The organism is Haloferax marinum (assembly GCF_009674625.1).
GTDB lineage: Archaea > Halobacteriota > Halobacteria > Halobacteriales > Haloferacaceae > Haloferax > Haloferax marinum.
In genome coordinates, this window is the sequence record NZ_WKJQ01000001.1 from 1,675,582 (window position 1) to 1,728,760 (window position 53,179).

Sequence of the window (53,179 nt, forward strand, 5' to 3'; positions counted from 1 at the left end):
AGACGGCGAACCCGAGGATGTACGGGAGGAGGTCACCACCGCGCACCGACGCCCACATGACTGCCAAGAGGCCGAAGACAGTGAGCATGAGCGCGGCGAAGATGACAACCGGCGCGCGCGTTCGAGTACCTTGGTCGGACATCACCCGGAGTTAGAACCGGGAGGTGTTGTCGGTTTCGCCAGCGAGCGGCGTTCCAGAAGTCATATCCCACATCCCCGACACCGAACACGTATGGACGCATACGACCTGATCACTCGGAACGCCTCCGAAGTGGTCACGGAGGACGAAGTGCGCGCGCTGGCCGACGACCCCGAGGGCAAGCGAGCGTACGTGGGCTACGAGCCTTCTGGTGTCCTCCACATCGGTCACATGCTCACCGCCAACAAGCTCATCGACCTCCAAGACGCGGGCTTCGAGGTAGTCGTGCTGCTGGCCGACGTACACGCCTACCTCAACGGCAAGGGCACTTTCGAGGAGATTCGCGAGACGGCCGAGCGGATGAAAGAACAGTTCATCGCCTACGGCTTAGACGAGAGTCAGACCGAGTTCGTCCTCGGGTCGGAGTTCCAACTCGACGAGAGCTACGTCCTCGACCTACACGCACTCGAACTCGAGACGACGCTCTCGCGGGCCGAACGCGCCATGGCCGAGATAAAGAGCGGTGACAGCGTGACGGTTGCACAGGCAGTCTACCCCATCATGCAGGCGCTCGACATCGTCTACCTCGACGTCGACCTCGCCATCGGTGGGATGGAACAGCGGAAGGTGCACATGCTCGCCCGCGACACCCTACCGAACATCGGCGAGGAGTCGCCGACGTGTATGCACACCCCGCTCATCGCGGACCTCGCGACAGGTGCAGGCAAGATGTCCTCGTCGAAGGGCGTCACCATCTCGATGGAAGACTCGACCGAAGACATCGAAGAGAAAGTCAACAGCGCGTTCTGCCCGCCGACGGCCAACCCGACGGAAGACGGCGAAGAACGCGAGAACCCCGTGCTCCAAATCTTCGAGTACCACGTCTTCCCGCGCTTCGAACGCGTCGTGGTCGAACGCCCCGACAAGTACGGTGGCAACCTCGATTACGACGACTACGAGTCGCTGGAAGCGGACCTCGAGTCGGGCGAACTCCACCCGGCCGACGCCAAGGGCGCACTCGCTGGCTACCTCGACGAACTCATCGCACCGGGTCGCAAGAAGATAGACGCCTAATCGGCCGTCAGAGCCGAACTCAGGCCATTCCGAACATCTTCATCACGTTCTCTGCGAGCCCACCAGCGACGAGTCCCATCCCCGCGACGACGAGCGCGATGCCGGCCGCGACGATGGGTGCTTGGACTGCGACGAGGGTGATGCCAGCGAGGAGACAGACGACGCCGACGATGCCTTTCGTACCGAGTTTATCGAGCATACCCTCACGGCGGAACGGGAAGCCCCTAAACGCGTCGTTCGCCCTGACAGTCCCGCGCGAAGTAACGTCGGCGGGTTTAAACATGACGACGTAGAAGCGTCGCGCATGAGCGACGACGAGAACGAGCGCCGCCGAGACCTGAGAATGCCGAACGACGACGAAGTGTTCGCCGTCGTGACGAACATGCTCGGTGCAAATCGTATCCGTGTCCGCTGTGCCGACGGCGTCGAGCGGACCGCTCGCATCCCTGGCCGAATGCAGAAGCGTATCTGGATTCGAGAAGACGACGTAGTCCTCGTCGAACCGTGGGATTGGCAAGACGAGAAGGCAGACGTGTCGTGGCGCTACGAGAAGTCCGAAGCCGACCAACTCCGCCGCGAAGGGCACATCCAGTAAGCCGGTTCGCGTGGGGACCGTTCTGGCTGGCTACCGAGACGACGACAGAGCCTGTGGCCTTTTCATCTCGCCTCTCGTAGGCCTAGTTCAATGAGTGACGAGTTCGGCTTGGTCGAACCCCAAGAGGGCGAGGCGTTTGGCGACGAGTGGGAAGAGATAGACCTCTCTGACGACGAGGCAGACCGCATCGCCAAACGGCGTGACCGCGACTTCGACGAGTTCAGGATTCGGATGAAAGACGCCGACCAGTTCAAAGTCGAGCAGTCGGTGTTCGACGATGCCACCTTCGCCGCAATCTACAAACTCGTCCAAGACGGCCACATCGACGCCTTCGGCGGGCCTATCTCGACGGGGAAAGAAGCCAACGTCTACGAGGCGCTCGGTCCCGACGAGACGGAAGTCGCCGTCAAAATCTATCGCATCAACGCCTCTGACTTCCGCCACATGCGCGACTATCTCGAAGGCGACCCCCGATTCGAGGGCATCGGCCACGACAAAGGCCAGGTCGTCCGTGCGTGGGTCCGAAAGGAGTTCGCCAACCTCGAACGCGCCGAACGCGCCGGCGTCCGCGTCCCGAAACCAATCTCGGTCCAGCGGAACGTCCTCGTGATGGAACTCGTCGGCGTCGCAGACGACCGAGCACGCCGTCTCTCCGAAGTCAACGTCGAGAACCCACAGACTGCCTTCGAAGTCGTCCGCGAGTACATGCGCCGCCTGCACCGTGCCGGACTCGTCCACGGTGACCTCTCGGAGTACAACCTCATCATCCACGAAGGCGAACTCGTCGTCATCGACCTCGGGCAGGCCGTGACGATTCACCATCCGAACGCCGAGGAGTTCCTCCGACGTGACTGTCACAACGTCGCCAAGTTCTTCCAGCGACAGGGTGCCGACGCCGACGCCGACTCACTGTTCGAGTTCGTCACGGCCGACGAAGCGGAAGAAGAAGACGAAGAAGACGCGGAGTAATCCATGACGAGGCGTGTCGTCGGCCGATTTCTCTCGTTTATCGGCCTCGCTGCCCTCTGGGCGTGGCCGTTCTGGCTTCTCACGAGTGTCCTCCCCGACTCGGTCGACATCGTCGCCATCCTCGCCGGAGCGTGGGGACCGACGGTCGCCGCAGTCGTGTTGACGTGGCGTGCCTCGGGTCGCGACGGTGTCCGTGCACTTCTCTCGAAGTATCTCGCGTGGCGAACCGGGCTGTTGCCCGCAGTCGGTGTCGTCGTCTCCGTACTCGCCACGACTGTCGCCGCCGTCTGGGTTACGTCGCTCGGCGGCGTGCCACCGGGTTTGCCGGGACAGTCCCCACCACTTCTCTTCCTTCCGGTCGTCATCCTCGTCAACGTCTTCCTCGGCGGCCCACTCGCAGAGGAGGCCGGGTGGCGTGGATTCGCGCATCCACTCCTCCGCGAACGAGTTGGGCCGGGAGTCGCCGGAATCATCGTCGGACTCGGCTGGGGACTGTGGCACGCACCGCTGTTCTTCCTGCCTGGGCAGGGATTCGTCGTCGGCGGAACCGACCCACTCGCGTTCATCGCACTGACCATCTCCTGGTCGGTGTTGTTCGGTGTCGTCACCGAGCGGGCCGACTGGAGTCTCCTGCCGGCGGTGTTCGGACACGCGACCGTCAACACGGCACTCGGGACGTACGGATTCCTCGCGGCCTTCTATCGCCCGGCAGTCGTCGTCGGATTCGCCGTCGTCGCCGCCGGGGTTCTCGTCGTTCACCTCGCCAGCACCCGTCTGTCCGATTCGACGACGCCCGCGGCGTGAACAGCGCGACCCGAAAACGGCGCGTGTGCGAGTGAAACACGCGGCGACCCGGTGAGCGAACGCTTAAACCGCTCCACCGGGTATCCACCCCTATGCAGCACGTCAAGGTGCCGCAGGACCGTATCGGTGTTCTCATCGGTGAAGGTGGCTCGACGCTTCGAGAAATCGAGAGTCGGGCAGAAGTTCGACTCGACGTCGACTCTGAAAACGGCAGCGTCGCAATCGACAGCGTGGGTGACCCCGTACTCGGCATGGTCGCCCCCGACGTCGTTCGCGCCGTCGGCCGTGGCTTCGCCCCCGAGGACGCGATGGCGCTCCTCGACGACGAGATGATGATGTTCGAACTCATCGAAATCGACCGTCACACCCGAAACAAGAACGACATGCGGCGCAAGAAAGGCCGACTCATCGGCGAGAACGGCCGCACGCGCGAACTCATGGAAGAGTTGACCGGCGCAGACGTGGTTATCTACGGCTCGACGCTCGGCATCATCGGCCAACCCGAGGAAGTCGAAGTCGTCCGCCGCGCCGTCGAGATGATTCTCGACGGTGCCCCCCACGGCGCAGTCTACTCGTTCCTCGAGCGCAAGCACAACGACCTGACGAGCGGTTTCAACGTCAGACAGAACAACTGAGACGCCACCGCCGAACGGCCAGACGGCCGACTCGGCACGTCACCGACGAGGCCCGCGTTGCGGCCCTCACTCACCACATCGTCTTTTCGTCGGACTCCGTAGAGCAACCCGTGACACCACAGTTCGAGACGACTGCAGGGGTGGCCGTTCCCGCCGTCACTGCCGAGCAGATGCGCGAGGTGGACCGCGTCGCCGTAGACGAGATTGGACTGGCACTCCTCCAGATGATGGAACACGCTGGACGCAACCTCGCCGAAGTCGCCCGAGAAGTCGCAGACGGTGGCCGAATCGTCGTCCTCGCTGGCGACGGTGGAAACGGTGGTGGTGGAATCTGTGCCGCTCGGCACCTCGCAAACGGAGGTGCAGACGTGACCCTCGTCCTCGACCGAGACGCCGACGAGTTGACCGGTGCTGCCGCTCGACAGCGTCGCGTCCTCGCAGCGACGGACGCGACCATCGTGTCGGAATCGGACGTCGGGAACGCCGGCGAACACCTCCGCGACGCCGCAGTCGTCGTGGATGCACTCGTCGGATACGGACTCTCGGGAGCGCTCCGTGGGACGGCAGCGACGCTCGTCGAGGCGACGGCCGACGCCGCCCACGTCGTCTCGCTCGACGTTCCATCCGGCGTCGATGCCACGACTGGCGACGCGCCCGGCGTCGCAGTCGACCCCGACGTGTCGCTCACACTGGCGCTTCCGAAGACGGGACTCGCCGAAGCGGCGGTCGGTGACCTCCTCCTCGCCGACATCGGCATCCCACGAGGCGTCTACGACACACTCGGCATCGACTACACCGACCCCTTCGCCGGTGCACGCCGAGTCTGGCTTCGGAATCGTACATAAACCCTCGTAATCGACAGCTGTCTCCGGGGTTCGACTGCACCACCGTGTTGCGTTTTGACATACCACTAACCACAATTCTTTTATAGAATCACAAACAATCAGGCGATGACTATGAGCCAGCGAATGCAGCAGGGTCAGCCCATGATCATTCTGGGTGAGGACTCGCAGCGCACATCCGGTCAGGATGCGCAGTCGATGAACATCACGGCCGGAAAGGCCGTCGCAGAGGCCGTACGCACGACGCTCGGCCCCAAGGGGATGGACAAGATGCTCGTCGACTCCGGCGGGCAGGTCGTCGTCACGAACGACGGCGTCACCATCCTCAAAGAGATGGACATCGACCACCCCGCGGCCAACATGATCGTCGAAGTCTCCGAGACGCAGGAAGACGAAGTCGGAGACGGTACGACGACGGCCGTCATCATCGCGGGCGAACTTCTCGACCAGGCCGAGGAACTCCTCGAATCCGACGTCCACGCGACGACCATCGCACAGGGGTACCGTCAGGCCGCCGAGAAGGCCAAGGAAGTCCTCGAGTCGAACGCCATCGAGGTCACCGAAGACGACCGCGAGACCCTGACGAAAATCGCCGCCACGGCGATGACGGGCAAGGGCGCAGAGTCCGCGAAGGACCTGCTCGCCGAACTCGTCGTCGACGCCGTCCTCGCAGTCAAGGACGACGACGGCATCGACACGGACAACGTCTCCGTGGAGAAGGTCGTCGGCGGTTCCATCGGCAACTCCGAACTCGTCGAAGGCGTCATCGTCGACAAGACGCGCGTCGACGAGAACATGCCCTACGCCGTCGAGGACGCCAACGTCGCCATCCTCGACGACGCGCTCGAAGTCCGCGAGACGGAAATCGACGCCGAAGTCAACGTCACGGACCCAGACCAGCTTCAGCAGTTCCTCGACCAGGAAGAAAAACAGCTGAAGGAGATGGTCGACAAGCTCGTCGACGTCGGCGCCGACGCCGTCTTCGTCGGTGACGGTATCGACGACATGGCACAGCACTACCTCGCGAAGGAAGGCATCCTCGCGGTCCGCCGTGCCAAGTCCTCCGACCTCAAGCGTCTCGCCCGTGCGACGGGCGGCCGCGTCGTCAGCAACCTCGACGACATCGAGGAAGACGACCTCGGCTTCGCCGGTTCCGTCGCCCAGAAGGACGTCGGTGGCGACGAGCGCATCTTCGTCGAAGACGTCGAAGACGCCAAGTCCGTCACGCTCATCCTCCGCGGTGGCACCGAGCACGTCGTCGACGAACTCGAGCGCGCTATCGACGACTCCCTCGGCGTCGTCCGCACGACGCTCGAAGACGGCAAGGTCCTGCCCGGCGGCGGCGCTCCCGAGACGGAGCTCTCGCTCGTCCTGCGCGAATTCGCTGACTCCGTCGGTGGCCGCGAACAGCTCGCTATCGAAGCGTTCGCCGAAGCCCTCGACATCATCCCGCGCACGCTGGCCGAGAACGCCGGTCTCGACCCCATCGACTCGCTGGTCGACCTGCGCTCCCGCCACGACGCTGGCGAGTTCGCCGCTGGCCTCGACGCCTACACTGGCGACATCATCGACATGGAAGCAGAGGGTGTCGTCGAACCCCTCCGTGTCAAGACGCAGGCTATCGAGTCCGCGACCGAAGCCGCCGTCATGATTCTCCGCATCGACGACGTCATCGCTGCTGGCGACCTCTCCGGTGGCCAGACCGGCGACGACGACGACGAAGGCGGCGCACCCGGCGGCATGGGTGGCATGGGCGGCATGGGCGGTATGGGCGGCATGGGCGGCGCAATGTGAGCGTCCCCCAGTAGGACACATACACCCACCACCTGACTCACGCATCGACTCGAAACGTCGGCCCGTTTTGCACCGTTTTTTCTTCACTCGACTCCGACAGCGGCGCCCACGCCGCGAGAACGACGGTTGGTATGACGTTAATCGTGTTCCCTGGACGCACCACCACAGTTCTCTGTTCGGAAAGTTCTGATTTTTTGGACTGAAGCAGTGAAAGTTGACAAAGACACCTAAAATATCGGTTATGATGTGCGAAATGTCGGTGGGGCTCAGCATACCTTTAGACCGTGGTAACGATTAACAGGGTGTATGACCTCCACCGGGACCACGGAGTCTGACACCATCTCGGACGCCATCGGCCCAGCGAGACGACCGCCGTTTCTCGCCGTCGTCGGCCCTCACGTCTCCGAGGCGGCGTCGATTGCCGTCACTCTCATACCCGGATTTGCCCCGCTCGTACGCGTGCCTCACAGCGCGTCGCCGTCGCGCCTCCGTGCGACACTCGCGGCGATGCGCCAATCGGACGCACCCCTCGTCGTCGCCACCGACAGTGCTGCGGCCGTCCGCGACGCCGACCACGTCCTCGTCACCGACGGGGGTGTCGTCGTCGAAGACGGGCGCCCAACAGACCTCCTCGCGATACCTGGAGTCTACGCCCAGTGGTACGGCGACGAAATCGGCGCGAACTTCTCCGACCCCGGAAAAGACGTGGCCGACGAGTGACGAACACCCTCCCGAACCTTCTCGGTATTTTTTCCTCACCGACACCCATGTTCGGGGAGTTACCTCTCTGGTTGCGTGTCGATGTGGTGGACTGCGCTGGGTGAGATAAGCCGCCCACTCGGGACTTCGACCCAGCCGTTGGGAAGCACTCGTACTGGTCCTTCGTGGAGCACCGTCTCCATCTCTGCGTCACCGTAGACGACGGCGTCGTCGAGTGTCCGGTCGAACAGTTCGAACAGGGACCGGTCGGAAGCGAAGACCATAGACAGGACAACAAGCCGTCAGGTATTGAGTGTTGGTCACAGCGACGAGCCACCTGTGTGGTCGTCACTCCAAAGCCACCACCAAACCGCAAAAGAGCGCGACAGAATCCAGCAATCGCTCAGCGGTTCCACGGTACACAACAACAGAGCGCGACGGGACTCTCGTGAACGAAGTGAACGGGAGTCAGTCGCGCGAGCGAGGCCTCCGGCCGAGCGAGCGCGACGGGATTCGAACCCGCGGCCGTCGGATTAGAAGTCCGACGCTCTGTCCAACTGAGCTACGCGCCCTCGTATCCCAAAAACAGGTGCCAAATGAAAAACGAATCGGCTTCTATCCGTCGAACCGGTAGAGCGACGTGACCACCGGAAGCCGATTGAACATCCACAGCGCGACGGGCAAACCGATAATCGTGACTGCGAAGAACGCCGCCACGTTCGCCCAAATCCAACTCAGCCACCACCCGACGAAGACGAAGTAGACTCCGCGGACGAGAAGCGAGCGCTGTCCGAACGCCGCCTCCGGATTGGCGAGCGAGCGAGGTTCCTTCAGCGTGAGCACCGTCGGCACGAGGTTGATGAGTTTGATACCGAGCGGAATACCGATGATAGTCAGGTTGAGAAACCACGCCAGGTTGACGACGGCGGGCGTGGCCCACCAGCCGACGAACAGGAACCAGATGGCCCTGACGAGGAACGACCGTTGTTTCATGGCTGACAGTATGCGACGGGAGACGAAAAGAAGCGTGGGTGGTGAAGGGAGGGTTTAACAGCGCGAACGAGGTAACACCGGCTATGAGAGTCATCGGGACAGTCGGGCTACCCGGCAGCGGAAAGGGCGAACTCGCCGAGGTTGCCCAGGAAGCGGGCATCCCCGTCGTGACGATGGGGGATATCATACGCGAGGAGTGTCGCAACCGGGGGCTCGACCCGGCGACGGACCACGGAAAGATAGCGAAGGCGCTCCGTGAAGAGGAAGGCGACGACGCCATCGCAGCGCGTTCACTGCCCGTCATCGAAGACTACCTCGAATCGAACGACGTGGTCGTCGTCGACGGCCTTCGCTCGGGCGTCGAACTCGACCGGTTCACAGAGGCGTTCGGTGACGACTTCGTCCTCGTGAGCGTCGAAGCACCGTTCGAGCTGCGGGCGGACCGACTCGGCGACCGTGGACGAGACGACAGCGACACGGACGTCGAGTCGTTGAAGAAGCGCGAAGAGCGAGAACTCGACTTCGGGATGGGCGAGGCGATGGACCGTGCGGACGTGGTCATCGAGAACACCGGCACGCTCGAAGCGTACCACGAGAAAATCACGCTGCTGTTCGAAGACGGCCCGGAGGCCGTCGCCGAGGTGACAGAATGATATACAGCGCAGACGTTCGAATCGAGGTTCCGGTGCGCGACACCGAAGTGACAGACCGCGTGGCAGACGCCGTCGAGAATCTCTTCCCCGGTGTCGAACTCACGCACGAACCCGGAAAACTCGTCGCAGAGACCCACGAGTTAGAGCGGTTTTCGGAGCGGCTCCACGAACAGGCCATCCTCGACACCGCCCGACGGGAGTTCGACAAACGCCGCGACGACGAGGGATTCTCGTTCGCCCTGAAGAAACAGGCCGCCTTCAAGGGTGTCGTCAACTTCGCCGTCGGCAACCCCGACGAACTCGGCGACATCGAAGTTCACGTGACCGTCCGCGACCCTTCCGTCGAAGAACTCATCGACTACGTCGCCCCACCGACCGAAGACGGGAGACCAATCGACCCGCAGGACCGCTGACGGAGAAGAGAGGGCCGCTGGCGGTGTCGTTCAGGCGACCAACAGCGCCACTGCGATGCCGAGGAAGACGATTTTCAGTCCCGTGTTGACGACGATGACCTTCGACCCGAACTCCGGGCCCCAGATACCGTACTGGAAGGGAATCGAGCGCTTGAACGTCGAGACGGTAAAGGAGACGATGCCCCCGATGAGCATCGTCGCAACCGCTTGACGCGGCGTGAACGTCTCCCCGATAGCGGGCGCGATGGTCGCCGCACCGGTCGTCGTGTCGAACGTGAAGGCGATGACGACGGGAACTGCTGCACCGGGGAGGCCGACGAGGCTCGTCAGCGGACTGGCGAGGTCCGTGAACGCTTCGAGGTCTGTCGTCTGCAACAGGAGCGTGACGAGTACGTAGACGATGGCGAGTCGTGGGACGATTCGCCGGAGCGTCTTCCACGTCTTTCGCGCCGCGTCGTCGGCCATCGAGCGGAGTGGGTCGTCGCGCTCACCGTCGCCCCCATCGCCGTCCATATCACTGTCGCCGGCACCATCTGTCTCTGCGACTGCAGTGGACGCGGCGGTCCGGCCAGAGAGCAACACCGCGCCGGCGACGACACCCGTGAGCGTAATCGCGAGCGCGATTGCGGCGCGTGCACCGACGTACAGAAAGCCGACTTCGCGACCGAGGATGGGGATGAGAACCGGCCAGTAGTACGTGAAGATGTGCTGGACGAACCCGAAGAACGTGTTGATGGTGACGGCGACCAGCGTCGCTCTATCGTCTAAGACACCCGATTCGCGAAACTCCGCGAGCATCCCGTATCCTGCCGTCGTCGAGGCGGCGGTCGTCACGATAGCCGTGCCAACTTCGTCGGGGAGGTTCGCGGGACTCGTCAAGTAGCGCGAGAGGCCGGCGATTCGCTCGACGAGACCGAGCGCGACGACGAGGTTCGCCGCGAAGACGCCGACGGCGATGTAGGCGGCGATTCGGGCGACTCGCGGGAGGACGTCGAACAGAACTGGGAGGACCGTCGACGACTGCACAGGCGGAGGTAGCGACGCACGAACTAATCGGCGTCGGTCGATAGGCAGCGTCGACCCGTCGGCCGGTGGTCAGATGAGTAGTTGTGACACCGCGAACAACACCACCACGCCGAGGACGTCGCAGACGTTGGTGACGACGGGGATGACCACGTCGTCGGGGTCGAGACCGAACTGGTAGGCGATGTAGGTCGCGGTGAACGTCACGAAGACGGCCAACACGGCGAGCGAGACGCCACTGGTCGAGGAGATGAGGACGACTTTCTCGAGCGACAAGGCGGTACTCCCCGAGACGAGCGCCGTCAGTATCCAGGCTCCGACGCCGATGATTGGAAACACCGTCAGCGCGAGCACTACCGTCGCGATGGCGTTGCCAGCGAGTTCGTCGTCCGCCGGCGAGAACGAGAGCGTCCCGAGGTGAAACGACGTCGAGAGACGCGCCGCGAGGATGCTCCCGAGGTTGCCCGCCGTTCCGATAGTGACCGGAACGAGGACGAGGAGAGAGGGATATCTCAGCAACTCTGCCTCGAAACTGCCGAGGATGAGGCCGCTCCCGATCTCGACGAGCGTGAGCACGAGCAAGACAGGGAGCATCGCGCGTGTAATCGCCCGGACGGTCCACTCTGTCGGCACGTCAGAACACCCCTGCGATGGCGAGAATCGTTCGGACGGCGATGAGCAAAAACAGGATGCCGAAGACGTCACCAGTGGTCGTCACGAGCGGTCCCACGATGGTGTCAGGGTTCCGACCGCGTCTGTAGCCCGCGAAGACGACGGTGACGACGACGACGGTGAGGACGATACCCGAGAGTAAGCCCGCGACGATGGCGATACCGACGAGAATCGGAAGCGGTGCGACCCTGCTCCCGAGGAACGTGAGGAGGAAGAACGCGACGATAGACGCGAAGGTACTCGTCAACACACCGTTGGCGAGGGCGGCTATCGCGGCGGCCCGGAGTCGTTCGTCGCCGCCGACGACGTGCGGTTCGATGAGACCCTGGTGCAGTGCGGTGGCGATGCGAGCGCCGAGAGAGCCATAGACGTTGCCTCGAGTCGCCAACAACGCAGGGACTAACACGAGCAGTCCGGGGACGGCACGGAGTTCGGCACGCATGCCGCCGAGGACGACGCCGGCGATGAGGCCACCGACGAGACTCGCGGCGAGTGCAGGCAGGGCTTCTCTGTAGGCCTCGACTGCCACGTCGCGCACCGTCATTGTCGGGTGCGACGGCCCGGAGCGTTAAAAGTCGGCGGTTTATCGAATCCACGGACGCGGGGACGCCGTGTCCGTCACGGTGAGACCGAGACGGACGAAGAGAGCAGTCGACGTTCGTCGGGAGTCGGTACTCGTCGAGACCGGGTTAGAACGGGCCCATGCCGCCCATACCGCCCATGCCGCCACCGCCGCCTTGCTGCTGGAGTTTCTTCATCATCCGCTGCATGTCGCCGTCACCCATGCCCTGGAACTGTTTGATGGTCCGTTCCATCATGCGGTGTTGTTCGAGGAGTTCCTGAATCGTCTCTTCGTCCTTCCCCGACCCCTGGGCGATGCGTTTGACGCGGGAGGCACCGATGATACGCGGATTCTCCAGTTCGTCGTCGGTCATGGAGTCCATGATGACCTCGAACGAGCGCATCCGGTCTTTGGTCACGTCCATCGCGTCGTCCGGCAGTTGATCTTTGAGGCCGCCGCCGAGACCCGGAATCATGTCGAGCACCTGGTCGAGCGGCCCCATCTTGTTCATCGCCTCCATCTGCTTTTGCATGTCCTTGAGGGTGAAGTTCCCCTTCATCATCTCCTCGGGGTCCCAATCTTCGTCTTCGAGTTGGGTCTCGGACATGGCGCGTTCGACGCGCTCGGAGAGTTGCTTCAGGTCGCCCATCCCGAGCAAGCGGGAGATGAAGCCGTTGGGTTCGAACCGCTCGATGTCTTGGACGGTCTCACCCATCCCGAGGAAGGCGATAGACGAGTCCGTCTCGTTGACGGCGGTCAGGGCACCGCCACCTTTCGCCGTCCCGTCGAGTTTGGTGATGACGACGCCACCGATGCCGATGGATTCGTCGAACTGCTGGGCCTGGTCTTTCGCACCCTGCCCGATTGCCGCGTCTAAGACGAGCAGGTTCAAGTCGGGTTGGACGACCGACTCTATCTCTTCGATTTCGGCGATGAGGTCGTCTTCGAGTGCGTGACGGCCGGCCGTGTCGACGATGTGGATGTCGGCGTCTTCGGTCGCTTCGAGACCTTCGCGGGCGATTTGGACCGGGTCGTCGCAGTCAGGGTCGCCGTAGAAGTCGACTTCCGCGCGCTCACACATCTGCTTGGCCTGGTCGTAGGCACCGGGGCGGAAGGTGTCGGTCTGGATGACCGCCGGCCGAAGTCCTTTCTTCGAGAACCACCACGCCATCTTGGCGGAGGTGGTGGTCTTGCCGGACCCTTGCAGGCCGGCGAGCATGATGGTCTGTGACTCGAGCGGAATCTCTGTGGATTCACCGATGAGGCCGACGAGTTCTTCGTAGACGATTTTCAGGACGTGGTCGCGAGCGTTCGTCCCACCCGGAGGCTCTTCTTCCAGTGCCCGGGTCTTGATGGAGTCAGAGAGGTCCATGACGAGGCTGACGTCGACGTCCGCAGAGAGCAAGGAGCGCTGAATCTCCTTGACGATCTCCTGTACGTCTTCCTCGTCGAGGCGGGACTTGCCCCGCAGCTTGTCGAGACTGCCGCGGAGAGAGCTCCCGAGATTATCGAGTACCATTGACCCCACCTACGCCGTCGCGCCGGTAAAGGCTTTATCCGTCGCGTCCGGGTCCGAACATCTATCGTCCGTGCGAATGACAGGCAGGTCGATGACACGAATCCTCGTCCTCGACCAAGCCGCCCACGACATCCCCGCCGAGGAGTACGTCGACGCGCTCCGAGAACGACTCCCAGACGCGACCGTCGTCCACCCGAAAACGACCGCCGAGACACTCGATGCCGCCCGTGACGCCGACGTCATCACCGGAACGTACCTCCAGCGAGACGTCCTCGCGGCCGCAGACGAACTCCAACTGTTCGCGGGCGCCGCAGCAGGATACGACCACCTGCCGATGGCCGAACTTCGTGAGCGTAGTGTCACCGTCACGAACGCGTCCGGTGTTCACGGCCCAAACATCGCCGAACACGTCATCGGCTGGTTGCTGACGATTACACGCCGTCTCGACGAAGGGATTCGCCGGCAGGAGCGTCGCGAGTGGCGGACGTTTCAGGCCTACGGCGAACTCGAGGGGTCGACGGTCACCGTCGTCGGACTGGGCGCAATCGGGCAGGCAATCGTCGAGCGCCTCGAACCCTTCGGTGTCGAGACGGTCGGTGTTCGCCACACGCCCGAGAAAGGCGGGCCGACGGACCGCGTGGTCGGGTTCGACGACGTCGAATCCGCCCTCGTCGAGACAGACCATCTCGTTCTCGCGTGCCCGTTGACCGACGAAACGCGGCACCTGATAGACCAACAGGCGTTCTTCTCGCTCCCGAATCACGCCGTCCTCGTGAACGTCGCCCGCGGTGGTGTCGTCGACACCGACGCACTCGTCAAGTCGGTCCAGCGCGGGTACGTTCGGGCGGCCGCACTCGACGTGACCGAGCCCGAACCGCTCCCGAACGACCACCCGCTGTGGGACTTCGAGAACGTGTTCATCACGCCCCACGTCGCAGGACACACTCCTCACTACTTCACCCGATTGGCGGACATCGTCGCAGAGAACGTCGAGCGGTTGGAGTCAGGTGACGAGCCGCTCCGCAATCAAGTGCTTCCCGAAACCCCACGTACTTCATCCGAGGACGCATAGCGAGTGTCGATGACGGGACTCGTGTTCGGACTGCAACTCACAACTGTCCTCGCCTTCTCCGGGGCGGCTATCGCCCTCATTCTCACACCGGGGCCGGACACGATGTACGTCCTCGCCCGCGGCCTCGACGGACGCGAAGCGGGCGTTCGCTCTGCGTTCGGTATCGCGACGGGCGTCCTCTTTCATACGATGCTCGCCACGCTCGGCGTCGCCGCACTCCTCCGAACGGTGCCCGAAGCGGCCGTGGCTATCCAGTACGTCGGCGCGGCCTACCTCATCTATCTCGGCGTGGTGGCCCTTCGCAACGACGAGTTCGACCCGTCGGTCGAAACAGACGCCTCGGGGAGTTTCCGACGAGGCGTCTTCGTCAACGCGCTGAACCCGAAAGTTGCACTGTTCTTTCTCGCGTTCCTCCCCGGATTCGCCGGCGGTGGCCCCGGCGCAGGCGAACGGATGGCGTTCTTAGGCGCGCTCTACGCGGTGCTGACGGCGATATATCTCTCGAGTGTCGCACTCGGTGCCGACCGACTCGGCGACGCACTGGCCGAGACGCGCGTCAGTCGGATTCTCAACTACGTCGGCGCGGGGACGATGCTGCTACTCGGCGTCGTACTCGCGGTGGAGTAAAAATCGACGGACTGCGGTGACGGCCGCGGGCGTTACTCCTCGTCGCCGAGGAGGCGCTCGACCATCTGTTCGGGGTCGAACCGTTCGATGTGGTCGTATCCCTGGCCCACGCCGAGGAACAAGATTGGCTTGCCCGTCACGTAGGCGATAGAGATTGCCGCGCCGCCGTTGGAGTCGGCGTCGGCCTTCGTGAGGATGGCCCCGTCGATGGCCGCCGCGTCGTTGAACTTGCGGGCGCGTTCGACCGCGTCCTGTCCGGCCACCGCCTCGTCCACGAAGATGGTGAGGTCCGGGCCGACGACGCGGTCTATCTTCTCTAACTGCGCCATCAGGTCGTTCGACGTGTGGAGGCGACCGGCCGTGTCGCCGAGGACGATGTCGATGTCGTGTGCGTCGGCGTACTCGACGGCGTCGTAGATGACGGCCGCCGGGTCACCACCCTGTTCGTGGGTGATGAGTTTCTTGTCGAGGTTCTCCGCGTGTTCGCGAATCTGTTCGTTCGCGCCGGCACGGTAGGTGTCACCGTTTGCGAGCACCGTCGAGTAGCCCGCTTTTTCGAAGTAGCGGGCGAGTTTGGCGATGGTCGTCGTCTTCCCGACACCGTTGATGCCGGTGAAGATGAGGGTGACAGGTTTGTCCGCCTCCGCGATGCGCTGGTCGAAGTCGAACTGCCCGACGCTGATGACGTCGTAGAGCGCGTCGTGGAGTGCTTCCGAGACGAGTTGGCCCGTACTCTGGACCTGCTTTCTCGTCTCGCCGACGAGTTTCTCGCGAATCGTCTCGAGAATCTCTTCGGCAACCTGCATCTCCACGTCGCTCTGGAGGAGCGCCATCTCGAGTTCCCACAGGGGGTCTTCGAGGTCTTCTTCCTCGATGACGACCTTCCCGGTGGCGAACGCGGCGGCGCGTTTGAGGCGACTCGCGCTGGAAGACGACTCGCTGTCTTCCGTCTCGGAGAGCGCCTGCTTCGCAGCGTCCGAAGCGAGCGATTCGCGCGCCGTTTCGTCGGTCTCTGCGTTGGTGTCGGCCTCGACGTCGGCGTCAGCCTCGACGTCCGCCGTCTCTTCGGCCGCGGCCGATTCCGGTTCGGAAGCCGCGTCCGAGTCGTCGTCGTGCGTCTCTGCGGCCGACGCATCGACTGTCTCGGTGTCGGCCGACGCGGCGTCAGCCTGTGCTGTCGGCGTCTCGTCGTCAGATTCCGCCGCTGCCTCGGCGTCAGCCTCGGCCTCCGAAGCGGCCGCTTCGGCTTTCTCTTCGGCGGTATCCTCGACGTCTTCCCGGAAGCGGTTGAGTTTCTTCTTCAGTCCGTCGAACATCTGAATAGGGGGTTAGGGGTTACTCGTCGTCGCCGTCTTCGCCTTCGCCCTGCATCTGCTGTTGCATCTGCTGCATCTGCTGCTGCTGCATCTGCTGTTGGGCCTGCATCGCCTGCTCTTCGACCTGTTCGCTCTCTTCTTCGAGTTCTTCGATTTCGCCGCGGACGCTGGCGATTTCTTCGTCGAGCATGTCCTGCTTGCGGCGGAGCGCTTCGACTGCGCTCGACTGGTCCTGTTCGGCGGCGTAGTTCGCGCCGAGCGAGACGATGACTTCGTCGATATCCTGCACTTCTGCGCGGAGGTAGGCGTCGCCACCGAGCGGGACCTGCACGGTCGACCCCGTCTCGAGCGTCTCGATTGCGTCGATGGCTTCGTCGATCTCTGTCTTCTCGTCTTCGAGGTCCGAAACCTCACCTTCGAGAGACTCGATCTCCTCGTCGAGTGCCTGCAGTTGCTGGGAGAGCTGCTGAAGTTGCTGCTGACCGCCACCCATCATGCTGCGGTCACCTCCCCGAGTTCGACCTTCGTACGTTTGATTCCGTGTTCACTGCCGATGAGGGAGTAGACACGGTCTCGTGCGACGTTCTCGTTCGGTGCGTCCACAGTCTTGGTGAACTTGTGGGTCGCTCCACGACTCGTGAAGCTTCCAGAGATAGTGAACTGGCTCATGGATTTCGGTCGGGTGGCAAGCGGGAAGAGTCTTCCTACTCGGAGCGAAAACGAGCCGCGAAAAGGGGAGACGAGTGGCCCTCAGTCGATGTAGTCGAGGGCGTCTTCGATGCGGCCCAGTTCCGGACCGGTCGTGTCTTCACCGACGATGTACGACTCGTCGTTGGCCAGGAGGCCAGACCCGACGAGTGGTCCACCGTAGTTGATCGTACCGAGGTCGGCGCGAACGTCGAGCAGTTCTTCGAGTGCTTCGAGTTCTGGTTCGCGAGACTTCGGGTGACAGAGGACGCCGCGGTTGTTGGCGACCGCAGCCATTCCCACGGTTCGAACGTCGGCGAGGTCGCCGCGTTCGACGGGGACGTCCAGTGCTTCTTCGACGACCGCGACGGCCTCGTCGGAGAGGTCGGCGTGGACGTACGCACCGTAGTCGTTCGCGAGAACGACGTTCCCAGCGGCGTTGATTCGACCGGGGAGTTCGTAGACGGGGAGGTCTACGACGTCGGTGAGTGCCTCCTTTTCGCGGGTCGTCGCACTGCTCGAAACGAGCAGTCCGTTTTCGTTACCCGTCGCTAACGCACCGACGGTTCCAGACCCACCGATGGTCGTCTTGACCACCGGCACGTCGAGTTCCTCGGCCATCTGCTCGGCGAGAGACTCGTCGGCGTCGGGGCGAACGAGGAGGACGTCGTCGGTCGCTCGAGCGAAGACGCCGATGTAGGACGAACCGGCGAAGGAGGCGCGGAGCACCGTTTACTCGGCCGGTTCGGCTTCGACGACCGACTCGCCGTCCTCGTCGAAGCGGGCGGCGCGGACGCGGAACTTGCTCGGCGGGTCCTGTCGGCCGGACGCCCAGATGCTCTCGTTGATCTGGGGGTCGAGACGCACGTCGTCGGCGTCGACCTTGAAGTGCTTCGCGAGGTGCTCGCGGATGATCTTCATCGCGCGGCCTGCTCGTTCGTAGGACGGGACAGCTTTTACGTCGCGGAGCGGGACGGTGACGACGCGCTCCTCGAAGTCGTTTGCGCTCATTGCTTACTCGTCCGTGTTGCTTCGCCGCCAGTTGCGACGCTTGGGGTTTCGCGTAACTTCCATGTCGGTCTTGAGCATGACCCACGCGGGGACACGACTGTTCTGACGTTCGAGCTTCGCCAGACGCTTCTTCTTAGCCTTCGACTTCTTACCCATAGTGGCCTACAGTTTCCTTCCTCCGCATAAAATCTTGTTCCTTCGCGTTTGAGGGGTGTGAGAACCGTCCACAGACACGAATCTACACGGGTACTCCGTGAAGACGGCGAACGACACCCGAACCGACTCATTCAGTATCGTCGGTAGACAAGCCCCGTCTGAATGAGTCGGGCCCGCACCTTCGTCGTCTTTCTCACTATCTCTGCAGTCTGGGGAAGTGCGTTCCTCGCCACCGATATCGCACTCGAAACCGTCCCACCGGCGTTCCTCGCTGCGATTCGGTTCGACGTCGCGGCGGTGCTGTTGTTCGCACTCACCATCGCCCGCGGCGACCGCTTCCTCCCCGAAGCGCGAAGCGAGTGGCGGCCAATTCTCACCGGTGGTGTGCTCAGCATCGGGGCGCACCACGCACTGTTGTTCTCGGGGCAGGTGTACATCCCTGGGTCGGTCGCGTCCGTCCTCCTCGGAATCATCCCGCTGGCGACACCGACGCTCACCCGACTCACCTCGTCGCGGAAGCGACTGACCCCAATCCAGCTAGCCGGCCTCACCCTCGGGTTCCTCGGCCTCGTGGTCATCGCCAACCCAGACCCCGAGAACCTGCTGTCGTCGAATCTCCTCGGCGTCGTGTTGGTGCTCGGGTCGGCGCTCGCCTTCGGTCTCGGGGCGGTCTTCACCCACGACAGCGAGACGAGTATGTCACTGCTCGCGGTGCAGGCGTGGATGATGCTCATCGGAGCGGTTACCCTCCACCTGACGAGTATCGCGCTCCCGTGGGAGTCCGCCGCCGACGCAGTGTGGGTGCCGGCAGCACTCGTCTCGACGGCGTACCTCGCTGTCGTCGCGGGAGCGGGCGGGTTCCTGCTCTACTTCTGGTTGCTCGACCGGGTCGGACCCATCGAAGTCGGCCTCCTCGAGTACGTCATCCCGCTGTTCGCCGCGCTCGCCGAACTGGTCGTCCTCGGGCGCGTCCCGACGCTCTCGACCGTCGCCGGGTTCACACTCATCTTCATCGGCTTTCTCCTGTACAAACGAGACGCGATTCGTGGCGAACTCCGCCGTGTCGTGGACCGAAGTCGCACCCAAAACTCCGTAGACGACTGAGAGCGATGGACGGCTACAGTGAAAACCGCGACACGGTCTCGTATTCGGGGCCGGCGGGACCGAGTTCGCTCTTCTTCAATCGCACCTCACGAACACGGAACGACCCAACTGACGGGTGTTCGTGTTCGACGACGCGGCGGACGTAGTTCTTCCCGCGCGCGTCGTTCATGCGGGCGAGCGTGACGTGTGGAGAGAAGTCGTGGGTCTCCGCCTCGAATCCGATAGCCGTCGTCTCCCGCTCTATCGCGTCGTGGAGCCGCGTCATCTCCGCGGCACCGGCTTCGACGCCGGTCCAAACGACCCGAATGTAGTCGAGTGATGGAAACACGCCGAGTCCACCGACCGAGGCGTCGAACGGGTCCACACCGGCGGCATCGATAGCGGTCTCGACTGCGTCTTCGACGGCAGGAACGCGGTCCGAAGACGTCTCGCCGAGGAACTTCAGCGTGACGTGTGCCTGCTCGGCGTCGGTGAACCGGAGTCCGTCTGCGTCTTCGAGCAACGCCTGGGCCGCCGCGACACCCTCTGAGAGCGGTGAAGGCAGGTCGATAGCGAGGAAGAGTCGCATGGCAAGTAATTGACTGGAAGCGGACGTTAAGCTTCCGCCGGCGACGGCGTCGAGGTGACCTATCGACGTCCGGTCGCCCCCTTCGACCATCCGAACCATCCGGCTCCGGGTTTCTACCCGTCGGGCCAGTTCGTTAATCGTCCGCAGCCTCGTTCGCCTCTGTCACCGGCATCCACGTCCGCACGAGGCCGGCGAGTTCGCCGTGGATGAACGTCGCTTCGTACACGTCGGGCGTCGAGAGACCGGTCCAGAACTCGTAGCCGTAGCGGGGGTCGAAGGCGTTGAAGACGAGTGCCATGAGCGTCCCGTGGGTTCCGACGACGACGTGTCGGCCGGGGTAGGCGTCGACGAGTCGTTCGACGGCCGCGACGCCGCGTGCCTGTGCCTCGACGTGTGACTCCCCACCCGGATGCGACGCCGTCGGGTTCGCCCAGAGATGTTCGACAGCAGAGTCGAAGTCCTCGACGTGGTCACCCGCGAGTTCGCGCTCCCGGAAGTCCTCGTCCTCGATGAGCGGGACGCCCGCGGCGTCGGCGATGCCCTCGACGGTGGCGCGAGCACGCTCGAACGGACTCGTGACGACGACGTCCGCGACGTCCGCGAGATGCGCCGTGACGGCGGCGGCATCCCGGCGCCCACGGGCCGAGAGACCACGAGTTCGCTCGGCGTTTGGAACGTACGGTGAGTGGGCGTGTCGGACGAACGAGACGACAGTCGTCGCAGGGCGCGGCATTCTAGTGGAGTTCGCCAACTGACGGTAAAAAGCGGTCGGTGTCGCGTCTCTGACGTAGCGTTTAACCGCCGTGAATCCCAATCGCGCCTATATGACCGACGACGGCAATCGACCCCACCGGTTCTCTGAAGGGCAGGGGTTCGACGAGGATTACTCCGATTTCTCGCTCGACCCGCCCGAACTCTCGGTGGACCCGACGAAGGTCGACCCAGTCGACTCACGCGTCCTGACCGACATCCTCGACCGACGGAACATCGACCCCGAAGACGTCGACGTCGAGAAACTCCTCGACGTCGGCCTCTCGTACATGCAAATCAACCGCTTCGAGGAGGCGACGGAGGCGTTCGAGCGAACCGCACGCTTCGCCGGCGACGAGTCGCCCATCGCACAGGAAGCGTGGGTGAACAAAGGTGCCGCACACGCCCAACTCGAAGAGTGGGACGAAGCGGTCGGGTCGTACCGAGAAGCGCTCCGTATCGACGACGACAGCGAACACGCCGCGACGGCACATACGAACCTCGCGTACGCGCTGTGGGAGTCGGGCCAGACCGCCGACGCCCTCGACCACGCAGAGCGTGCCGTCGAACTCGACCCACGGTTCCCACAGGCGTGGTACAACCGTGGCTTCTTCCTCCTCGAACGCGGCCTGAGCGAAGACGCAGTCAACGCCTTCGACAACGCCATCCGGCTCGGGATGCGCACGCCCGCCGTCCACGAAGAGAAGGCCCGCGCACTCGAAGAACTCGGCCGTGACGAAGAGGCAGAACAGGCCCAACAGCAGGCCGACGACATCCGCGAGCAGGCCGAAGCGGAGCTCGTCGAGGAGTACTGATGCTCCTGCGCGAGCGCGAGACCCCCGAAGGGCTTCTCGTCTCAGTCTGCGACGCTGAGTGTCTCGGAGAGACGTACACCGACGGTGGCGTCTCCCTCGACGTGACCGAAGACTTCTACGGCGGCGAGGAAGCCGAGACGGTCGACCAAGACGCCGTCGTCGAGAGTCTCACCCGTGCCACCGTCGCCAACATCGTCGGCGAAGAGTCCGTGAACGTCGCTATCGACGCCGGTCTCGTCGACGAGGAGACGGTCCTCGAAGTCGGTGGAACGCTCCACGCACAACTGCTCTGGCTTCGATAATCGACCCGGAGCGTCGCCGACCCGATTCGGCTTGCGTCGTCACCGACCCGATTCGGCTTGCGTCGTCACCGACCCGATTCGGCTTGCGTCGTCACCGACCCGACTCGACTACGTCGTCGCTGACCCGACTCGACTACGCCGCCCAATTTTCATCTGTTCACCAGACTCGAAGCGCCTGCTCCCTGCGCTATCTGCTCACTTCGACGCCCGAGATTTCGAATCGAGCGCCACCGGATTCTGACTCGGTGAGGTCGAGACACCAGTCGTGGGCTTCGGCCACCTGTGAGACGATAGAGAGACCGAGTCCCGTACCATCCGTCTCCGAAGAGTACCCGTCTTCGAACACCGTGTCGCGTTCGTCGGCGGGGATGCCGACGCCGTCGTCTTCGACGTAGAACCCAGTTCGTCCATCCTCAGTGAGCGCTCCGACAGTCACCGTCAGCGGAGCGTCGTCTGGTTTGCCGTGCTCCGCCGAGTTCCGATAGAGGTTCTCGAAGAGGTTCGAGAGGAGGCTCGAGTCTGCCTCGAACGACAGCGAATCGGCGACGACGAGTGAGTCACCGTCCATTTCGACGTGTTTCCACGCGGAGTTGGCCTCCGTTTCGAGTTCCACAGCCGTCAACTCGGTGACCGAGTCGTTTCGGGCCAACAAGAGCGTATCAGAGATGATGTCGTCCATCCGTTCGAGTGCATCGACGATACGGCCCAGTCGGTCTGTAGCTATGCCCTCGTCCAGCACGGTTTGTGCGTAGCCGAGAGCGACAGCAAGCGGGTTTCGGAGGTCGTGCGAGAGGATGCTGGCGACGTTCCGCAACCGACTGGCTTTCTCGTCTGCTTCGAGTTCAGCGAGTTTCCGGTCGGTGATATCCAGATGGACGACCTGAACGTACGTTTCACCCTCGTGGGAAAACCGGGACGCGCGCATCGTGAACCAGCGCCGTTCGTCGGGGGAGTGGCACGGATACTCGTACGAAAAGTCGTCTCGTTCCCCGTCGATGACTGACCGAATCCCCGTGCCGATATCCTTCCCGTCTGCGTCTGCACTCGCTTCGCAGACGCCGAGGTAGTTACTCCCGACAGAACTGACGTCACCGACGTAGCCGTTTTCTTTGCCGAACGTTCGCCACGCCCGGTTCGTGTACCGAATGGTGCCATCCGTGTCCAGAACCGCGAGTTGCATCGGAAGTGCATCGAGACTCGCAGACGAAAGAGAGGATGGCAGCGACATACGTACAGAAAAGAGCGGCCAGTACTTGATTGGTACGACCGCCAGACAGTCACTCGACAGTACTCATTTCACCTGACGGAGCGTACGGGTCGTCATGTCCTCGAAATCGACCACTCACCCTGCCGTTCTCGTCAAACTCGACGCGATTATCGGTCTCCTCTTGGTCGTCAGTTTCCTCCTCAGCATCGTCGTCGTCGGTCTCAGCGGAGTTCTCGGAGTCTTCGCCGTCCTCGTCATCGCCATCGTCGGAGTTGTTGGATGGTACAGTTACCTCCGGACCCTGAACCGGTACGCTACGCAACCGAACTGAAACCCTCGTCTTCACCCCGAGCGTCGTAGATTCCGGCATCATCGACCGGGTATTCGAAACCACGAGTGGTTTCGTTTCGGCGGCTGGACCGAAGACGTGTTGTGCCTCGGGGCTAAACTCACTCTCAATGGGAGTGCAGGAACCGTACCCTGTCGACGTCGATGCAATCCGCGAGGATTACCCAATCCTGCAGCGGAAGGTCGGCGGCGACATCTCGACGCCCGGTGAGCACGACGACGATACCGTCCCCCTCGTCTACCTCGACAACGCCGCGACGAGTCACACCCCGAAACAGGTCGTCGAAGCCATCGTCGACTACTACTACGGGTACAACTCGAACGTCCACCGCGGTATCCACAGTCTGAGTCAAGAGGCCTCTGTCGCGTACGAGAACGCGCACGACCGAGTCGCGGAGTTCGTCGGTGCCTCCGGCGGGCGTGAGGAACTCGTCTTCACGAAGAACACTACCGAGTCGATGAACCTCGTCGCCTACGCGTGGGGGCTCAACGAACTCGAGCCGGGTGATTCGGTCGTCCTCACGCAGATGGAACACCACGCCTCACTGGTCACGTGGCAGCAAATCGCCAAGAAGACCGGTGCAGAGGTGCGCTTCATCCGCGTCACCGACGACGGCCGACTCGACATGGAACACGCGAAAGAGCTCATCGACGACTCCACGAAGATGGTCTCTGTCGTCCACGTCTCGAACACGCTGGGCACCATCAACCCCGTCTCCGAACTCGCCGACATGGCTCACGAGGTTGGAGCCTACATCTTCGTCGACGGTGCGCAGTCGGCCCCGACCCGCCCAGTCGACGTCGAGGCCATCGACGCCGACTTCTTCGCGTTCTCCGGCCACAAGATGTGCGGACCGACGGGCATCGGTGCGCTCTACGGCAAACGCGACATCCTCGAGGAGATGGACCCGTACCTCTACGGTGGCGAGATGATTCGGCGCGTCACCTTCGAGGACTCGACGTGGGAGGACCTCCCGTGGAAGTTCGAAGCGGGCACACCACCGATTGCACAGGGTATCGGATTCGGTGCCGCCGTCGACTACCTCGACGACATCGGGATGGAGAACGTCCAGGCCCACGAGGAACTCCTCGCGGAGTACGCCTACGACCGCCTGAGCGAGTTCGACGACATCGAAATCTACGGTCCGCCGGGTGACGACCGGGGTGGCCTCGTCGCGTTCAACTTAGACGGCGTCCACGCCCACGACCTCTCGAGCATCCTCAACGAACAGGGCGTCGCCATCCGCGCCGGTGACCACTGTACGCAACCACTCCACGAAGTGCTCGGTGCCGCCGCGTCGACGCGAGCGTCTTTCTACATCTACAACACGACCGAGGAAATCGACACACTGGTCGAGGGACTCGAAGTCGCTCGCGACCTCTTCGCCTGAGTCGAGGTTCAGTTTTTCACCGTGAACGAAGTGAGCGGGGTGAGGAACCCGCAACGCGGGTGACGAATCCTTTTGGTCCAGCTTTTGCCGAGCGAGCGACGCGAGCGCAGCGCAAAAGGTGGTCTCACGACACGACCGAGGAAATCGACACACTGGTCGAGGGACTCGAAGTCGCCCGAGACCTCTTCGCCTGAGTCGAGACGGACCAAGGCGACTTTCGCTCGCCCCAATAGTTTTCCTCTACTGACACGTCATTCGGTCGTATGCTCCAAACGGTGACCGGGTTTCTCCTCGACACGCTCGAAACGACACTCGTCGAGTTCGGGGCCGTCGTCCGCGACGCGACACCGAAGATACTCACGGGACTCGTCTTCGTCGGTCTCGCGTACGTCGGTATCAAAGCCATCCTGTACGTGCTTCGGGGTGCCCTCGACGGAATCTACCCCGAAGAACAGGAACTGGTGGTCGACCTCGGGGTGGCTATCGCCGGTGTCTTCCTCTGGTTCGGGGCGGCACTGTCACTGTTGAACATCGTCGGGATGACCGAAATCGCGGCGAGTCTCGGGACTGCCGCCGGATTCATCGCACTGGGCGTCTCCTACGCGCTGTCGAACATGATTGCCGACACCGTCGCCGGTGTCTACCTCCTCCGAGACCCCGACTTCAACCCCGGCGACAGGGTGAAATCAGACCCCGTCACCGGTACGGTCACCGCCATCGAACTCCGGAAGACGCGGTTCGAGAACGACGAGGGAGACACTGTCGTCGTCGCCAACCGCGACGTCGAAAAGAAGTGGACGAAGTACGACGAGATGGACGCGACGACCACCGCCGCGGCCGAGACGGTGTAAGCCCCGAAATCAGACGATTCGGACGCCCCGGAACCCTTTTACGGCGCTCGGGCGTACCCCCGACGAACACCAATGGGCATTGGCTCAGACATGTATCGTCAGCAGATTTTGGACCACTACAAGAACCCCCGTAACCACGGCCGACTGGAGTCTCCGACGTTCAGTCACACGGGGGAGAACCCCTCCTGCGGCGATACGATTACGATGGACGTGCAGCTCGCCGACGACGGCGAGACGATAGAACGCGTCGCGTTCTCCGGTGATGGCTGTGCTATCAGTCAGGCGTCCGCGAGCATGCTCACGCAACGACTTCCGGGGACGACGCTCTCCGAACTGGAAGCGATGGACACCGACGACATCACGGAGATGCTCGGTGTCGATATCTCGCCCATGCGCATCAAGTGTGCCGTCCTCGCCCGACAGGTCACACAGGACGGCGCGAAGATTCACGAAGGCGAGATAGAGATAGACAAGACGAAGACCGAAGACGACGCCTAAGTCGACCTACGATTTCTCTTCGTTCGACTGTTTGCTGAGCGCAGTGGCTACTTTCGGGTGCGACTCTGTGGTGCAATTCGTCGCTGTCGCTCGGTGGCGTCAAGGGGGAAAGGAGAAAGAACGGAGTCGGTGTGGTGTCGTCGGCCTTATTCGGGCTTCAGACCGCCGTCCTGGACGCGCATGACGGCTTCGCCGTCGGCGAGGTTCGGCGCGTCGACGAGGCGGACGATACGCTTGTCGCCCTTGGACTTGCGGAGGTAGATACGGAACGTCGAAGTGTGGCCGAGGATGTTGCCACCGATTGGCTGGGTCGGGTCACCGAAGTAGGAGTCGGGGTTCGACGCGACCTGGTTCGTCACGAGAATCGCCGTGTTGTAGAGGTCGCCGATGCGCATCAGGTCGTGCAGGTGCTTGTTGAGCTTCTGCTGACGTTCTGCGAGTTGACCACGGCCGACGTATTCGGCGCGGAAGTGGGCGGTGAGCGAGTCGACACAGACCAGTCGAATCGGCCAGTCGGTGTCTTCGTGTTCGCCGGCGAGTTCCTTGGCCTTCTCGGCGAGGAGAATCTGGTGGTTGGAGTTGAACGCCTTGGCGACGTGAATCTTGTCGAGGACGTCCGTGATGAGTTCCTCCATCGCGTCCTCGTCGTCCGGCGAGCCTTCGATTTCGCGGTCGTCCATCGTTGCTTGGAGTATCTCGTCGTCGAGGCCGCGGACCATGTCGTCGATACGCTCGGGTCGGAAGGTGTCTTCGGAGTCGACGAAGATACACCCTCCTTCGAGGCCGCCGTATTCGCTGGGGAGTTGGATGTTGACCGCGAGTTGGTGGGTGATCTGGGACTTACCGGAACCGAACTCACCGTACACTTCGGTGATTGACTGGGTTTCGAGGCCGCCGCCGAGGAGTTCGTCTACCTCGTCGATTTGCCAGCTCAGCTTGCCGATTTGCATGCGTCGTTCGAGGACCATCGAACCGGTCTCGAAGCCACCGATGTCGGCCGCTTTTCGGGCCGCGTTGATGATGTCGGACGCAGTGCTCGAGCCGATGTCTGCCTTGTTCGACAGTTCGCCAGGGCTTGCAACTGCAATCGATTGATAGCTGTCGTAGCCGGTATCCGTGAGCTTGTCGGCGGTCGCCGGGCCGACGCCGGGGAGACTTTCGAGGTCGTCTTCTGCCATACATCGTCGTTCCGCCTATACCCACATAAACCCTCGTTAACAGCAGAGTGAAAGTGAAATCGAGGGACGTGGGAGCCCCGATGACGAACGTCTGACGAGGGTTCAAATGAGATAGTGCGTCGAACCAAAGACGCGGGTGGAGAAGAGAGACGTGGGGAGTGGGATGCGGAACGCCGAAAGAGTGGGGTGTGAAACGTAGAAAGAGTAGGATTTCCGTAGTCGTTACTCCCAGGGGTGGCCGTCGGGTGTCGAGGGCCACAGCGGGTACCAGTATCCTTCGTCGTCTTCGATTTCGAGTTCGCCGTCGAGGACGGATTCGAGTTTGAACTCCAGTTTCTGGTTTCGCTTCGACGTGCTCTGCGGAGAGAAGGGGTAGTACGCGCCTCGGCGGAACGAGTAAATCCAGTAAGCTCTGTCACTCCCCTTTCGGAATCCGAAGAGGGCAGCGAGGAGACGCGACCCGTAGCCACGTTCGATGAACTCGTCGGCCGCGAAGTGGACGCTCGTCACGAGGTCCTCGGGGTCGTCGTCGGTCAGGACGACCCAGTTGTAGCCGTGGTCGTCAGTGTGGCGCTCGAACTTCGTCCCTGTCTCTTCGCTCCCGGCGCTGAGGATGGCTTCGACGGAGTCGACAGTGTCCGCGAAGTCGGTGCTGTCCACAGAGGAAAAACAGAGTGCCGCCTCGTCTGCCGAGTCGAAGCCAAGGTCGGCTTCCATCGTCAGATAGGCCGTACTCATGCCGAAGAGGTCGTCGGGGTCGGCCCGAGTCGTCGCGTCCGACTCGGCGCTGATTCCGAGGACGGACCGAATCGAATCCAAGAGTCCCATGCACTCCGCTAGGGTGGCCGAGAACTTATAGGGTGTATCGAAAAGAAAAGAGAAATCCAGTCGGCGGCGGTCAGGTGCGGTCTTGGCCAGGGGCGGAACCGCCGTCAGTTCGAGCGGCCGACCCACCCTCTACACCGTCGAGATATTCGATGGGGTGTGTGGCGTAGTACCGGTAGATGATAGAGACGACGAGCAGCCACATGAGCACCAGCAGGAGTGGCAGCCAACTGCTGGACTGGTCGAGTGGTGTCGCCACGTCGGCACCCGACGGCCCGGCAGGTGGGGAGGCGTCGACAGCAGCGACGGGCGTCGTCTCGGTTTCAGTCTCGACTTCGGTCTCGACCGTCACCTCGTCACCCGTGGGCGTTGGCGTCCGCTCCGTGGGTGGGGTTGCGTCGCCAGCGCGGTCTGTCTCGCTGGCGTCGACGGTGGTCGTGTCGCTCTCGACTGTCGTCGGGGGTGCGTTCGTCGCCACCGAGCTACTGCCACCGCCGCCGCCCTTCCGACTCGATTTGTCGCTGGTCGAAGCGGACGTTTCGTCACTGGAAGACTGCTCGCCGTCCGGGACGGTCGTGTTCGAATCGCCTGGAGTCGTCGTATTCGAGTCGTCCGGGACGGTCGTGTTCGTGTCGTCTGGAGTCGTCGTGTTCGAGTCGTCTGGAGTCGTCGTGTTCGAGTCGTCCGGGACCGTCGTGTTCGAGTCGTCCGGGACCGTCGTATTCGAGTCATCCGGGACGGTCGTATTCGAGTCATCCGGGACCGTCGTGTTCGAGTCGTCTGGAGTCGTCGTGTTCGAGTCATCCGGGACTGTCGTGTTCGAATCGTCTGGAGTCGTCGTATTCGAGTCATCCGGGACCGTTGTGTTCGAGTCGTCCGGGACAGTGGTGTTCGAGTCGTCCGGAGTCGTCGTGTTCGAGTCATCCGGGACGGTCGTGTTCGAATCGTCTGGAGTCGTCGTATTCGAATCACCAGAGTCGTCGCTGTCGCCTGAACCACCGTCGGGACAGTCACTCGATTGGTCAGTTCCGTTGTGGAGGTCGTGGACGAACTCCGAGACCTGTTCACCGACGGTGGCATTGGCGTCGGTAGTGAGGCCACATTCGAGGGCGTCGTTAGGGTTCGTGCTCTCGTTCGCTTCGTCGTTCGGGGGAACGATTCCGTCGACGAACTCCGAGACTTGCTCACCGACCGTCTCCGACTCGTTTTGGTCGTCTACAGCGGTCGAATTGTTCGTGGGAGTCTGTTCAGAGGTGTTCGACTGCGAACCGTCGTTCGGCGAATTGCTCTGGGGCGGCAGCTCTGCCGCCCCGTTACCCTGTTGACCTTCGGGTACCTCGTCGGCAGGCGGAAGCGCCGTCACTGGGGCCAACGACGCTACGAGGAACGCCACGGCGACGATGATTACCGCGGCTATTCTGATAGTTTTCATGAATTACTCGGGTGACTGTACGCCTCCTGAGAGCAACGTAACGCACAAGATAACCCGAAATTCAGGGAATATATGATGAATTTAGTCGCAGACGCCGTCTGAAACTATCAGAATGTAAAATACTCTGGATTCAGTGAATGTCTGCAGAGAGACTCCGGCGGAGACAGTTCTGACAAATCGAGGCGAGTCGCTCGAAACGCCCATTGAGAGTGCTAAGCGAGTGGTTTGTGACGCGTCGTCGTCGAGGGAACTCTGAGTTGCGCGTGGTATTCGGCCGGGTTAGGACGTACCTGAAGAGTTCGCGATGGTGCAGAAGTCAGAGACGTAGCAGTTCGCAGTACAGAAGCGAGTCATCAGCGGCGCTGAGGGCCGACTCGAGAACAGACACTATCTGAACCGCAGTTCAAAACTCGCGGGAGAACGCTCCGTGTTTCAGAGCGTCTCCATCTCGCGTTCCATCTCACGGAGGCGCTGGACGCGGTTGTCCGTCGATGGGTGGGTGCTGAACAGTTTTCCGATGAAGTCGGACTTGATGGGGATGATGAAGAACGCGTTCATCTCCGAGGTTTCGCGCATGTCGCGCTTCGGGACGTTCTCCATCCGACCCGAAATCTTCAGCAGGGCGGACGCCAGCGCCGACGGGCGGCCCGTGATGATGGCGGCCCCACGGTCTGCGGCGTACTCACGGTAGCGCGAGAGCGCTCGAATGAGCAGGTAGGAGATAATCCAGACCAAAAGCGACGCGATGATTGCGACGATGACCGGCATGTTCTGGCGGTTGTCGTCGCCGCCGAAGAGCCAGCCCCAGCGGACGATGAGGAACGCGATGCTGGAGAGGAACGACGCGATGGTCATGACCATCACGTCGCGATTCTTCACGTGTGCGAGTTCGTGCGCGAGGACGCCCTCTAACTCCTCGTCGTCGAGGGTTCTGAGCAGCCCCGTCGTGACACAGACGGCCGAGTTCTTCTGCGAACGGCCCGTCGCGAACGCGTTCGGCATGGACGAGTCCGAAATCGCCACCTTCGGTTTCGGCAGGTCGGCCTGCTGCGAGAGACGGCCAATCATCGCGTGTAGTTTCGCCGCCTGTGGTCCGTCGTCTTCGTCGACGACGTGTGCGCCCATGCTGTAGAGCGCGATTTTGTCGCTGAAGAAGAACTGGGCGAAGAGGAAGATACCCATGAACGCGACCATGATGGTCAGGCTCTGGAAGTACGCGACCAACACCCCCGCGAAGACGATGTAAAGAGCGAACAGGAGGAACATCGTAAACGCCATGCGCCCGCGAAGTCCCCAGTCCGGTTTCCATTCCATACGCCGTCATTAGTAATCCGACTAATAAACGCTGTTGGAATGCGATAGGTTAGCACACCAGTGGCGAGCGCACCGAGACGTGTGCATTTAGCACACCGGCACGTCAACGACCAGGTATGGATACTGTCATCGTCACCGGCGCACTCGGGCGCTCCGGTCGCTGGATTGCCGACCGACTGGCCGACGAGTACGACGTGGTCGCCGTGGACTTAGACCAGCCTGGGTTCGAAGTTACACCCCGTGAGAATCTCGACTTTCGGGCCGCCGACCTGACGAACATGGGTGAGGTTGCCGACCTCGTAGCCGAAATCGACCCCGACGCAGTGGTCCACTGGGCGGCCATCCCGTCGCCGACGCGCCACGCCGGAAACCGCGTCTTCGAGACCAACGTCCAGTCGACGTACAACGTCCTCGTCGCCGCCGCTCGTGCCGGCGCACGAATCGTCTGGGCGTCCTCGGAGAGCGCCTACGGGTTCGCGTTCGCAGACGAGACGCCACTTCCAGACTTCCTCCCAGTCACCGAAGACCACCCACTTCGCCCCGAAGACCCCTACGGAACCGCCAAAGTCGCCGGCGAAGAGATATCGAAGATGGTCGACCGCAAGTACGGCGTCTCGACGTGTGCCATTCGACCGTCGTGGATTCAGTACCCTGGCGAGTACAACTGCCGCGGCGTCGCTGAATCCGGCGACCTCGCCGGCGGCGCGGGAAACTGCTGGTCCTACGTGGACGTCCGCGACGTGGCAGGCCTCGTCGCCGCCGCGCTCGACAACCCGGTAGACGGCCACGAAGCAGTCCACGCGGCGGCCGCAGAGACGTATCTCGGGCGCCCGACGGCCGACGCTGTCGAGGAGTTCTGGGGCGAACTCCCTGACGGGTGTACCCTCGATGGCGAGGAATCCGCACTCTCGACCGCAAAAGCAGGCGAGTTGTTCGACTGGGAGCCCGCGTACTCGTGGCACGAGGCGGCCGACGAAGACGTGTCAGAGCCGACGCTCTGGGAGTGAAACCACCGTCCTGGCCGGCCTGAACGGGGAACATCATTTTCCCGACAGGGCGCATACGTCTAGACGACATGTTCGCCGATAGAAAGGACGCGGGCCGGCGGCTAGCAGACCTGCTCGACCAGCAAGGAGAAGAGGCGGACGTCGTCCTCGCCATCCCGCGGGGAGGGCTTCCGGTCGGGAGAGAGGTCGCCGACCGACTCGTGGCACCGCTCGACGTCGTCGTCGCGTCGAAAGTCGGCGCGCCGGGGAACCCCGAACTCGCGCTGGGGGCCGTCGCCGGCGACGGAAGCGCGTGGTGGAACGACGAACTCCTGTCGTACCTCGACGTAGACGACGAGTACCTCGAACGCGAGCGGGAGCGCGAAGCGGAAGTCGCCCGCGAGAAAGTGATGCTGTACCGTGGCGACGGCCCACTCCCAGACGTCGAAGGCAAGCGCGTCATCGTCGTCGACGACGGTGTCGCCACGGGAGCGACCGCTCGTGCCTGTCTCCGACAGGTCGTCGCCAGCGGGGCAGAACGCGTCGTCCTCGCGGTGCCCGTCGCGCCACCGAGCACCATCAGTGAACTCGAAGACGAGTGCGACGCCGTGGTTACGGTCGAGGCGCCCGAAGCGTTCGGTGCAGTCGGCGTGTTCTACCGCGACTTCTCACAGGTGTCGGACGAAGAGGCCGCCGCGTACCTCGACACCGAGTGAAAAGCCGGCGCTCGAGTCTGTGCCCCCATCGCCGAGTCGGTTCACTCGTCCCGGACGCAGGGCGCGGAACTTAAGCGCCCGAACGGACTAGACCCGCCGATGAGCGAATCCCGCGACTTCTGTCCCCGATGTGGGGACCCCATCCCGGAGCGAACAGACCCGCTCCCTGGGATGCCCCGTGAACGAGACGACGTGGTCTGTGATTCGTGTTACTTCGAGGACTTCGACCTCGTCGATGCACCCGACGAGGTGCAGGTCCACGTCTGTGCACAGTGCGGCGCGATTCACCGAGGGAACCGGTGGGTCGACGTCGGTGCCCGCGACTACACCGACATCGCAATCGAGGAGGTGTCGAACTCGCTCGGCGTCCACCTCAACGCCCAAGAGGTCAGTTGGGGCGTCGAACCCGAGCAGGTAGACGAGAACAACATCCGCATGCACTGCCACTTCTCGGGTATCGTCCGCGGCACGCCCGTCGACGAATCTATCGTCGTTCCGGTGAGCATCTCCCGAGAGACGTGCCAACGCTGTGGCCGCATCGCCGGTGGCTACTTCGCCAGTCTCCTCCAGGTCCGCGGAGACGACCGAACACCGACGAAAGAAGAAGCCGAAGAAGCCATCGAAATTGCCGAATCCTACATCGCCGAACGTGAGGAGAAAGGCGACCGCGACGCGTTCATCTCGAGTGTCAAGCGGACGCCCAACGGCCCGAACATCAAGATTTCGACCAACAAGATGGGAAGCAGCGTCGCCAAACAGATCCGCGAGCGACTTGGTGGGACAATCGACGAGCATCCGACGCTCGTGACCGAAGACGGCGATGGGAACGAGGTCTACCGTGTTACCTTCGTCAACCGTCTCCCACGCTACACCGCCGGCGACGTCATCGACCCAGAAGACGGCGATGGACCAGTCCTCGTCAGAAGCAACCGAGGCCGACTCAAAGGAATTCGACTCACCAGCGGCGACGAGTACGAATCCGAGTTCGAAGAGGGTGAGCGACCAGAGGCTGAACATCTCGGGTCGACCGACGACGCAGAAGAGACCACCGTCGTCACCGTCGAAGACGAATACGCAGTCCAAGTGCTCGACCCCGTGACGTTCGAGGCGAAGACCATCCCCCGGCCGGACTACTTCGACCCGGACGACGCGATGGTACCAGTCCTAAAGAGCCAGTCGGGGCTTCACATCCTCCCCGACGAGGCCGTCGAGAACGACGCAGACGAGTAACAGCGGGGCCCGCACGGGCTCGGGCAAGCGCGAAGCGTGTGCGATGTCGGTCGCGCGAGCGCGATGGGATTCGAACACGCCGCTTCTTTTGGCCGGACACCGGTCGCTCTCGTGTCGGAACGAATCGAGACGGAGAGAAATCAGTCGAAGACGTACTTAGTCCGCACTCGCAGAGTGGTCGGTAGACGTGACCACAGTTGGCGCGTCTTCGTCGCGCACTGGAACACCGTGGCGCTGGAGGGCGACGAGCAGGTCGTCCTCGGAGTATCCAGACCGGGTTGCCGCCTGTGAGAGCGTCAGTGTTCCACTACGATACAGTGTGATGGCCGTGGCGAGTGCGGTGGAGTGCATGGCCGATATATCGACATCAACCCCCGTACTGTTAACTATTTCGTGAGAAAGCGTGTCAAATACATGATTAAGGAGCATATGTGTTTACATGCGTAGTCCAAATCCGAGATTCACTATCTCATCCGCCCACAACCATTAACAATCATTGAAGATTTGTGTCGAAGCGGCGAGTACCCTTGGACGGAGCGAGTATTTTACCAGTATTACGATATATTATCACGTATTAATTCGGTCGTACTGAAGCCGAGATATATGTACGTCTACTCGTCGGTATCACGCTCGAAAATCAGTGGAAAAGCGTTAATTAGCCGTTGGCCGACGCAACGGGTATGGACCGACAGCAACTCCTCGCGTTGACACTCGTGGCACTGATGCTGGGGTCGTCGCTGTTCGCAGGCGTCGGCTTCCTGCTGTAATCACTCTCCCCAGACGTCCGAGAGCGGATGGTCGCCTCGACCATCGTCACTCGACCCACTACCTGTCGAGCGACCGCGTCCGGAAGACGAGCGACCGCCGGACCCGCGCCTGCGTCGCGCAGACGACCCACTCGAAGAACGCTGAGAACGGGACGACGTACTCTCCGAAGACTGCCCGCCGAGATTCGCCGCCCCGTGACTGGCGTTGCTCCCGCGTCCACCGGCAGCGACGGGGTCGAACTCGGGGAGGTCCGGTTTCGTCATCCGGTCGACCTGTTCGGCGAACCAGTCGGGCATGTCGTGGCGCGTCTTCTCGAACAGTTGGAGGAGACTGCTGTCTGCGATGTAGGTGTCGCCGTAGTCGTCGGGGGCGCGAACGACCCGACCACAGGCCTGGATGACGGTTCGCAGAGCGGCGCGGCGGTACCACGCCCACTGTCCGTCTTCGAGACGCCGGGCGACCCGCGAGTCGTTCGTGTTGAGATACGGCGCTTTACACAGCACCTGCCACCGACACAGGTCGCCTTTCAGGTCGAGTGCCTCTTCCATCTTGACCGAGAGGAACACTTCCGGCTTGTCGGTGGCTTTCCACGTCTCTAACTCGTCGTTACGGTTGTCCCTGTCGTGACCGTGGATTCGGTTGCCGAGACCCATCTCTGCCAGTCGGCGGCGGAGTTCGGCCTGAATCGCATAGGAGTGGCAGTGAATCAGGCCCTTCTCGTCGGGGTGTTTCGCCATCAACCGGACGACGAGGCGGGCGATTTTGGGGACTGTCTCGTCGCGGTGTTCGTACGTCATCTTCCCCTGTGTCACGTCGTAGAGCGGTCGGTTCTCCACCGGGAAGGTGTGGCCAACGTCGACGAGGGCGACGTTCGAGGGGTCCAGGCCGACCGACCGGCAGAACGCCGCTTTGTTCAGAATCGTCGCCGAGAGGAGTGCGAACTTGTTGCCCCGGTCCCAGACGGTGTGTTGGAGATACTTCGCCGGGTCGAGCGGTTTGATGGCGATTGGAGAGCCTTCGCCGTCGTGTTGGTCCACCACCCACGTCGTCGGACTCTGCGGGTCGCGGTAATCTTCGACGAACCACTTCAGTTCCGAGATGAGTTCCTGCAATCGGTCACGGCGGGCGGCCTCCTCCGGGGTCAACTCGGGTTTCGCCAACAACTCGTCTTTCGCCCGTTTGCAGACGCCGACGAGCGTCTGGGCGAATCGCGCGGCGCGTTCGACGGGGTCGCCCGCTTCCGAGAGGTCCGGAACGCCGATATCGTCCCACACGGGCACCGTCCGAGGTTTGAGGTCGATAGTCGCGTACATCTCGGCCCACTCGGCCAGGCCGTGTGCTTCGTCGATGACGACCACGTCGCGCTTGCGGAACACGTCCGACCCGGCGGTCTGCATGAAGTACGCCAGCGTCATCGCCGCAATCTGGCGGTTCGACGCGATAGCACGGTCAGAGTAGTACGGACACCGGTGTCGGATACTGCAGTCGAATCCGCGTTCGCGGGCACAGGGGGCCTGATTGACGGGCGTGGTTTCTTCACCCCGAATGATGCAGTTGTAGTTCGACTTCCCGCGGATTATCTTGAGGTCCGACAGCAGGTCGTCTTCGGCGACGTCGTCGAGTTGTGACACCTGTGGGGTGGTGTAGTAGGCGTCTGTCGCGTCTGCGGGCGACGACTCTTCGACCGTCTGTGCTGCACCGGCGATAGAGCGAGCGAGGAGAGACTTTCCGCTGCCGGTCGGTGCTCTGACCAACACCACGTCCTTGCCGCCTTCGAACGCGTCGCGAATGTCACGCAGGGCTTGCTCCTGGTTGCCGCGAAAACTGGGAGCGGGGAACGACTCGAGGATGCGTGACGGGTCCACGATGGTTCCTGTCGGTCCGAACGCCTAAATCCACCGCTCCCAGTCGAGACTGCCGGTGAGAGAAACCGAGGGCTCAGAGGTCCGCGACGTCTTCTGCAGTCGGTTCGCGGTCACCGGGCAACTGCTCCATACACTCGAAACAGAGGAAGTGCTCCGACCCATCGACGAGTTCGAGTGTCATCCCGCCAGAGGACGACGTCGGGAAGTTCCAGAGGTCACCGATACCGCCGGCGATGCGGACGCCCTTCCCACAGGCGTCGCACGGTTGAGAGGTCATACGACGAGTGAGGCGTCGAAACGGGAAAAGAACCCCGCCCGACCTGAGACGGCCTGCCGGTGGGTTCATGTCTGTTGGAGTACAACTTCTACGGTATGCGTGTCGATTGCGAGGGCTGTGCCGGCTGCTGTATCGACTGGCGACCGGTCTCGCCCGTCTCACTCGACCACGAGCGACGCGGGCCGCGTGCGCCGCTCGACGACACCTACAACCTCGTTCCGCTAACTCGCGACGAGGTTCGGAACTTCGTCGAGGCGGGACTGGGTGACGTACTCACCCCGCGACTGTGGGAAGTTCCGTCCGGGGAGGGAGTCGAAATCGACGGCGTCGAAGTCGCGACCATCGGGGGGAATCCGGCGTTCTTCGTCGGGATGCGCAAACCCCCGAAACCGGTTGCTCCGTTCGGTCTCGAACGGACGTGGCTTCGGGCCTGTGCCTTCCTCGACCCCGAGACGCTCCAGTGCCGCATCCACGACACAGAGCTCTACCCCAACGAGTGTGCGGAGTACCCCGGACACAACCTCACGCTCGGCCAGGAGACAGAATGCGGACGTGTCGAAGCGAGTTACGGTGGCGAACGACTCCTCGACGACACACCTCCAACAGACCAGCGTGGCCTGCTCCTCGGGCCGCACGCACTCGGCGCGAAACTGTTCGTCCATCCCGACCCAACGCGGTTAGACGGTGTCGTCGACCGACTCCGTACCCGGTCGCTCACCCTCGCCGATAGAGCCGAATTCGTCGGTGTCGCAGTCGGGTCTCGTCCAGGGTCCACCGAAGTCGACGACGAACGCGCTCGCAACGCACGGACGCGCACCCTCGAAACGGCGTCGTGGGCGGGCGAACTCGTCGACGAGTGGTCCGAGGCACTGACCACACTCGGGGCCGCCGCGAACGGTGCACCACACCCCGACGACGTCGAAGTGTCTCGTGGCGCACCCGAGACGCCAGGGTGGGACGCCATCCACGTAGACAACTGAACCGAACACGAGTCGCCCCCTCGACGAGAGTTTAACACGTCGAAACGCGTTAACATACATCATGAGAGTCCTCGTAACCGGCGCGACCGGATTCGTCGGACGCCGTCTCGTTCCTGCCCTCCTCGACGCGGGTCACGACGTCGTGGCGCTCGTCCGTGACGCGAGTCGCTACACAGGCCCGGAGGAAGTCGAAATCGTCGAAGGTGACTTGCTCGACTCGGCGACGCTCGCCCCCGCGATGGACGGCGTCGAAGCGGCCTACTATCTCGTCCACTCGATGCGGTCCGGCGGCGATTTCGAATCGCGCGACCGCCTCGCAGCACGCAGTTTCGTGGAGGCGGCGGACGCCGCGGGCGTCCAGCGCGTCGTCTACCTCGGTGGACTGGGCGAAGAACGCGACCGGTTGTCACCGCACCTCCGGTCGCGGCGTGAAGTCGAGCACCTCCTCGCGTCCGGGTCGTTCGAACTCACGACGTTGCGAGCGGCCATCATCGTCGGAGCAGGGAGTGCGAGTTTCGACATGGTTCAGCAACTCGCGAAGCGCCTCCCGGTGATGGTGACGCCACAGTGGGTCGAGACGAAGTGCCAACCCATCGCCATCGACGACGTGGTCGCCTATCTCGTGGGCGTCCTCGACCACCCAGAGACGGCGGGAGAGACGTACGAAATCGGCGGTCCAGACGTCCTCACGTATCACGAGATGCTCCAGCGAGTCGGCGCACACCTCGGGCACTCGCCGCGAATCGTCCCCGTGCCAGTGCTGACTCCCCGCCTGTCGTCGTACTGGATTGGCCTCGTCACCGACGTGGACACAGACGTCGCCCGTCCACTCATCGAGGGGCTCAAGAACCCCGTCGTCGTCACCGACGACCGCATCCGCGACATCGTCTCGGTAGACGAGACCTCGTTCGACGAAGCGATAGAGCGTGCGCTGCACGAAGAGAGTGAGCGTACGACAGTTCCTATCGAATCGAAGACGGAAGCGCCGTGACAGCGGCGATTGATAAGCCACGAACCTGTAGGTCGTGGATATGAACGACACCCCGGAGTACGGTGAGACGTGGGTCTACGAGAGTATCGTCGGCGCACTTCCGGGAGTCGACATCGGTGAACGAGGCGCTATCGCGCTCCAAATCGCCGTCTTCGAGACTGCAGTACTCGTTCTCGCGTGGGTGTACGACCTCTGGGCCGCGGCAATCGCCGGGACGGCAGCCATCGTCGTCGCCGCTATCGGGAGCGTCGTCATGCTTCGGATGGGTGAACGAACCCGTGCCGCCGCAGTTCCGGCCCCGTATCGCCGCCTCCTGTTTGGGTCGAGTATCGAAGTCGTCCTCGGCATCCTCGCGTTCGTCGCACTCGTCACTCACCTGTTCGTGTTCGACCCACAGCAGACCACGACGCCGCTTTTGACGGTGCTGTTCGGGGCCGACCCACCGGTCGTCGTGGTCTACCTCATGCTCCTCATCCTGTGGGACCTCTGTTACCGAATCGGCACCTCGTGGTGGGCCGCCGTCGTCGGCCTCTGGGGTGCGGTCCGCTATCGATTCGACGAAATCACTGCTCGGGAGATGCGACGAGTGAACCTGCTGAACGTCGGATTCGGCGTCGCGCAAGTGCTCGTGATACCGTTCATCCTCGACCAACCGGTCCTGTTGGTCGCGGTCGGTGGGCACGTCGTGGCCGTAACCGTCGTCTCGGTCGCGGCCGCGGCACTGGGACGGACGTGAGTCCAGGAAGTAGGATAGTACTGGTTAGTCGTCGGTCTTCATCTGCTTGAACTGCTCGAGGAGCGCATCTGCCGAGTCTCCGGAATCGTACTCGATGGTTCCGTGGTAGGTCGTCCGGTCGTCGTCGGTGCCGGGTTCGACCTGGCTCGTCATGCGCTCACGGCGTTCGTGTTCGGCTTCGTCGTAGGCACCCATTGACATGTTACACCATACCGTGCGGGTGTGTACCACATATATTTATCGGAGACATTCACACGTTTGACACGTTCTGGCGGTGTCTGGCGCGAAAAACCGACGCAGATGGCCGTCGAGCGGGAAAGGATAAAACCACCTGGCGGACTACACCGTATGTGGCACGTCCCCTTCGCTTTCGCTTAGCCCCCGGTCGCTGGGACATATCGCGGGTCAACCGCGACGTGTTCCAACCCCTCGACGACAACCTCGGCGCGACGATGAGCGCTCCGTGGTACGACCCGCCCGAGGGGTACGAAGCCAGACGCTTCGATATGGACAACGGTGATACCGCCCTGTTGGCGTGGACCGACGACCACGCGTACTGGGTAGGCAACACCGAGACGCCGAGTTCGCTCTGGCGGACCGACAAAGAGGCGTTCAGCGACGCACCGTTCGACATCTCTCGCTGGGCACAGCGAGAACTCATCGCAGAACTGTTCGAGCAGTCGCCGTGGTTGAAGCCGTATCCGTATCTCTCGTGGTTCTTCCTGCCAGTGTTCCTCTCGAAAGACGGTCGAGAGACCACCCGGTCGTTCTTCTACGACCACGCCGCCGGATTCCCGGACGCGACCCGCGACGAGGCACTCGAGTTCTACGAGGCGTTCTTCGCGACGGGCGTCTTAGACGAGTACCGCGAAGTGATGGCCGGCAAACTGGGAACCTCAGAGTACTTCGACCCCACGCGGATGGCAGCAGCGATGGGCGAGTTCGACGTGGCGTACTTACTGACCGAGGCGGGGTACGACGTCACGCCGGAGATCGAGGTTGCGACGGGGCACTCTATCGACTTCCGCGCGGAGAACACTCGCGCCGGCGGTGCACTCATCGAAGTGACGCGGCCGCTTCCACCGAATCGGCGAACAGTGAGCAACCCTGTCGCTGCGATTCGAGATACGGCACAGACCAAGACCAACGGCGAAGGCCAACTCGCCGAACACGGCGGAGGTGTGACGCTCTTCGTGGACTGTTCGTCGTTCCCCGACGACGATTGGGGCGCCATCATGGGCGAACGGCCAGACGTTCGACACCGGCCTGCAGTCGTGTTCAGACTCCGACCGTCGGGAGACGTCGAAGGATACGCCAAAGGGTCGGTCCCCGTGGACCTTCCGTGGCTGGCCTAACTGCGTCGCGTCCGCTCTCCGAGTCGCGTTCGAAGAACTGTTCTACATCGACGAGCCACCGGCTCTCCGGTGACTGTGACGTGTTCGAAGAAGATGGTAGAGGATTCGCAGTCGTTAGAACGAAACCATCTCTGGTCCGTCCTCACCGAGCGGCGAGGGGTCGCGGTCACTGTAGTACCGACGACCGATGGCCTCGTGGCCAACACCGGTAAAGAGGGCATCACGCACGTCCTGCGGGCACGTGTACGTCTCGTCTCCGAGACGAGCCAGAATCTCTGCAACCGTCTCCTGGCCGTTTTGAAGCTCGATTACTTCGTCCCCGTAGTGTTGGGCGAAGTCGGTCGAGCTAGTCGGGTATTCGTGGCGATCGATTGCGTCGCCGAGTCCGTTCAGGCGCATTACAGCCACACAAATCCGGTCATCATTCTTAATGATTTTCCATGATTGTCCTTAGAGAATGGGTAGTCCTTAATCATCCTTAATTGAAAATTCGGCACAAGGTTTGTTGCCCCTTCGAACCGACGTCGAATCATGGACGACGACCCGCCAGTCGCGGATTTACACCTCCACACGACCGCTTCTGACGGTCGGCTCACTATCGACCGACTCCCCGAGGTGGCCCAGGCGGGTGGTGTAGACGTCGTCGCGGTCACAGACCACGACCGGTACCACCCCGAACTCGACGCGCCGGTCGTCGAACGCGACGGGCTGACGATTATCCACGGTATCGAACTTCGTGTCGACGCAGGCGACAGGCGCGTCGACCTCCTCGGATACGCCGTCGAACCACACGATGCGCTCACCGCCGAAGTCGAGCGACTCCAGCGCAACCGTGTCGAACGCGCGCGGAAAATCGTGGAGTACGTCGAAGAGACCACTGGCGTCCACCTCGACATCGACCTACACGACGGAATCGGTCGCCCACACATCGCCCACGCCATCGACGCCAGCGACGCCCCCTACGACTATCAGGGCGCGTTCGACGAACTCATCGGCGCGGACGGCCCGTGTTACGTCCCGCGTGACCTCCCGTCGTTCGACCACGGCGTGGGCGTGCTGAACGAGGCGTGTGCAGTCGTCGGCCTCGCACATCCCTTCCGCTACCGGGAACCCGCAGACGCACTCGACCTGTGTGCCGACCTCGACGCAGTCGAACGCTACTATCCGTACGGATACGACACCGACGTCTCACTGGTCGACGAGGCGATCGAGGAGTACGACCTGCTGGCGACAGGTGGGAGCGACGCCCACGACGAGACACTCGGCCGGGCCGGCCCACCCGAAACTGCATTTCGTCAGTTCGCCGCCAAAATTCCGGGGCTCTAACTAGTTAGCCAGGTAATAACTCCGAGTTACCCAGGGGCCTAGACTTAAATCCTGTGACGACTGATGGGCGGGTATGCAGTGTCACTACTGCGACCGTGAGGCCGCGTATGCGGCCGAGAAAGACCACATCAAGGTTGGCCTCTGTGAGCGCCACTTCCGCAAACGCGTCGAGGAACTCGCCGAGTCCGAGGAACTCAAAGGCTTGAAGGAAAAACTCGACATTAACCGAACGAAGTGACTGCCTACCACGGACGCACCCCCGTCTAGTCACGTCCTACTGCCCTCTATCGCGGTCGGCCGTCACCCCCAAACGACCCGTTACGCCAGTACCTGTCCTCCGAACACGTAGAGCGCGGCGAGTCCACTCTCGAAGACGAGTGTCCCCGCGGCAGAAAACACGACGAACCGGCGTGGAGACATCTCTGCGAATCCCGCGGGGACGGTGAGCATCCCGCGCGTGAACAACATCGCGTTGCTCGCAAGGACGACTACCGACCCCCACCGGTCGAACCACCCGTCGAATCGTTCGAGTCGAGACTCGTCGACGCGGAACCACGACCGAGAGAGCAGATACTCTCGGCCACCGTACTTCGCGACCAGAAACAGGAGGAACTGGCCGAGGGTGGCGCCGACGACGGCGACAGCGACGATAGGAACGAGATATCGGTCACCGATGAGCACCAACGCACCCGGAACGAGCAACTCGCTGGGGGCGACGTAGAGCAGCATCGCGCCTTCGAGGACGAACACCGCAAAGAGCACGACGAACGCTGCGTCGGACACCAGCAGGTCTTGGAGGAACACCGGTAGCGCGGAGGCCACGGAGCGCATCGTCTGTCTCTCGCTCGACGACGTACAAAGGGGTTGTGACGGGCGTTCGAACCGAGAGCGACGCCATTTTGCCACCACCTGTCGAAGGCAGAGTATGGACCTCACCGACCGCCCGCGACGACTCCGAACGGACGGGATTCGCCCCCTCGTCTCGGAGACGACACTCGACGCGACAGACCTCGTCGCACCCGTCTTCGTCGACGCCACGACAGACGAGCGAATTCCGATCGAGTCCATGCCGGGACACGAGCGCGTCCCGCTCTCAGCGGCGGCCGACCGGGTGGCCGAGATACGCGAAACCGGCGTCGAGGCGGTCATCGTCTTCGGCATCCCCGAGTCGAAAGACGCCGAAGGGTCGCGCGCGTACGCGAAAGATGGCGTTGTACAGGAAGCAGTTCGGCGAATCACCGCCGAGACGGACGCATACGTCATCACCGACGTCTGTCTCTGTGAGTACACCGACCACGGGCACTGTGGCGTGGTGGAAGAACACGCCGAAGACGACCCGACGCTGACCGTCGAGAACGACCCCACGCTCGAACTCCTCGCCAAGACAGCCGTCTCGCACGCCGAAGCGGGCGCAGACATGGTCGCACCATCGTCGATGACCGACGGGATGGTCGGGGCAATCCGTGAGGGTCTGGACGCCGCGGGATACAGCGACGTCCCCATCATGTCCTACGCCGCGAAGTACGAGAGCGCCTTCTACGGCCCCTTCCGCGACGCCGCAGACGGTGCACCGGCCTTCGGTGACCGCCGTCACTACCAGATGGACCCGGCCAACGCCCGCGAGGCGATGCGCGAAGTCGCCCTCGACGTCGAACAGGGCGCAGACGTGCTGATGGTCAAACCCGGCCTCCCGTACCTCGACATCATCCGGGCCATTCGCGAGGGGTTCGACCACCCCGTCGCCGCGTACAACGTCTCTGGTGAGTACGCGATGCTCCACGCTGCCGCCGAGAAAGGGTGGTTAGACCTGGAGGCGACTGCACACGAGTCGCTGTTGTCGATGAAACGTGCCGGGGCGGACCTCATCATCACGTATTTCGCCGAAAGCGTGGCGGAGCAGCTTTCGGCGGACAGTCGGATGTAATCCGACGACTTCGTCGGGCACAGCCCGACGGGCTGCCGAGCGAAGCTCGGCAACTTCGCAGAGAGCGTCGCCGAGACGCTCACCTCCGACCGATAACGACGCGGTCACGAACGGTTCCCGCTGGACGCGAACAGTGCGGTGCGCGCAGCCAACCGACCTAGTTGTGGCAACATTTTCCTGAACATTCGTCCACTCTCGACCGACCATTCGTCCGAGTAGTGGACGAAATACAACCTTATATGCGTAATATTCTAACCAATTTTGTTCGAGTGTAGTATTATGGCCACATATATTTTCGAACTTCAACCCTATGCTTTATGTACTGCCTCTCCATGAAGTTGAACCGTGATGAAGCACCACAATCCACACGGATTCGGTAGAAAAGTACCCGAACGTTCACTCTATGAAATCGGAGGTGGACACGCGTGACGCCACTGCAGGTCGACCCGGCAGTCATCGCACAGGGGGTCAACTACGTCTGGATCCTCGTCGTTTCGTTCCTCATCTTCTTCATGCAGCCAGGATTCGCGCTGCTCGAAGCAGGACAGGTACGCGCGAAGAACGTCGGCAACGTACTGATGAAGAACATGACCGACTGGGCGCTGGGCGTCCTCGTCTACTTCATCGTCGGTGCCGGTGTGGCGACGATAATCGGTGGGCTCACCTCCCCTGGTGGGTTCAGCGCGGCCGCCGCGTTCTCGTACATCGGTGACTCGGGTTCGTGGATCGACTGGTTGTTCGGCGCCGTCTTCGCGATGACCGCCGCCACCATCGTCTCCGGTGCCGTCGCAGAACGCATGGACTTCCGTGCGTACGTCGTCTTCGCGGCCGTCATGACGGGTATCATCTACCCCGTCACGCAGGGCCTGACGTGGTCCGGCGGGCTACTCGCTGGAAGCGGCTACCTCGGTGCAATTCTCGGAACGGGCTACCTCGACTTCGCCGGTGCGACGGTCGTCCACATGTGCGGTGGTGTCGCCGGCCTCGTCGCCGCAAAGATGGTCGGCCCACGTAAGGGTCGCTTCGACGCGAACGGAAACAGTCAGCCCATCCCCGGCCACTCGATGCTGCTTGCCGTCCTCGGCACGCTCATCCTCGCGTTCGGCTGGTACGGTTTCAACGTCGGCACGCAGGCGACCGTCCTCGCAGCCACCGAGAACGGTGGACTGGAGTTCATGGGTGCCGCACTCGGCCGCGTCGCACTCGTGACCACCCTCGGCATGGGCGCAGGCGCAGTCGCCGCGGTCATCGTCTCGACGCAGTACCAGGGCAAGCCCGACCCGCTCTGGATGGCTAACGGTCTGCTCGCCGGTCTCGTCGCCGTCACGGGCGCTGTTCCCCACGTCACGTGGTGGGGCGGCCTCGTCCTCGGTGCACTCGGCGGCGCAATCGTCCTTCCCGCGTACCGCTTTACGGTCGACACGCTCAAGATCGACGACGTGTGTGGCGTCTTCGCTGTCCACGGCGTCGCAGGCGCAGTCGGCACGGCACTCATTCCGCTGTTCGCCGTCGGCGGGTTCTCCGCTACGCAACTGGTGATGCAGGTCGCCGGTGTCGGCGTCATCGCTCTCTGGACCATCGTCGCTTCGGCAGTCGTGCTGTTCGCGACGAGCACCATCTTCAGCCTCCGCGTCTCGGAAAAAGAAGAAGTCGAAGGCCTCGACGTCGGCGAACACGGCGTCTCGGTCTACCCCGAATTCGTTGGCGACTCCGGACCCGACCGTGGTCTGGGCGCGCCTGCAGCGACCGATGGGGGCCACGACGTGCGCACTGACGGTGGCGTCGCGGACGACTCGAACGTCGCAGTCGACGGAGGTGACGACCAATGAGCGACACTGACAGCATCAAGATGGTGATGGCCATCATCCGCCCCGACAAACTCGCGAGCGTGAAGTCCGCTCTCGCCGAAGCAGGTGCCCCCTCGCTCACCGTCACGAACGTCTCCGGACGCGGCTCTCAGCCAGCAAAGAAAGGCCAGTGGCGCGGTGAGGAGTACACTGTCGACCTCCATCAGAAGGTCAAAGTCGAGTGCGTCGTCGCCGACACGCCCGCCGACGACGTGGTCGACGCCATCGTAGACGCCGCCCACACGGGCGAGAAAGGCGACGGAAAGGTGTTCGTCATCCCCGTCGAGGAAGCGGTGCAGGTCCGCACCGGCAAGGAGGGGAAACCAGCAGTCTGAGAACATAACGCCGGTTAATCCAACCTTTCGTCGCCGCGCTCGCGGCATCAACCCGCTGGAGGGTCTCAGTTCTGTCCCGACCCTCGTATTCGTTTTCTTACACTACATACGTCGAATTGCCCGGCAACATTTGTCCAGTTAGTGCGTGACTTACGACCTTAAACATCTCATACTCCATTTTAAAGCGGACATACGTCGTATTAATCCACCAAACTTGGACAAATGTCAACACATATTCTTATGTACTCCGGTGTGGATACCTTCTTCCATGATTCGCGAAACATTCGGTCGCGAATCGAGCACTAATATGAACGACCGTCCAACTGAACCACTGTTCGAATCGCCAAGCGGAGGAATCGTATGCTGACACCACTCCAAGCAGACCTCGCGAGCGTCGTCGAAGGCGTCAACCTCGTGTGGGTTCTGACCGTCACGTTCCTCATCTTCTTCATGCACGCCGGATTCGCCATGCTCGAAGCCGGGCAAGTACGTGCGAAGAACGTCGCAAACCAGCTGACGAAGAACCTCCTGACGTGGAGTATCGGCGTCATCGTGTTCTTCCTCCTCGGCGCGGCCGTCTCGGCCATCGTCGCGGGTGTCACCGGTGGCCCATCGACGACCATCACTGGCGCTTTCATGAGCCTCTACGCACCCGACGCGTCGGCCACGACGGCGTGGGTCGATTGGCTCTTCGGTGCCGTCTTCGCCATGACCGCCGCCACCATCGTCTCCGGGGCCGTCGCCGGCCGTGCGAGACTCCGTGCGTACCTGACCTACACCATCCTCATCGCCGGCGTCATCTACCCCGTCGTCGTCGGCGTGACGTGGGCCGGCGGTTTCATCGGTGCCCTCGGCTTCCACGACTTCGCCGGCGGCATGATCGTCCACGGCATGGGCGGCATCGCCGGCCTCACCGCCGCGTGGCTCATCGGCCCGCGGATGAACCGCTTCAACGCGAACGGGAGCGCCAACGTCATTCCCGGCCACTCCATCACCTTCGCCGTCCTCGGCACGCTCATCCTCGCGTTCGGCTGGTACGGCTTCAACGTCGGCACCGCCGCCGCCCCGCTCGCGTACGCTGACGGCGAAATCACGCTCGGGTCGTTCGCCTACGTAGGCCGCGTCGCGCTCGTGACCACCCTCGGCATGGCCGCCGGCGCAATCGGTGCCGGTGGCGTCTCGATGTACAAGACCGGCAAAGTCGACACACTCTACGTCGCCAACGGCCTGCTCGCCGGCCTCGTCGGTGTCACCGCGATCGCAGACGACATCATCTGGCCGGGTGCCCTCGTCGTCGGCCTCCTCGCTGGCGCGCAGCTCCCAATCGTCTTCGAGTTCGTCGAAAAGCGCCTCCGCATCGACGACGTGTGTGCGGTCTTCCCCGTCCACGGGTCTGCGGGCGTCCTCGGGACGCTCCTGTACCCCGTCTTCGCCATGCCGCTCTGGCACGGCGGCGCCTCGTTCGTCTCGCTGGCTATCCCGCAGATTATCGGCGTCGGCGCAATCGCCATCTGGACCTTCGTCGCCACCGCGGCCGTCTTCGGTGCCTTCCGCGCTGTCGGCCAGGCCCGCGTCTCTGCGGACCACGAACAACAGGGTCTCGACACGGCCGAACACGGTGTCGACACCTACCCAGAGTTCGGGTCGCGCGACCCAGACACCGGTATCCGTGCGGATGGGTCCGGTATCCCCCACGGGAGTGGATTCATGTCGACTCGGGAGGAGGAGTGAGTTATGAGCAACGCTGACCTGCCCAACGACGGTGGCATCAAACTGGTGATGGCCATCATCCGACCCGACAAACTCGCAGACGTGAAGACGGCGCTCGCAGAAGCGGGTGCACCGTCGCTGACCGTCTCGAACGTCTCCGGACGCGGCTCACAACCCGCGAAAAAGAGCCAGTGGCGCGGCGAAGAGTACACCGTCGACCTCCACCAGAAGGTCAAAGTCGAGTGTGTCGTCGCCGACACACCCGCCGAAGACGTCGCCAACGCCATCGCAGACGCCGCCCACACGGGCGAGAAAGGCGACGGGAAAGTGTTCGTCCTCCCGGTCGAAGGAGCCTATCAGGTTCGGACCGGGAAGACTGGCCGCGACGCCGTCTGAACGCTCCCGAACTTCTGACTTTCAGCCGTCGAGAGAGGCGAAGTGCCTATATCCTCACCACCGAAGGAGAGGGTAGGCCCGTCACCGGGGCGAGAGCCGGACCCACGCGAAACCATTTTTCGACTCCGCACGAAGCGATGTGACGATGAGCGGTGTCCCCCTGTGTTGAGCGTCGAACTCCTCGGCGGTTTGACGATAGCACTCGCCGGACTGTCTCTCGTCGGCGTCGGCGTCGACCGGTATCTCCCCGACATCGACGACCCACGGACAGACCTGCTGGTGAGTGACCTCTCGAAGTGGGGCGTCTTCGCGCTCCTCTGTGGCTACGTCGTTCTCGTCGAAGGACGGCCGCTCTCGTCGCTTTCGGGGCGCTCGCTCGACCCGCTTTCGTTCGTCGCCGTCGTCGGTGGCGGCCTCGCCGTCCTGTTCGTGGCGAGCGTGGCGACGGCACCGTTCTTCGACCGAATCGGTGTCGGTGACCTCGACGGCGGACTGTCACAACTCGGGTCGCTGTCGCTCCGCCATCGTCTCTTCGTCGCGCTCACTGCCGGCGTTACCGAAGAAGCCCTGTTCCACGGCTATGCCATCGAGCGACTCCTCGAGGCGACCGGGAACCCACTGCTCGCCGGTGGGGTCTCGTTCGCCGCGTTCACTGCCAGTCACGCGATGGGGTGGAACCGCGGGGCAGTCGTCCGTATCGCGGTCCCCGCGCTGTTGACGACGGTCATCTATCTCCTCGTGCGCGACGTGGTGGCGCTGATGGCCATCCACGCCCTCAACGACGCTGCTGGACTGCTCTTGGTGCGGTCGACGCCGGACACGACCACCGAGGGAACGACCCAGTAAGGTCTTTGCCGCGAGGGGTCGAACCGCCGGCCATGAGACACGACGAGTCCCGCGCGTTGTACGACCGAGCGCTGTCGGTCCTCGCAGGCGGCGTAAACTCCTCGGTTCGGGCGACGAAGCCGTACCCCTTCTTCGTCGAACGCGGTGACGGCGCGCACGTCATCGACGCCGACGGGAACCGCTACATCGACTACGTGATGGGCTACGGGCCACTGTTGTACGGCCACGACGCACCCGACCCCGTCCAGGCGGCAGTCCAGAAACACGCCGCCGCCGGGCCGATGTACGGCGCACCGACCGAAATCGAGGTCGAACACGCCGAGTTCGTCGCGCGACACGTTCCTTCAGTCGAGATGATTCGCTTCGTCAACTCGGGCACCGAAGCGACTGTCTCGGCAGTCCGCCTCGCTCGCGGCGTCACCGGCCGCGACAAAATCGTCATCATGCAAGGCGGCTATCACGGCGCACAGGAGTCCACGCTCGTCGAGGGCGGGCCCGACGACGCCCACCCGAGCACGGCCGGCATCCCCTCGTCGTTCGCCGACCACACGATTCCCGTCCCGTTCAACGACACCGAGGCGATTCACGAGGTGTTCGAGGAGTACGGCGACGACATCGCGGCGGTCATGGCCGAACCCATCCTCGCCAACATGGGCATCGTCCACCCCGTCGAGGGCTACCTCCAGACGCTCCGCGACGTGACAGAGGAGTACGGGTCGCTCCTCATCTTCGACGAAGTCATCACCGGGTTCCGCGTCGGCGGCCTCCAGTGCGCACAGGGCAAGTTCGGCGTCACGCCCGACATCACGACGTTCGGCAAGATTATCGGCGGCGGGTTCCCCGTCGGCGCAATCGGCGGCAAAGCCGAACTCATCGAGCAGTTCACTCCGAGTGGAAACGTCTTCCAGTCCGGCACCTTCTCCGGCCACCCAGTCGCGATGGCCGCCGGCCACGAGTATCTGAAGTACGCCGCCGAAAACGACGTCTACGACCACGTCGACCGTCTCGGCGAGAAACTCAGGACTGGCATCTCGGACATCCTCGAAGACCAGGCCCCCGAGTACACCGTCGTCGGGTCGGACTCGATGTTCAAGACGGTCTTCACGCGTCACGGCACCAGTGACCGTTCGGACGCCTGCAAGAACGGGTGCGTACAGGACGAGTCCTGTGGCAACTTCGGCGCCTGCCCGAAGACCGGCGCGGACGTGGCGAGCGCCGAAACCGACCGCTGGGAACGCGTCTTCTGGCAGGAGATGAAAGACCAGGGCGTCTTCCTCACCGCGAACCAGTTCGAGTCGCAGTTCGTCTCCTACGCCCACACTGACGAAGACATCGAGGAGACGCTCGAAGCGTACAAAGAAGCGCTGTAGGAGGTTACTCTTCTTCGACCCGCACTCTCGCCTCACTCTTCTTCGACCCGCACTCTCGCCTCCGCCGCCCGCCAGAACGGTGGGTACGCGAGGACGAGGCCCAGACCGACACCGAGCGCCCACGCGACGAGGATACCGAGCGGTGACTCCTGCAGGTCGAAGAAGACGAACAGCGTCGTCGTGACGACAGTCGTCACGAGTCCGATTGCCCACACCCGAACGACCAGTCGGAGTCGAAGCGGGCGGGCGACCAGCAAGACGACACCCACACCGCCCGCGACGACGGCGCCGAGGAACCACGGTGGGTCGATGCCGACAGACATCAAGAACGGTTCGAGCGGTCCGAGCACCGCAGTCAGGGCGAAGAAAAAGAGAGCCACGACGACGAAGTCGCCGACCTGTCGGACGAGAGAGTCGCGGGAGGGCATCGAGAGAGTCGTGGTTCGGGCGGCGTATGCGTCTTTCCCTCGTCGGCGCGACAGTCTCGCCGAACCGCGTGTGTGCCGCGTCACGCTCCGACACGACAGCGACGAACTGGAGGGCTTTTCAACGCGGGCGCCAGACAACAGCGTATGACTACACGGACGCTGCGACTGGCGACGCGAGGGTCGGCGCTCGCTCGCGCACAGGCTTCGAGCGTACAGGAGGCGCTCGCAAGCCGACGACTCGACGTCGAACTCGTCGAGGTCGAAACCGAGGGAGACCGCATTCAGGACGAACTCATCCACCGACTGGGCAAGACCGGCGCGTTCGTTCGCGCACTCGACGAGCGCGTCCTCGACGGTGAGGTGGACGCGGCGGTCCACTCGATGAAGGATATGCCGACCGAGAAGCCGAACGACCTCGTCGTCGCGGGCGTCCCCGAGCGCGCACCCGCCGGTGACGTACTCGTCACCCGTGAGGGCCACGACATCGACGAACTCCCCGAAGGAGCAGTCGTCGGCACCTCGTCGCTCCGCCGCCAGGCCCAACTGCGCAGTTACCGCAGTGATATCGAAGTCGCACCGCTCCGCGGCAACGTCGATACGCGCGTCGAGAAGTTGCTGGCGACGAGCCTCCAGCGCGAACACGAAGCACGAGTCGACGACGACGAGCAAGCGAAGGGCCAGAAGGGCAAGACCGACTACGAACGGAAGTTCGAAAAGCGACCAGACGAGTGGTTCGACAGTCTCACCGAACTCGAGCGACAGGCGATGAGCCGAAAGGTCGACACCGAGTACGACGCCATCGTCCTCGCCGAAGCAGGGCTCAAGCGAAGCGGACTCGCCGACAAAATCGAGTACCAGCGCCTCGACCGGAACTCGTTCGTCCCCGCACCCGGACAGGGCGCTATCGCAGTGACCGCGTCCGACCCCGAGATTATCGACCTCGTTCACGACAAACTCGACCACCCGCGGACGCGCGTCGAGACGACCGTCGAGCGCACCATCCTCGCCGAACTCGGTGGCGGGTGTATCGCCCCAGTCGGCGTCCACGCACTCCTGCAGGGCGAACACGTCCACGTCGACGTGCAGGTACTCGCGACCGACGGGTCGGAAGCCATCAAGACCGGTCGTGACCTGCCGGTCGGCAACCACGCGAACGCCGCCCGCGACTTCGCCGCAGGCCTGCGCGAGCGGGGTGCTGGCGAACTCGTCGAAGCGGCCCGAAAGGAAGCAGAGGAGGAGTAAGATGACAGGGGAGGGCGACTCGGCCGAGACCGACGACTCGGCCGCCACCGATTCGACCGGCACCGAAACGGTCGGCACGGTCCACCTCGTCGGAAGTGGCCCCGGCGACCCGGAACTGCTGACACTGAAAGCCGCTCGCCTCATCGAGGAGGCGGACGTGGTCCTCCACGACAAACTCCCCGGCCCGGAGATTCTCGGGATGATTCCAGCCAGCAAGCGCGAAGACGTCGGCAAACGCGCCGGTGGCGAGTGGACGCCACAGGAGTACACGAACGCCCGACTGGTCGAACTCGCCCGTGAAGGCAAGGACGTCGTCCGCCTGAAAGGCGGCGACCCGTTCGTCTTCGGACGCGGCGGTGAGGAGATGGAACATCTCGCAGCGAACGAGATTCCGTTCACCATCGTCCCCGGTATCACTTCGGCCGTCGCCGGACCGGGGTCGGCGGGCATCCCCGTCACGCACCGCGACTACGTCTCGTCGGTCTCGTTCGTCACGGGCCACGAGGACCCGACGAAAGAGGAGTCGGCAATCGACTGGGGCGCACTCGCGGCGACGGGCGGGACGCTCGTCGTCCTCATGGGCGTCGGCAAACTCCCACTCTACACGGCCGAACTCCGCGACGCGGGGATGGCCGGCGACACGCCCGTCGCGCTCATCGAACGAGCGACGTGGCCCGAGATGCGCGTCGCCACCGGCACGCTCGACACCATCGTGGACGTGCGCGACGAGGCGGACATCGAACCGCCGGCCATCACCGTCATCGGTGAGGTGGCAGCGACTCGTGACCGCGTCCAGGCGTTCCTCGAAGGCGGCGGCGTCGACGCGCTGGCTACAACTGCATCGACCGACGGAACGAAGGTCGGTGGTGACGACGAGGCAGACGAATGAGCCAACAGGTCCGCGCTGCCGTCTTCCGCCCGGACGACGACCGTATCGAGGCAGCAGTCGAACTCCTCGATTCGCTCGGTGCGACGCCGGTTGCCGACCCGATGCTGGCCGTCGAACCGACCGA

At 63.0% G+C, this 53,179-nt stretch carries 66 protein-coding genes and 1 tRNA gene (2 of these 67 running past the window's edge); 38 read left to right on the forward strand and 29 right to left on the reverse strand.

The window, feature by feature from the left end; all coding sequences use genetic code 11:
- On the reverse strand, positions 1-142 hold the beginning of the coding sequence (locus GJR99_RS08600) for an ATPase (RefSeq protein WP_151111195.1). 170 nt of this gene lie to the left of the window's left edge; only the first 142 of its 312 coding nucleotides appear in the window; its start codon is at positions 140-142; the stop codon falls past the left edge of the window.
- A 90-nt stretch (positions 143-232) separates the two neighbouring features.
- Between GJR99_RS08600 and GJR99_RS08605 the strand changes: the two genes are divergently transcribed.
- Positions 233-1,213 carry a tyrosine--tRNA ligase gene (locus GJR99_RS08605; protein ID WP_151111197.1) on the forward strand — a complete coding sequence of 327 codons (981 nt, stop codon included), beginning with the start codon at positions 233-235 and terminating at the stop codon, positions 1,211-1,213.
- Positions 1,214-1,232: 19 nt separating this feature from the next.
- Here GJR99_RS08605 and GJR99_RS08610 read toward each other — a convergent pair whose 3' ends face one another.
- Positions 1,233-1,412: a DUF7470 family protein gene (locus tag GJR99_RS08610; protein WP_151111199.1), complete on the reverse strand. Its 180-nt coding sequence runs from the start codon at positions 1,410-1,412 to the stop codon at positions 1,233-1,235.
- Positions 1,413-1,517: 105 nt separating this feature from the next.
- Here GJR99_RS08610 and eif1A point away from each other — a divergent pair, with 105 nt between their 5' ends.
- The 7 genes from eif1A (at position 1,518) to GJR99_RS08645 (ending at position 7,572) form a co-directional block, all read left to right on the forward strand.
- Positions 1,518-1,808, forward strand: a complete 291-nt coding sequence (eif1A, locus tag GJR99_RS08615) for a translation initiation factor eIF-1A (RefSeq protein WP_151111201.1) — start codon at positions 1,518-1,520, stop codon at positions 1,806-1,808.
- A 90-nt stretch (positions 1,809-1,898) separates the two neighbouring features.
- Entirely contained in the window at positions 1,899-2,777 is an 879-nt protein-coding gene (rio1, locus tag GJR99_RS08620; RefSeq protein WP_151111203.1) for a serine/threonine-protein kinase Rio1, read from the forward strand.
- Between the two features lie 3 nt (positions 2,778-2,780).
- Positions 2,781-3,581: a CPBP family intramembrane glutamic endopeptidase gene (locus GJR99_RS08625; RefSeq protein ID WP_151111205.1), complete on the forward strand. Its 801-nt coding sequence runs from the start codon at positions 2,781-2,783 to the stop codon at positions 3,579-3,581.
- Between the two features lie 92 nt (positions 3,582-3,673).
- Positions 3,674-4,216, forward strand: coding sequence for a KH domain-containing protein (locus GJR99_RS08630; protein WP_151111207.1), 543 nt, complete (start codon positions 3,674-3,676; stop codon positions 4,214-4,216).
- A 110-nt stretch (positions 4,217-4,326) separates the two neighbouring features.
- Complete coding sequence (locus GJR99_RS08635; protein ID WP_151111209.1) at positions 4,327-5,061, forward strand: NAD(P)H-hydrate epimerase; 735 nt, start codon at positions 4,327-4,329, stop codon at positions 5,059-5,061.
- Positions 5,062-5,202: 141 nt separating this feature from the next.
- Positions 5,203-6,852, forward strand: coding sequence for a thermosome subunit alpha (thsA, locus tag GJR99_RS08640; RefSeq protein WP_151113917.1), 1,650 nt, complete (start codon positions 5,203-5,205; stop codon positions 6,850-6,852).
- 306 nt (positions 6,853-7,158) lie between these two features.
- Positions 7,159-7,572: an ABC transporter ATP-binding protein/permease gene (locus GJR99_RS08645; RefSeq protein WP_151111211.1), complete on the forward strand. Its 414-nt coding sequence runs from the start codon at positions 7,159-7,161 to the stop codon at positions 7,570-7,572.
- Between the two features lie 59 nt (positions 7,573-7,631).
- Here the strand turns inward: GJR99_RS08645 and GJR99_RS08650 are convergent, their stop codons facing one another.
- From GJR99_RS08650 to GJR99_RS08660, 3 genes are all read right to left on the reverse strand, one after another.
- Positions 7,632-7,835 (reverse strand): hypothetical protein, encoded by a 204-nt coding sequence (locus tag GJR99_RS08650; protein ID WP_151111213.1) that lies wholly within the window; start codon positions 7,833-7,835, stop codon positions 7,632-7,634.
- 214 nt (positions 7,836-8,049) lie between these two features.
- Positions 8,050-8,123: transfer RNA gene (locus GJR99_RS08655), tRNA-Arg, on the reverse strand.
- Positions 8,124-8,166: 43 nt separating this feature from the next.
- On the reverse strand, positions 8,167-8,544 hold the full coding sequence (locus tag GJR99_RS08660; protein WP_151111215.1) for a YccF domain-containing protein: 378 nt from the start codon (positions 8,542-8,544) through the stop codon (positions 8,167-8,169).
- An 83-nt stretch (positions 8,545-8,627) separates the two neighbouring features.
- Here GJR99_RS08660 and GJR99_RS08665 point away from each other — a divergent pair, with 83 nt between their 5' ends.
- Together GJR99_RS08665 and GJR99_RS08670 are read left to right on the forward strand one after the other, a co-directional pair.
- Entirely contained in the window at positions 8,628-9,197 is a 570-nt protein-coding gene (locus GJR99_RS08665; protein WP_151111217.1) for an AAA family ATPase, read from the forward strand.
- Positions 9,194-9,610: an RNA-binding domain-containing protein gene (locus tag GJR99_RS08670; RefSeq protein ID WP_151111219.1), complete on the forward strand. Its 417-nt coding sequence runs from the start codon at positions 9,194-9,196 to the stop codon at positions 9,608-9,610. Before GJR99_RS08665 ends, GJR99_RS08670 begins: the two co-directional genes overlap by 4 nt.
- A 30-nt stretch (positions 9,611-9,640) precedes the next feature.
- Here GJR99_RS08670 and GJR99_RS08675 read toward each other — a convergent pair whose 3' ends face one another.
- The 4 genes from GJR99_RS08675 to GJR99_RS08690 form a co-directional block, all read right to left on the reverse strand.
- Positions 9,641-10,636: a nucleoside recognition protein gene (locus GJR99_RS08675; protein ID WP_151111221.1), complete on the reverse strand. Its 996-nt coding sequence runs from the start codon at positions 10,634-10,636 to the stop codon at positions 9,641-9,643.
- A 69-nt stretch (positions 10,637-10,705) separates the two neighbouring features.
- The gene (locus tag GJR99_RS08680; protein ID WP_151111223.1) at positions 10,706-11,266 is read right to left on the reverse strand and encodes a magnesium transporter; all 561 of its coding nucleotides are present in this window, start codon (positions 11,264-11,266) and stop codon (positions 10,706-10,708) included.
- Between the two features lies 1 nt (position 11,267).
- A complete protein-coding gene (locus tag GJR99_RS08685) occupies positions 11,268-11,849 on the reverse strand; it encodes a magnesium transporter (protein ID WP_151111225.1) in 582 nt (193 codons plus the stop codon).
- A gap of 145 nt (positions 11,850-11,994) precedes the next feature.
- Positions 11,995-13,386, reverse strand: a complete 1,392-nt coding sequence (locus GJR99_RS08690; RefSeq protein WP_151111227.1) for a signal recognition particle protein Srp54 — start codon at positions 13,384-13,386, stop codon at positions 11,995-11,997.
- Positions 13,387-13,477: 91 nt separating this feature from the next.
- On the opposite strand from GJR99_RS08690, the gene GJR99_RS08695 reads away from it, so the two are divergent.
- Both GJR99_RS08695 and GJR99_RS08700 read left to right on the forward strand, forming a co-directional pair.
- The gene (locus GJR99_RS08695; RefSeq protein ID WP_151111229.1) at positions 13,478-14,458 is read left to right on the forward strand and encodes a D-2-hydroxyacid dehydrogenase; all 981 of its coding nucleotides are present in this window, start codon (positions 13,478-13,480) and stop codon (positions 14,456-14,458) included.
- A 9-nt stretch (positions 14,459-14,467) separates the two neighbouring features.
- Positions 14,468-15,085 carry a LysE family translocator gene (locus tag GJR99_RS08700; RefSeq protein ID WP_151111231.1) on the forward strand — a complete coding sequence of 206 codons (618 nt, stop codon included), beginning with the start codon at positions 14,468-14,470 and terminating at the stop codon, positions 15,083-15,085.
- Between the two features lie 32 nt (positions 15,086-15,117).
- Here the strand turns inward: GJR99_RS08700 and ftsY are convergent, their stop codons facing one another.
- From ftsY to GJR99_RS08730, 6 genes are all read right to left on the reverse strand, one after another.
- Positions 15,118-16,401 carry a signal recognition particle-docking protein FtsY gene (gene ftsY, locus GJR99_RS08705; RefSeq protein WP_151111233.1) on the reverse strand — a complete coding sequence of 428 codons (1,284 nt, stop codon included), beginning with the start codon at positions 16,399-16,401 and terminating at the stop codon, positions 15,118-15,120.
- 19 nt (positions 16,402-16,420) lie between these two features.
- Complete coding sequence (gene pfdA / locus GJR99_RS08710) at positions 16,421-16,894, reverse strand: prefoldin subunit alpha (RefSeq protein WP_151113918.1); 474 nt, start codon at positions 16,892-16,894, stop codon at positions 16,421-16,423.
- Positions 16,894-17,070, reverse strand: coding sequence for a 50S ribosomal protein L18Ae (gene rpl18a, locus GJR99_RS08715; RefSeq protein WP_151111235.1), 177 nt, complete (start codon positions 17,068-17,070; stop codon positions 16,894-16,896). The genes pfdA and rpl18a overlap by 1 nt, the downstream gene beginning before the upstream one ends.
- A gap of 81 nt (positions 17,071-17,151) precedes the next feature.
- Complete coding sequence (locus GJR99_RS08720; protein ID WP_151111237.1) at positions 17,152-17,817, reverse strand: translation initiation factor IF-6; 666 nt, start codon at positions 17,815-17,817, stop codon at positions 17,152-17,154.
- Between the two features lie 3 nt (positions 17,818-17,820).
- Positions 17,821-18,099 carry a 50S ribosomal protein L31e gene (locus GJR99_RS08725; protein ID WP_151111239.1) on the reverse strand — a complete coding sequence of 93 codons (279 nt, stop codon included), beginning with the start codon at positions 18,097-18,099 and terminating at the stop codon, positions 17,821-17,823.
- Positions 18,100-18,102: 3 nt separating this feature from the next.
- Positions 18,103-18,255, reverse strand: coding sequence for a 50S ribosomal protein L39e (locus GJR99_RS08730; RefSeq protein ID WP_007544136.1), 153 nt, complete (start codon positions 18,253-18,255; stop codon positions 18,103-18,105).
- 162 nt (positions 18,256-18,417) lie between these two features.
- Here GJR99_RS08730 and GJR99_RS08735 point away from each other — a divergent pair, with 162 nt between their 5' ends.
- Positions 18,418-19,359: a DMT family transporter gene (locus tag GJR99_RS08735; protein ID WP_151111241.1), complete on the forward strand. Its 942-nt coding sequence runs from the start codon at positions 18,418-18,420 to the stop codon at positions 19,357-19,359.
- A gap of 13 nt (positions 19,360-19,372) precedes the next feature.
- On the opposite strand, the gene thpR is transcribed toward GJR99_RS08735, so the two are convergent.
- Both thpR and GJR99_RS08745 read right to left on the reverse strand, forming a co-directional pair.
- Positions 19,373-19,927, reverse strand: coding sequence for an RNA 2',3'-cyclic phosphodiesterase (gene thpR / locus GJR99_RS08740; RefSeq protein ID WP_151111243.1), 555 nt, complete (start codon positions 19,925-19,927; stop codon positions 19,373-19,375).
- A 133-nt stretch (positions 19,928-20,060) separates the two neighbouring features.
- Positions 20,061-20,660, reverse strand: coding sequence for a histidine phosphatase family protein (locus GJR99_RS08745; protein ID WP_151111245.1), 600 nt, complete (start codon positions 20,658-20,660; stop codon positions 20,061-20,063).
- Between the two features lie 91 nt (positions 20,661-20,751).
- Here GJR99_RS08745 and GJR99_RS08750 point away from each other — a divergent pair, with 91 nt between their 5' ends.
- Together GJR99_RS08750 and GJR99_RS08755 are read left to right on the forward strand one after the other, a co-directional pair.
- Complete coding sequence (locus tag GJR99_RS08750; protein WP_151111247.1) at positions 20,752-21,492, forward strand: tetratricopeptide repeat protein; 741 nt, start codon at positions 20,752-20,754, stop codon at positions 21,490-21,492.
- Entirely contained in the window at positions 21,492-21,794 is a 303-nt protein-coding gene (locus GJR99_RS08755; protein ID WP_151111249.1) for a DUF424 domain-containing protein, read from the forward strand. Before GJR99_RS08750 ends, GJR99_RS08755 begins: the two co-directional genes overlap by 1 nt.
- Positions 21,795-21,981: 187 nt before the next feature.
- On the opposite strand, the gene GJR99_RS08760 is transcribed toward GJR99_RS08755, so the two are convergent.
- A complete protein-coding gene (locus tag GJR99_RS08760; RefSeq protein WP_151111251.1) occupies positions 21,982-23,022 on the reverse strand; it encodes a PAS domain-containing sensor histidine kinase in 1,041 nt (346 codons plus the stop codon).
- Positions 23,023-23,116: 94 nt separating this feature from the next.
- Between GJR99_RS08760 and GJR99_RS08765 the strand changes: the two genes are divergently transcribed.
- From GJR99_RS08765 to sufU, 4 genes are all read left to right on the forward strand, one after another.
- A complete protein-coding gene (locus GJR99_RS08765) occupies positions 23,117-23,332 on the forward strand; it encodes a hypothetical protein (protein WP_151111253.1) in 216 nt (71 codons plus the stop codon).
- 133 nt (positions 23,333-23,465) lie between these two features.
- Positions 23,466-24,740, forward strand: coding sequence for a bifunctional cysteine desulfurase/selenocysteine lyase SufS (sufS, locus tag GJR99_RS08770; protein WP_225317658.1), 1,275 nt, complete (start codon positions 23,466-23,468; stop codon positions 24,738-24,740).
- Between the two features lie 263 nt (positions 24,741-25,003).
- Positions 25,004-25,591, forward strand: coding sequence for a mechanosensitive ion channel domain-containing protein (locus tag GJR99_RS08775; RefSeq protein ID WP_151111257.1), 588 nt, complete (start codon positions 25,004-25,006; stop codon positions 25,589-25,591).
- A gap of 72 nt (positions 25,592-25,663) precedes the next feature.
- A complete protein-coding gene (gene sufU / locus GJR99_RS08780) occupies positions 25,664-26,089 on the forward strand; it encodes a Fe-S cluster assembly sulfur transfer protein SufU (protein WP_151111259.1) in 426 nt (141 codons plus the stop codon).
- 146 nt (positions 26,090-26,235) lie between these two features.
- Here sufU and radA read toward each other — a convergent pair whose 3' ends face one another.
- From radA to htpX, 4 genes are all read right to left on the reverse strand, one after another.
- Positions 26,236-27,267 (reverse strand): DNA repair and recombination protein RadA, encoded by a 1,032-nt coding sequence (gene radA / locus GJR99_RS08785; protein WP_151111261.1) that lies wholly within the window; start codon positions 27,265-27,267, stop codon positions 26,236-26,238.
- A 222-nt stretch (positions 27,268-27,489) separates the two neighbouring features.
- Positions 27,490-28,095, reverse strand: coding sequence for a PspA-associated protein PspAB (gene pspAB, locus GJR99_RS08790; protein WP_151111263.1), 606 nt, complete (start codon positions 28,093-28,095; stop codon positions 27,490-27,492).
- Positions 28,096-28,165: 70 nt separating this feature from the next.
- Positions 28,166-29,524: a hypothetical protein gene (locus tag GJR99_RS08795; protein ID WP_151111265.1), complete on the reverse strand. Its 1,359-nt coding sequence runs from the start codon at positions 29,522-29,524 to the stop codon at positions 28,166-28,168.
- Between the two features lie 432 nt (positions 29,525-29,956).
- Entirely contained in the window at positions 29,957-30,838 is an 882-nt protein-coding gene (gene htpX / locus GJR99_RS08800; RefSeq protein WP_151111267.1) for a zinc metalloprotease HtpX, read from the reverse strand.
- A 116-nt stretch (positions 30,839-30,954) separates the two neighbouring features.
- Between htpX and GJR99_RS08805 the strand changes: the two genes are divergently transcribed.
- The 3 genes from GJR99_RS08805 to GJR99_RS08815 all read left to right on the forward strand — a co-directional run bounded on the left by GJR99_RS08805 (position 30,955) and on the right by GJR99_RS08815 (position 33,770).
- Positions 30,955-31,845 carry an NAD-dependent epimerase/dehydratase family protein gene (locus tag GJR99_RS08805; protein ID WP_151111269.1) on the forward strand — a complete coding sequence of 297 codons (891 nt, stop codon included), beginning with the start codon at positions 30,955-30,957 and terminating at the stop codon, positions 31,843-31,845.
- 68 nt (positions 31,846-31,913) lie between these two features.
- Positions 31,914-32,540, forward strand: a complete 627-nt coding sequence (locus tag GJR99_RS08810; RefSeq protein ID WP_151111271.1) for a phosphoribosyltransferase — start codon at positions 31,914-31,916, stop codon at positions 32,538-32,540.
- A gap of 99 nt (positions 32,541-32,639) precedes the next feature.
- Positions 32,640-33,770, forward strand: coding sequence for a 60S ribosomal export protein NMD3 (locus GJR99_RS08815; RefSeq protein ID WP_151111273.1), 1,131 nt, complete (start codon positions 32,640-32,642; stop codon positions 33,768-33,770).
- Between the two features lie 156 nt (positions 33,771-33,926).
- On the opposite strand, the gene GJR99_RS08820 is transcribed toward GJR99_RS08815, so the two are convergent.
- The 3 genes from GJR99_RS08820 to GJR99_RS08830 form a co-directional block, all read right to left on the reverse strand.
- Entirely contained in the window at positions 33,927-34,121 is a 195-nt protein-coding gene (locus GJR99_RS08820; protein ID WP_151111275.1) for a DUF7317 family protein, read from the reverse strand.
- A 416-nt stretch (positions 34,122-34,537) separates the two neighbouring features.
- On the reverse strand, positions 34,538-36,403 hold the full coding sequence (locus GJR99_RS08825; protein WP_151111278.1) for a helicase C-terminal domain-containing protein: 1,866 nt from the start codon (positions 36,401-36,403) through the stop codon (positions 34,538-34,540).
- A gap of 73 nt (positions 36,404-36,476) precedes the next feature.
- Positions 36,477-36,680: a DUF7561 family protein gene (locus GJR99_RS08830; protein ID WP_151111280.1), complete on the reverse strand. Its 204-nt coding sequence runs from the start codon at positions 36,678-36,680 to the stop codon at positions 36,477-36,479.
- Between the two features lie 95 nt (positions 36,681-36,775).
- Here GJR99_RS08830 and GJR99_RS08835 point away from each other — a divergent pair, with 95 nt between their 5' ends.
- The 3 genes from GJR99_RS08835 to GJR99_RS08845 all read left to right on the forward strand — a co-directional run bounded on the left by GJR99_RS08835 (position 36,776) and on the right by GJR99_RS08845 (position 39,387).
- A complete protein-coding gene (locus GJR99_RS08835; protein ID WP_151111282.1) occupies positions 36,776-37,660 on the forward strand; it encodes a YkgJ family cysteine cluster protein in 885 nt (294 codons plus the stop codon).
- 61 nt (positions 37,661-37,721) lie between these two features.
- The gene (locus GJR99_RS08840; RefSeq protein ID WP_151111284.1) at positions 37,722-38,651 is read left to right on the forward strand and encodes an NAD(P)H-binding protein; all 930 of its coding nucleotides are present in this window, start codon (positions 37,722-37,724) and stop codon (positions 38,649-38,651) included.
- Between the two features lie 40 nt (positions 38,652-38,691).
- Positions 38,692-39,387 (forward strand): DUF7530 family protein, encoded by a 696-nt coding sequence (locus GJR99_RS08845; protein ID WP_151111286.1) that lies wholly within the window; start codon positions 38,692-38,694, stop codon positions 39,385-39,387.
- 24 nt (positions 39,388-39,411) lie between these two features.
- Here GJR99_RS08845 and GJR99_RS17435 read toward each other — a convergent pair whose 3' ends face one another.
- Positions 39,412-39,588, reverse strand: a complete 177-nt coding sequence (locus GJR99_RS17435) for a DUF5786 family protein (RefSeq protein WP_191967094.1) — start codon at positions 39,586-39,588, stop codon at positions 39,412-39,414.
- A gap of 149 nt (positions 39,589-39,737) precedes the next feature.
- Between GJR99_RS17435 and GJR99_RS08850 the strand changes: the two genes are divergently transcribed.
- Positions 39,738-40,742, forward strand: a complete 1,005-nt coding sequence (locus tag GJR99_RS08850) for a DUF5784 family protein (RefSeq protein WP_151111288.1) — start codon at positions 39,738-39,740, stop codon at positions 40,740-40,742.
- Positions 40,743-40,856: 114 nt separating this feature from the next.
- Here the strand turns inward: GJR99_RS08850 and GJR99_RS08855 are convergent, their stop codons facing one another.
- Entirely contained in the window at positions 40,857-41,141 is a 285-nt protein-coding gene (locus tag GJR99_RS08855; protein WP_151111290.1) for a DUF5789 family protein, read from the reverse strand.
- Positions 41,142-41,273: 132 nt separating this feature from the next.
- On the opposite strand from GJR99_RS08855, the gene GJR99_RS08860 reads away from it, so the two are divergent.
- Together GJR99_RS08860 and GJR99_RS17440 are read left to right on the forward strand one after the other, a co-directional pair.
- Complete coding sequence (locus GJR99_RS08860) at positions 41,274-42,068, forward strand: PHP domain-containing protein (protein WP_151111292.1); 795 nt, start codon at positions 41,274-41,276, stop codon at positions 42,066-42,068.
- A 73-nt stretch (positions 42,069-42,141) separates the two neighbouring features.
- Positions 42,142-42,306 (forward strand): DUF6757 family protein, encoded by a 165-nt coding sequence (locus GJR99_RS17440; RefSeq protein ID WP_191967095.1) that lies wholly within the window; start codon positions 42,142-42,144, stop codon positions 42,304-42,306.
- An 80-nt stretch (positions 42,307-42,386) separates the two neighbouring features.
- On the opposite strand, the gene GJR99_RS08865 is transcribed toward GJR99_RS17440, so the two are convergent.
- On the reverse strand, positions 42,387-42,899 hold the full coding sequence (locus GJR99_RS08865; RefSeq protein WP_151111294.1) for a DedA family protein: 513 nt from the start codon (positions 42,897-42,899) through the stop codon (positions 42,387-42,389).
- Between the two features lie 94 nt (positions 42,900-42,993).
- Between GJR99_RS08865 and hemB the strand changes: the two genes are divergently transcribed.
- From hemB to hemL, 7 genes are all read left to right on the forward strand, one after another.
- On the forward strand, positions 42,994-43,992 hold the full coding sequence (gene hemB, locus GJR99_RS08870) for a porphobilinogen synthase (RefSeq protein WP_151111296.1): 999 nt from the start codon (positions 42,994-42,996) through the stop codon (positions 43,990-43,992).
- A 425-nt stretch (positions 43,993-44,417) separates the two neighbouring features.
- Entirely contained in the window at positions 44,418-45,821 is a 1,404-nt protein-coding gene (locus GJR99_RS08875; protein WP_151111298.1) for an ammonium transporter, read from the forward strand.
- On the forward strand, positions 45,818-46,174 hold the full coding sequence (locus GJR99_RS08880; protein WP_151111300.1) for a P-II family nitrogen regulator: 357 nt from the start codon (positions 45,818-45,820) through the stop codon (positions 46,172-46,174). The genes GJR99_RS08875 and GJR99_RS08880 overlap by 4 nt, the downstream gene beginning before the upstream one ends.
- Positions 46,175-46,534: 360 nt before the next feature.
- Positions 46,535-47,905: an ammonium transporter gene (locus GJR99_RS08885; protein WP_151111302.1), complete on the forward strand. Its 1,371-nt coding sequence runs from the start codon at positions 46,535-46,537 to the stop codon at positions 47,903-47,905.
- Positions 47,906-47,908: 3 nt separating this feature from the next.
- Complete coding sequence (locus tag GJR99_RS08890) at positions 47,909-48,280, forward strand: P-II family nitrogen regulator (RefSeq protein WP_151111304.1); 372 nt, start codon at positions 47,909-47,911, stop codon at positions 48,278-48,280.
- A gap of 162 nt (positions 48,281-48,442) precedes the next feature.
- Positions 48,443-49,126 (forward strand): CPBP family glutamic-type intramembrane protease, encoded by a 684-nt coding sequence (locus tag GJR99_RS08895; protein ID WP_151111306.1) that lies wholly within the window; start codon positions 48,443-48,445, stop codon positions 49,124-49,126.
- 32 nt (positions 49,127-49,158) lie between these two features.
- Complete coding sequence (gene hemL, locus GJR99_RS08900) at positions 49,159-50,496, forward strand: glutamate-1-semialdehyde 2,1-aminomutase (protein ID WP_151111308.1); 1,338 nt, start codon at positions 49,159-49,161, stop codon at positions 50,494-50,496.
- Between the two features lie 32 nt (positions 50,497-50,528).
- On the opposite strand, the gene GJR99_RS08905 is transcribed toward hemL, so the two are convergent.
- A complete protein-coding gene (locus GJR99_RS08905; protein ID WP_151111310.1) occupies positions 50,529-50,924 on the reverse strand; it encodes a hypothetical protein in 396 nt (131 codons plus the stop codon).
- Positions 50,925-51,068: 144 nt separating this feature from the next.
- Here GJR99_RS08905 and hemC point away from each other — a divergent pair, with 144 nt between their 5' ends.
- The 3 genes in view from hemC to GJR99_RS08920 are tightly spaced (at most 1 nt apart) and all read left to right on the forward strand, a layout consistent with a single transcriptional unit that may run on beyond the window.
- Entirely contained in the window at positions 51,069-52,166 is a 1,098-nt protein-coding gene (hemC, locus tag GJR99_RS08910) for a hydroxymethylbilane synthase (RefSeq protein WP_151111312.1), read from the forward strand.
- 1 nt (position 52,167) lies between these two features.
- Positions 52,168-53,055, forward strand: a complete 888-nt coding sequence (cobA, locus tag GJR99_RS08915) for a uroporphyrinogen-III C-methyltransferase (RefSeq protein ID WP_151111314.1) — start codon at positions 52,168-52,170, stop codon at positions 53,053-53,055.
- Positions 53,052-53,179, forward strand: partial view of a uroporphyrinogen-III synthase gene (locus GJR99_RS08920; protein ID WP_151111316.1) — the 5' portion only. 616 nt of this gene lie beyond the right edge of the window; 128 of the gene's 744 nt are visible here — the first part of the coding sequence; the start codon lies at positions 53,052-53,054; its stop codon lies beyond the right edge, outside the window. The genes cobA and GJR99_RS08920 overlap by 4 nt, the downstream gene beginning before the upstream one ends.

Bases quoted from the DNA above. Each gene is read 5' to 3' on its own strand.
- GJR99_RS08605 (WP_151111197.1), top strand. From the start codon at position 233: ATGGACGCATACGACCTGATCACTCGGAACGCCTCCGAAGTGGTCACG.
- GJR99_RS08610 (WP_151111199.1), bottom strand. From the start codon at position 1,412: ATGCTCGATAAACTCGGTACGAAAGGCATCGTCGGCGTCGTCTGTCTC.
- eif1A (WP_151111201.1), top strand. From the start codon at position 1,518: ATGAGCGACGACGAGAACGAGCGCCGCCGAGACCTGAGAATGCCGAAC.
- rio1 (WP_151111203.1), top strand. From the start codon at position 1,899: ATGAGTGACGAGTTCGGCTTGGTCGAACCCCAAGAGGGCGAGGCGTTT.
- GJR99_RS08625 (WP_151111205.1), top strand. From the start codon at position 2,781: ATGACGAGGCGTGTCGTCGGCCGATTTCTCTCGTTTATCGGCCTCGCT.
- GJR99_RS08630 (WP_151111207.1), top strand. From the start codon at position 3,674: ATGCAGCACGTCAAGGTGCCGCAGGACCGTATCGGTGTTCTCATCGGT.
- thsA (WP_151113917.1), top strand. From the start codon at position 5,203: ATGATCATTCTGGGTGAGGACTCGCAGCGCACATCCGGTCAGGATGCG.
- GJR99_RS08645 (WP_151111211.1), top strand. From the start codon at position 7,159: ATGACCTCCACCGGGACCACGGAGTCTGACACCATCTCGGACGCCATC.
- GJR99_RS08650 (WP_151111213.1), bottom strand. From the start codon at position 7,835: ATGGTCTTCGCTTCCGACCGGTCCCTGTTCGAACTGTTCGACCGGACA.
- GJR99_RS08660 (WP_151111215.1), bottom strand. From the start codon at position 8,544: ATGAAACAACGGTCGTTCCTCGTCAGGGCCATCTGGTTCCTGTTCGTC.
- GJR99_RS08665 (WP_151111217.1), top strand. From the start codon at position 8,628: ATGAGAGTCATCGGGACAGTCGGGCTACCCGGCAGCGGAAAGGGCGAA.
- GJR99_RS08670 (WP_151111219.1), top strand. From the start codon at position 9,194: ATGATATACAGCGCAGACGTTCGAATCGAGGTTCCGGTGCGCGACACC.
- GJR99_RS08685 (WP_151111225.1), bottom strand. From the start codon at position 11,849: ATGACGGTGCGCGACGTGGCAGTCGAGGCCTACAGAGAAGCCCTGCCT.
- GJR99_RS08690 (WP_151111227.1), bottom strand. From the start codon at position 13,386: ATGGTACTCGATAATCTCGGGAGCTCTCTCCGCGGCAGTCTCGACAAG.
- GJR99_RS08695 (WP_151111229.1), top strand. From the start codon at position 13,478: ATGACACGAATCCTCGTCCTCGACCAAGCCGCCCACGACATCCCCGCC.
- GJR99_RS08700 (WP_151111231.1), top strand. From the start codon at position 14,468: ATGACGGGACTCGTGTTCGGACTGCAACTCACAACTGTCCTCGCCTTC.
- ftsY (WP_151111233.1), bottom strand. From the start codon at position 16,401: ATGTTCGACGGACTGAAGAAGAAACTCAACCGCTTCCGGGAAGACGTC.
- pfdA (WP_151113918.1), bottom strand. From the start codon at position 16,894: ATGGGTGGCGGTCAGCAGCAACTTCAGCAGCTCTCCCAGCAACTGCAG.
- rpl18a (WP_151111235.1), bottom strand. From the start codon at position 17,070: ATGAGCCAGTTCACTATCTCTGGAAGCTTCACGAGTCGTGGAGCGACC.
- GJR99_RS08725 (WP_151111239.1), bottom strand. From the start codon at position 18,099: ATGAGCGCAAACGACTTCGAGGAGCGCGTCGTCACCGTCCCGCTCCGC.
- GJR99_RS08730 (WP_007544136.1), bottom strand. From the start codon at position 18,255: ATGGGTAAGAAGTCGAAGGCTAAGAAGAAGCGTCTGGCGAAGCTCGAA.
- GJR99_RS08735 (WP_151111241.1), top strand. From the start codon at position 18,418: ATGAGTCGGGCCCGCACCTTCGTCGTCTTTCTCACTATCTCTGCAGTC.
- thpR (WP_151111243.1), bottom strand. From the start codon at position 19,927: ATGCGACTCTTCCTCGCTATCGACCTGCCTTCACCGCTCTCAGAGGGT.
- GJR99_RS08745 (WP_151111245.1), bottom strand. From the start codon at position 20,660: ATGCCGCGCCCTGCGACGACTGTCGTCTCGTTCGTCCGACACGCCCAC.
- GJR99_RS08750 (WP_151111247.1), top strand. From the start codon at position 20,752: ATGACCGACGACGGCAATCGACCCCACCGGTTCTCTGAAGGGCAGGGG.
- GJR99_RS08755 (WP_151111249.1), top strand. From the start codon at position 21,492: ATGCTCCTGCGCGAGCGCGAGACCCCCGAAGGGCTTCTCGTCTCAGTC.
- GJR99_RS08760 (WP_151111251.1), bottom strand. From the start codon at position 23,022: ATGTCGCTGCCATCCTCTCTTTCGTCTGCGAGTCTCGATGCACTTCCG.
- GJR99_RS08765 (WP_151111253.1), top strand. From the start codon at position 23,117: ATGTCCTCGAAATCGACCACTCACCCTGCCGTTCTCGTCAAACTCGAC.
- GJR99_RS08775 (WP_151111257.1), top strand. From the start codon at position 25,004: ATGCTCCAAACGGTGACCGGGTTTCTCCTCGACACGCTCGAAACGACA.
- sufU (WP_151111259.1), top strand. From the start codon at position 25,664: ATGGGCATTGGCTCAGACATGTATCGTCAGCAGATTTTGGACCACTAC.
- radA (WP_151111261.1), bottom strand. From the start codon at position 27,267: ATGGCAGAAGACGACCTCGAAAGTCTCCCCGGCGTCGGCCCGGCGACC.
- pspAB (WP_151111263.1), bottom strand. From the start codon at position 28,095: ATGGGACTCTTGGATTCGATTCGGTCCGTCCTCGGAATCAGCGCCGAG.
- GJR99_RS08795 (WP_151111265.1), bottom strand. From the start codon at position 29,524: ATGAAAACTATCAGAATAGCCGCGGTAATCATCGTCGCCGTGGCGTTC.
- htpX (WP_151111267.1), bottom strand. From the start codon at position 30,838: ATGGAATGGAAACCGGACTGGGGACTTCGCGGGCGCATGGCGTTTACG.
- GJR99_RS08805 (WP_151111269.1), top strand. From the start codon at position 30,955: ATGGATACTGTCATCGTCACCGGCGCACTCGGGCGCTCCGGTCGCTGG.
- GJR99_RS08810 (WP_151111271.1), top strand. From the start codon at position 31,914: ATGTTCGCCGATAGAAAGGACGCGGGCCGGCGGCTAGCAGACCTGCTC.
- GJR99_RS08815 (WP_151111273.1), top strand. From the start codon at position 32,640: ATGAGCGAATCCCGCGACTTCTGTCCCCGATGTGGGGACCCCATCCCG.
- GJR99_RS08820 (WP_151111275.1), bottom strand. From the start codon at position 34,121: ATGCACTCCACCGCACTCGCCACGGCCATCACACTGTATCGTAGTGGA.
- GJR99_RS08830 (WP_151111280.1), bottom strand. From the start codon at position 36,680: ATGACCTCTCAACCGTGCGACGCCTGTGGGAAGGGCGTCCGCATCGCC.
- GJR99_RS08835 (WP_151111282.1), top strand. From the start codon at position 36,776: ATGCGTGTCGATTGCGAGGGCTGTGCCGGCTGCTGTATCGACTGGCGA.
- GJR99_RS08840 (WP_151111284.1), top strand. From the start codon at position 37,722: ATGAGAGTCCTCGTAACCGGCGCGACCGGATTCGTCGGACGCCGTCTC.
- GJR99_RS08845 (WP_151111286.1), top strand. From the start codon at position 38,692: ATGAACGACACCCCGGAGTACGGTGAGACGTGGGTCTACGAGAGTATC.
- GJR99_RS17435 (WP_191967094.1), bottom strand. From the start codon at position 39,588: ATGTCAATGGGTGCCTACGACGAAGCCGAACACGAACGCCGTGAGCGC.
- GJR99_RS08855 (WP_151111290.1), bottom strand. From the start codon at position 41,141: ATGCGCCTGAACGGACTCGGCGACGCAATCGATCGCCACGAATACCCG.
- GJR99_RS08860 (WP_151111292.1), top strand. From the start codon at position 41,274: ATGGACGACGACCCGCCAGTCGCGGATTTACACCTCCACACGACCGCT.
- GJR99_RS17440 (WP_191967095.1), top strand. From the start codon at position 42,142: ATGCAGTGTCACTACTGCGACCGTGAGGCCGCGTATGCGGCCGAGAAA.
- GJR99_RS08865 (WP_151111294.1), bottom strand. From the start codon at position 42,899: ATGCGCTCCGTGGCCTCCGCGCTACCGGTGTTCCTCCAAGACCTGCTG.
- hemB (WP_151111296.1), top strand. From the start codon at position 42,994: ATGGACCTCACCGACCGCCCGCGACGACTCCGAACGGACGGGATTCGC.
- GJR99_RS08880 (WP_151111300.1), top strand. From the start codon at position 45,818: ATGAGCGACACTGACAGCATCAAGATGGTGATGGCCATCATCCGCCCC.
- GJR99_RS08885 (WP_151111302.1), top strand. From the start codon at position 46,535: ATGCTGACACCACTCCAAGCAGACCTCGCGAGCGTCGTCGAAGGCGTC.
- GJR99_RS08890 (WP_151111304.1), top strand. From the start codon at position 47,909: ATGAGCAACGCTGACCTGCCCAACGACGGTGGCATCAAACTGGTGATG.
- hemL (WP_151111308.1), top strand. From the start codon at position 49,159: ATGAGACACGACGAGTCCCGCGCGTTGTACGACCGAGCGCTGTCGGTC.
- GJR99_RS08905 (WP_151111310.1), bottom strand. From the start codon at position 50,924: ATGCCCTCCCGCGACTCTCTCGTCCGACAGGTCGGCGACTTCGTCGTC.
- hemC (WP_151111312.1), top strand. From the start codon at position 51,069: ATGACTACACGGACGCTGCGACTGGCGACGCGAGGGTCGGCGCTCGCT.
- cobA (WP_151111314.1), top strand. From the start codon at position 52,168: ATGACAGGGGAGGGCGACTCGGCCGAGACCGACGACTCGGCCGCCACC.